We start from the raw sequence: 57,113 nt of genomic DNA, 5'->3' as shown, positions 1-57,113 counted from the left end.
TAAATCAGGAATAACAAATTGAAGTCGTTAACTCAAAGTAGTCGTTCAATAGGGTATCAGGTGACATCAAGTTAAGCTAAGTTAGTTATAGGAATTTGCCTTGTAAAGCTGCATGCAAGAACGAATTACTGGACTTCTATATGATACCTAGCCTAGATAATTTCTGTCATTACAGGTCCCTGAGCAATTCACGATGACAGTAAAGCAACCATATAATTTTTTATTGAGAAAAAGGAATAACACTATGAATATGAAGCTAAAAAAAACCAAACTAAAATCACTTACCAAAAGCAGCAATTCAATTGCTGATAGTATGACACCAAATATTGCTGGCGGTAGTAGCTATGCAAGTTATAGGTGTTTGCCTGATACAGCTGCTTGCAATAACGATTCAATGGATTGCCATACGGCACCTAGCCCTGACCAATTTTGTGTTATTACAGGAACAAGCGGTCCTGCCCCTATGTAATTCGCTGCCACAGTAGATTGCTTAGATAATTTTTATTGATACAAGGAATAATGTTATGAACATGAAGCTAAAAAAAACCAAACTAAAATCACTTACCAAAAGCAGCAACTCAATTGCTGATAATATGACGCCAAATATTGCTGGCGGTAGTAGCTATGCAAGCTACAGATGCTTACCAGACACAATGGATTGCCACAATGATTCTACGGACTGTCATACTTTTCCTGAAAATGGACAAATGTGTGTGATTACAGGTACAGATCCAACGGGAGACACGATTCGTTAATAAGCTTGTGGATATCAAACACAAAATATTGAAATTTTGACTTCAATCTTGTTGGCAGTAGCGGTGTATTTGCTGCTGCTATTTGTAGCGTTTGCACATCATATTTTTACTTAAGTTACTCTTCATTTTTTAATATTATCGTTTTCATTTCTTAGAACTGGCTCTGCTAATTACTGTTAGTGTCATTTAATTTTAATAAATCAGATGTTTTTAATAATTATAAATTCTATATAACTTAAATTTAAACGGTATTTTTTGTTATATATCTTTTTGGGTTTTTTGTTGATGTGGTTTTTCTACTTTGTTAGTTTTTGTTTTCAATTAATTGCATAATTTTAAAAGGAATAAAAATTAATATTACGCTTAAAAAATCAAAACTAAAGTCGTTGACTAAAAATAGTCAATCAATTGCACAAGATGTAACACCAAAAGTTACTGGCGGTGGTTTTTACGATTACGATACGTTTGGTTGTAATACTGCCAGACGTACTGTAGACAGATGTGTTATTACAGGCACTGATCATCAAACAGGCAGTCAAACTTGCTAATGTAATTACTTAGCCGTTTGACCGAGCAACATATGAACTATGTTGCTCTTCAAGCAAGGTCGCAGCTTTTTATTTACCCCTCTGTTTATACTAGTTATAGTCCATCTTTATATGCTTTACCTTCCACTTTGTTTCAATGTCTTTAAGCTGCTTTCAATCATAAAGTAAATGCTCAAACCTGATATGAGAATTCCGCAAACAAAACTTGCAAGCTGACTGTTTTTTTACTAATCGTTAAAGAAGTCATGCAGTTTAGGCAACAAATGCCTATTGACAGTCATCCAATAATAAAAACCCTTTGAGCCAAAAAATATAAGGGAACGGAGACGTCACATGAATCTTGCTAAATCACAGTTGTTCTATTTTTTAACACTCATGTTGGTGAGCTTTCACACCGTTGCCAGTGATTACAACATGCGCCAAGGGGTAACGGATGTAAGTAATGAAGTTTATCAACTACACATGACGATCTTTCTCATCTGTTGTGTGATTGGCGTTATTGTATTTTCAGTGATGTTTTGGGCGCTAATACATCACCGCAAGTCCAAAGGCGCTAAACCAGCTCAATTTCATGAGAGTACCAAAGTCGAGATTATCTGGACTGCAATTCCGTTTGTGATTTTGGTTGTGATGGCTATCCCTGCCACAAAGACGCTGATAGCCATGGAAGATACTAGTAAATCCGATTTAACAATTAAGGTTACAGGCTCTCAGTGGAAGTGGCATTACGAATACATGGGTCATGATGTTGACTTTTTCTCTGTGTTATCTACGCCAAAAGATCAGATTGCTAACTTGCAAGAAAAAGATGAGCACTACTTACTCGAAGTCGATAAACCTTTGGTTATTCCAACTGATCGGAAAGTACGTTTTTTGCTCACATCGGATGATGTTATCCACTCTTGGTGGGTCCCTGACTTTGCAGTGAAAAAAGACGCAAATCCAGGCTTTATCAATGAAGCATGGACCCGAGTTAATGAAACTGGAATATACCGAGGTCAATGCGCTGAGCTTTGCGGTAAAGACCATGGCTTTATGCCCGTTGTGGTAGACGCACGTTCCCCCGATGATTTCGATTTGTGGCTTGCAGATGCAAAGCAGGCTAAAGCTACAGCCGAACAGGCTGAAGCCGCATCAGTAGGCGCTACGCTGTCTAAAGGTGAGCTGATGGCAACGGGGGAAAAAGTATATATGGCTTACTGCGCAGCTTGTCATCAGCCAACAGGGCTTGGCTTACCTGGCGTCTTTCCAGCAATGAAGGGCAGTCCAGTTGTTAATGGCGAGCTCAAAACGCACATCGATATATTGGTCAATGGTCGGCCCGGCACAGCAATGCAAGCATTTGGAAAGCAATTAACTCTGACAGAAATAGCTGGCGTGATCACATATAAACGAAATAGCTGGGGGAATGATACCCAAGAGGTAGTTCAGCCTGGGCAAATACAGGCCTTCATTGATGAGACTAAGGAGAAAGAGTAATGTCGACTACCGCGCAAGAGCAAGCTGTATCTCATGATCATCATGGGGCACCTTCGGGTTTAAAACGATGGTTTTTTACTACTAACCACAAAGATATCGGGTCATTGTATTTACTGTTTTCTCTGCTGATGTTTCTTACCGGTGGTGCGATGGCAATGGTGATCCGCGCTGAGTTATTTCAGCCGGGTATGCAACTTGTCGACCCACATTTTTTCAATCAAATGACGACTGTGCATGGGTTAGTTATGGTGTTTGGTGCAGTTATGCCTGCCTTTACAGGTCTTGCGAACTGGATGATCCCCATGATGATTGGCGCGCCAGATATGGCATTACCAAGAATGAATAACTGGAGCTTTTGGATCTTACCTTTTGCATTTGCGATCTTGTTGGCATCTCTGTTCATGGAAGGAGGCGGTCCAGCATTTGGTTGGACATTTTATGCGCCTTTATCCACGACATATAGCAACGATAATACGGCACTATTTGTTTTTGCCGTTCATATTATGGGGGTCAGCTCTATTATGGGCGCAATCAATGTGATTGTAACCATAGTGAATATGAGAGCGCCTGGCATGACATGGATGAAACTCCCATTATTTGTTTGGACTTGGTTAATTACTGCTTTTTTACTTATCGCGGTGATGCCCGTTTTGGCAGGAGCAGTGACTATGGTGTTGACCGATAAATATTTTGGCACCAGCTTTTTTGATGCTGCGGGCGGTGGAGATCCCGTTATGTTTCAACATATTTTTTGGTTCTTTGGGCACCCTGAAGTGTACATTATGATACTGCCTGCATTTGGCATTATCTCCACCATAGTGCCAACATTTTCACGCAAAAAGCTGTTTGGTTATGCTTCTATGGTCTATGCCACCTCGTCGATTGCTTTACTGTCGTTTGTCGTCTGGGCGCATCATATGTTTACCACGGGCATGCCATTAGCGGGCGAATTGTTTTTTATGTATGCAACTATGCTCATTTCTGTTCCAACGGGGGTTAAAGTCTTTAATTGGGTTGCAACGATGTGGCGAGGCTCAATAAGTTTTGAGATCCCCATGATGTTTGCCATTGCTTTTATTGTCCTATTCACGTTGGGCGGGTTTTCAGGACTGATGTTGGCGATAACGCCTGCAGACTTCCAGTATCATGATACCTATTTTGTGGTAGCACATTTCCATTATGTATTAGTCACAGGGGCAGTGTTCTCTATTATGGCAGCCGCTTATTATTGGTTGCCAAAATGGACGGGAAATATGTACAACGAGACCCTAGCACAATGGCATTTTTGGCTATCACTGGTCAGCGTAAATGTATTGTTCTTTCCAATGCATTTTGTTGGCTTAGCGGGGATGCCAAGACGTATCCCTGATTATGCACTGCAGTTTGCTGACTTCAACGCGATTATTAGTGTGGGCGGCTTTGCGTTTGGATTATCCCAATTACTCTTTGTCGCTGTTGTGTTTAAGTGTGTCGCTGGCGGAAAGCCTGCCGAAGACAAAGTATGGGATGGTGCCGAAGGGCTGGAATGGCAAGTGGCATCACCGGCACCGTATCACACGTTCTCAACACCGCCAAAGGTGGACTAATGCATACGGCACTGATACGAAAATTAGTTCTGACTGTACTGGGCATGTTTGCTTTTGCATTTGCGTTAGTACCGTTATACGACGTCTTTTGTGACATAACTGGATTAAATGGGAAAGTTGACCTTGTTGTGGCTGAGCAAAGTACAAGTATCGACGACTCACGACAAGTAGAGGTGAGTTTTACAACGCATGCTAAAAGTAGCGCCCCTTTTCAAGTGAAAGCCCTAGAGTACTCTGTGAGCGTTCAGCCGGGTAAGCTATCAGAAGTCCGTTTTGTTGCACAAAACTTAAGTGATACCGCCCGAGTTATGCAAGCCATTCCCTCTGTGTCTCCGGGACAAGCTGCTAAATATTTACATAAGTTAGCTTGCTTTTGCTTTGACCAACAGCCATTAGCCGCAAATGAGTCAATGGAATTTATATTGCGGTTTTACGTTGACACTGAATTGCCCAAGGATGTGCAGGAATTAACCCTTTCTTACACTTTATATGACATTACTGAGAGTGAAACTGCATACAGTGGCGAGCAGCTACAAGGTCTGCTTGTTTCACAGTATTACTTAATACAATCAACCCCAGTAAGAGGACCTAAAAATGGATAAGAGTTACCAACCCTATTACGTACCGGAGCAAAGTCCTTGGCCAATAGTGGGGGCTGTTGCAATGTTTTTCATTGCTGTCGGAGCTGGGTTAACTGTGATGCAATTGGGTAAGGATGCCAGCTCAGGTGCTTGGGTATTGTTTGCTGGTATTGTCATTTTAATTGGCATGATCGTTGGCTGGTTCCGTCACGTTATCGATGAATCTATGAGCGGTCTGTATTCCGCACAAATGGACCGATCTTTTCGCCAAGGCATGGGGTGGTTTATATTTTCCGAAGTGATGTTCTTTGCTGCATTTTTTGGTGCCTTGTTTTACGTTCGGATGTTTGCAATACCTTGGTTAGGTGGTAGCAGCAATAATGTGATGACCAATGAAGTGTTGTGGCCTCAATTTGAAGCTTTATGGCCGCTTTTAACAACGCCTGACGGCACCGCAACGCAAGCGATGCCTTGGCAAGGGTTGCCTTTAATAAACACCATTATTCTGTTGACCTCTTCCGTTACCTTACACTTTGCCCATACAGCCATTGAACAAAATGAACGATTGAAATTAAAAGTGTGCTTGGGCGCGACCATTGTATTAGGTTTCGTTTTTTTAGGCTTGCAAGTTGAAGAGTACATACATGCATACACTGAGCTGGGTTTGAAACTCGATTCTGGTATTTATGGCAATACGTTTTTTATGCTCACTGGTTTTCATGGTATGCATGTAACGCTTGGTGCGTTGATGTTACTGGTGGTGTGGCTGCGAGTTCTAAAGGGGCACTTAGATTCTAATCAACATTTTGCGTTTCAGGCTGCTGCTTGGTATTGGCACTTTGTTGATGTTGTTTGGCTATGTTTGTTTGTGTTTGTGTATGTGATTTAGCACTCGGCTGGGGATTGAAGTTAAACAGTCCCATCTGACTAGAAAGCGTAATGCAGAGCATAACCATAAGTGAAAATATCACGCGTTTTCCAAGTATTCGAGACATGCTTTTCGATTTTTCTGCCCCTTGGAGCATCACGAATAGGGCATAAAAAAGGTGATAAAGAATAACCAAAAGAAGTGCTGTGATAATCCATTTAATAAGCATAAGGGAGTCTGCCTTTACGTGTTTAATAAAAAGACTAGTACAGTTGTGGTCATTTTTGCAGTCACTATCGTGATGTCTGTTTGTTTCAGGTTATCTTATTGGCAATGGCAGCGGGCAGGCGACAAGCAAGTACAGCTCTCAATGTTGTCTGAGCGCTTTAATAATAAGGTGCTTGGAGATTTTGAAAGCACTGACAACTGGCAGGGAGCAAAGGTAGATGTAAAAGGTAAGTTGGTGCCAGGCCAGTGGTGGTTACTGGACAATCAAATTCTGCACGGTCAAGTGGGTTATGATTTGATTGCTTTGTTCGAGGCTGACAATAATGACACGCTGTTTGTTATTAACCTTGGTTTTGTGCCAGCTGGCGACAGTCGAAGTCAGTTACCGGTAATTGCATTGCCGGTCAATGAAATTGAAGTCAATGTGCAGTTCAAAATAGGCGCTTGGTCGGGGTTTACTTTAGCAAATTCCCCTGATCAAAGTGCATATCATCATAATGTTTTGCAGTATTTGGAGCGGTCGTATTTTGAACGGGAATCAAAGTTGCCGATTTCATCGCAGTTATTGATAGCCAAGCAAGGTGTTATTCAAGGGGTAACACCACACTATAAAGCTGTGGTAATGAGCCCTGATAAACATCGCGCCTACGCATTGCAATGGCTGTTGATTGGTTTATCTGCAGGTGTGATTGCTTACTTTGCCACCAGAAAAAGTCTAAGGATTTAAGCGTATGAATAAAACACTTGGGTTGTTTATTGGCTGCTTTATTTTACCTGTGATCATGGCAATAACCGTACTTAAATTAGATTTTAAGCCAGGTTCAACGACGAACAATGGTAGCTTTTTAAAGCAAGATGTTTGGCTGCCTGTTATACCTGAAGGCAAGCTATGGAGTATCGTTTTAAATGTGCCTAATGGGTGCTTGGCTGCATGCGATGTACAAAAAGGCAATGTTGAAAACTTAGATGTTGCACTGGGTAAGCACCGTAGCAAGGTGGCTATCGTGCTTGTTGGAGATGGTGAGCAGCCAGTCGCTCAAACCATACAAGAAAAGCTCATGCCCGCCGCGTTTTATTTAGTGGATAAACATGGCCTAGTGGTTTTGGAATACCCCTATGAATCTGATCCTGAAGCAAATAGATTGGTGCTCAAAGGGCTATTGAAGGACATGAAAAAACTCTTAAATTATGCTCGTTCTCAGTAAGGAGGCGATATGTCTACTGTACTTCAACGAACTATCACGTTTGCGTGTATGCTGGCCATTTGTGTGGTGGTACTCGGTGCTTATACGCGGTTGAGCAATGCAGGGCTGGGTTGTCCAGATTGGCCTGGATGTTATGGTTTTTTAACTGTGCCCAATGAAGTACACGAAATTACTGCTGCACAGCTAAAATTTCCAAGTAGTCAGATTGAACCACGTAAAGCTTGGATTGAAATGATCCATCGGTACTTTGCTGGGAGTTTAGCTTTAGTTGTCGTGTTGTTGTTTGCAGTCATCATACGTTCTAAGGCGCAACATGCCCCAAAGGTCTTGGCGAGCACTTTGGTATTGATGATTGGTGTGCAGGCCTTACTTGGTATGTGGACAGTCACTATGAATTTGCAGCCATTTGTTGTGATGGGGCATTTACTGGGGGGCTTCACCGTATTGTCTCTGTTGACCTTACTGTATTTACGAGCGGCACCACCATCTGTTGAATATGAAGCTCAGGCATCTACTTGTTTAAAGGTGGGGGTGGTCTGTACAGGTATTTTGGTATTACAAATTGCGTTAGGTGGTTGGTTGGCTGCGAATTATGCAGCACCACATTGCACGGGGTTACCGCTTTGTTCAAATAGCGAGCTCTTCTCATGGTCAAGCTTACTTGAGCTGCCAAAGCCGTCAAGCACCTATGAATATGGTGTATTACCATTTGAAACGCGTTTATCAATCCATTTGATGCACCGTATATGGGCCAGTGTGACATTGTTGGCATTGGTTGCAATGGCGGTTTTTGTTCATTTCAAAATATCTCAGCCTATTATTCGCAAAGCAGTTAATCAAGTTGCCACATTGGTGCTTTTTCAGGTTGCTGTTGGGGGGATAATTGTGTATTTCAAATTCCCAATTTTACTGACGCTATTTCATAATTTAATGGCTGCTCTATTGTTATTGGCACTTGTCAGAGCCTGTTTTTTACTCTCTCGAGCGAGGCAGATATGGGTATGAATGTAGAGTTAGCAAAATATACACATGCATTCGAAGGCATATCAAAATATATTCAACCCTACTTAAATATATGTAAGCCCAAAGTTGTTTTAATGCTGGTGCTTACTGCGTGGGTTGGCATTATGTTAGCCCCTGAATCAGGCCGCAGTATATGGCTACAGCTAGGTGCTTTATTTGGGATCGGCCTAGTGTCGGCCTCTGCGGCAGCCATCAATCATATTTTAGACCGAGCAAGAGATAAACATATGGTACGTACTCGGCATCGACCTCTAGTGCAGGAGCAGCTGAGTGTGCCGCAAGCTTATATATTTGCTTTTGTCATTGGCATAGTAGGCAGTGTGCTGCTAGTGGTATACAGCAATTTCTTATGTACTTTTTTAACTGTATTGGCGCTGTTTGGCTACGCAGTTGTGTATACGGTTTTCCTAAAACGCTCCACTCCCCAAAATATAGTGATTGGTGGTTTAGCGGGGGCAATGCCGCCGCTGCTGGGCTGGGTGAGTGAAACAAGCACGATGAGTGCTGAACCTTGGTTACTGGTGATGATCATTTTTACCTGGACCCCGCCCCATTTTTGGGCGCTTGCTATCGCCAGAAAACAAGATTATGAACGTGCTAATGTGCCTATGTTACCCGTAACACATGGTGTTTATTTTACAAAACTATGCATGCTCGTTTATACCGTTTTATTAACTTTGGTGTGTATATTGCCATATTTAATTAATATGTCAGGAGTATTTTATCTTGCTATTTCATGCTTTTTAAATGCCCGTTTTTTGCAAAAAGTGACACTTTTGTATTTTGAATCAAAGTCGGAGTCGGCGATGCAAGTTTTTCGTTTTTCAATCAGTTATTTATTGCTACTCTTCTGTGCATTATTTATTGATAAGTTGCTGTTCTGATGCGCTTACTTTTATTGGTCTTATTATCATCTGCAATATTGTCGTGCTCGCAACCCAAACAAGTTTCCGAATTGACGGTGGTATATCCGAGCCCCAAATTATTAAAGCCCTTTGAGTTGAAAGATCAAAATAATCAGGTTGTGACAAATGAGCACCTAATAGGGCAGTGGAATTTACTATTTTTGGGTTACACCAGCTGTCCGGATATCTGTCCTATGACGTTGGCAAAGCTGACGCATATTAATAAGAAAATCAGTGAGTTTGAAAATACTCAGGTGTGGTTTGTGTCCGTTGACCCACATCGAGATACACCGACGCAACGCAAAGACTATATTGGATATTTTGATGATAGCTTCTTAGCTGTGACACATGACCATCAGCACTTATTCCCTTTCGTCAGAGATATAGGATTAATTTATGCTATTAATGAGGCACAAGAGACGGAATATTATGTGGACCACAGTGCATCCATTGCTTTGATAAACCCCAGTGGTGAGTTGACCGCAATCTTTAAACCTGAATTCAAAAAAGGTCATGTGCCGACAGTAAATATCGAGTATATCATTGCGGATTTTGAAATCATTTCCAATACCAGTAAATCACGCCTATAGTGGTGTGTACTTGTTTCTAAGTTAATAATATTTTTATTTCTTTTGCCTAAATTTTGGCAATTTTATCATCAACGTCTAATCTAATCTTATCTATAACTTTTACAGGGAATGTGCCAAGCACATGATTAAACTTCCTTCTGAGTTAGCCATCAATAAAGTCGAAGAACTCTATCAGTCGTTCGTTCAAGAATTAGAGTCGGGGCAACCAATATGCATTGATATTAACGATGTTTCTAAGGTTGATACAGCTTCGGTCCAAATGTTGTGTGCGTTGCAAAAAAGGCTCATGAACTTTGATCAAAAAATAACTTGGCACGGTGATAGTCCTATCTTGTTTGAGTCTGTAGAACAACTTGGTTTAACCGAAATTTTATCCTTTAGCAGTAAGATTTAAGAGGTCAATATGAAAAAGATTTTAGCTGTGGATGATTCTGCTTCAATGAGACAAATGGTTGGCTTTACTCTTAAAAAAGCAGGGTTTGACGTCACAGAAGCAAAGGATGGTAGTGAAGCATTAAATTTGGCAAAGCAACAAGGTTTTGATGCTGTGATATCTGATGTAAACATGCCAGTGATGGATGGGATCACGTTAATAAGGGAGTTACGCAGCTTACCAAACTATAAGTTTACCCCGCTACTGATGTTAACGACAGAATCAGGACTTGATAAAAAAAGTGAAGGTAAAGCTGCAGGTGCAACAGGCTGGATTGTAAAGCCTTTTAATCCGGATCAATTATTAGCTGTATTGAAGAAAGTCATTCGCTAGTACCAACGAGGTATAGGCATGAGTATAGATTTAAGCCAGTTTTTTGATGTGTTCTTTGAGGAGAGCTTTGAGGGTCTTGACGCGATGGAAGCTGAGCTTCTAAATCTTGAGCCTGGCAAAGAAGACTCTGAGACCATTAATACCATCTTCAGAGCGGCGCATTCGATTAAAGGTGGCAGCGGCACATTTGGATTTGTGTCAGTGTCAGATTTCACACATGTACTCGAAACGTTACTTGACCAAATTAGAGATGGACAGAGGACGCTGACCGCAGAGCATGTGAATTTACTTTTAAAGTCGGTTGACTGTGTTCGTGGATTATTAGGAGCTTTGCAAGCTGAAGAAGAGCCAGATTTAAGCGAGTCAAATGAGCTCAAAGCACGATTTGAAGCAATACTCGGTGGGGAATCGGCAGAGGAAGCTGAGGGGGAACCGCAAGAAGATACTACACAAGCGCTACAAAGCACGACCTACCAAATAGATTTTAAACCAGAGCCACATCTATTCAAAACGGGTAACGAGCCACTTTACATGTTTTCTGAGTTGGCCGAGTTGGGCCAGCTGGAAGTGACAGCGTTCCATGATGGGATCCCTGACTTTTTAGAGTTTGACCCTGAAGACTGCTTTTTACACTGGCGGTTCTTTTTAACAACCAGTAAGCCTGAACAAGCCATTTCTGAAATATTTGAATGGGTTGAAGATGATGCAGATATAAAAATTGAAGCATGCGGTGGGTTATTTGAAGATGATACAAATGCGGCAGCGGAAATAGATATATCAGAGGCTGCTGATTTATCTGAACCAGGTTCTGTCACTGAAGCATCAACGCCTGAAATAAAAGCTGAACCTGCACCTAAAGCAGACGAAAATATTGCAGCAGTACAGAAAAAGGTTGAGTCAGCGAAAAACACTAAAAAGTCAGCAGACTCTACCGCGACTTCTATTCGTGTTGGTATAGACAAGGTCGACTCTTTAATCAATATGGTTGGGGAGCTGGTGATCACTCAGGCGATGCTTAGCCAGATAGGCGACCAAGAAATTACCGAATCGAGTATTGCAGCGCTTCAAGAGGGGTTAACACAGCTTGCCCATAATACGCGCGATTTACAAGAAAATGTCATGCGTATTCGCATGTTGCCTATCAGCTTTGTGTTTAGTCGTTTTCCTCGTTTGGTTCGAGATACCTCGCAAAAGCTTAATAAACAAGTCGAATTAAAGTTGGTTGGTGAGCAAACCGAGCTAGATAAAACGGTGATGGAGAAACTGTCAGACCCGATGGTGCACTTGGTGCGAAATTCATTAGATCACGGATTGGAGACGCCAGAAGAACGTATCGCCAACGGTAAAGACCCCGTTGGCACAGTGACTTTGAATGCGTTTCATCAAGGCGGCAATATTGTGATTGAAATCATGGATGATGGCAAAGGCCTAGATACGGAAAAAATACGCAGTAAAGCCATTGCAAATGGCCTGATCAGCGAGGCGGATGAACTCAGTGTAGAAGAGGTGAATGAGCTGATATTTATGCCTGGATTTTCCACTGCTGATAGCGTAAGCGATATCTCTGGTCGCGGCGTCGGTATGGACGTGGTGCGAAGAAATATTCAGGCGTTAAACGGCTCTGTGGAGGTCACGTCAAAGCAGGGAGTGGGATCAACATTTACAATTAGGTTGCCGCTGACTTTGGCAATTTTAGATGGCCAACTGGTTCAAGTTGCGACCCATACTTATATTATTCCGCTTATTTCTATTGTTGAGTCATTGCAAATTGATATCTCTAAAGTGAGTAAAGTTGGTAAAGGTTTAGAAGTACTGAGATTGCGTGACGAGTATATTCCGATTTTACGACTGTACGATATTTTTAGTCACCAAGGCGCACGTGAAGAGTTAGATAAAACATTGTTGGTTGTGGTTGAAAGCGATAACTACAAAATTGGCCTTCTGGTTGATGATTTACTGGCTCAACAGCAAGTAGTAATTAAGAGTTTGGAAGCAAATTATCAAAAGGTCGATGGGATTTCAGGAGCGACTATTTTAGGCGATGGGACGGTATCGTTAATTATTGATATTAGTGGGCTCATTAAGCTTAGCGGGCTACGTCGACCTGGCTCGACGGAATTGCTGGTTGACTTGAAAGGTGAGGAGGCAGAGCCAGTATGATTGATCAAGTCGAGGTAAATCAGCAGCTCATGTTTGATGGTGAGTCAGATGAAAAGCAGTTTTTGACCTTTATGATGCACGATGAAGAATACGGCATGGATATTTTAGCTGTTCAGGAAATCCGTGGTTGGGAGCCTGTTACCACAATTCCCAATTCACCGAACTTTGTAAGAGGGGCGATGAATTTACGCGGCACGATTGTACCAATTATTGATTTAAGGATGCGTTTTGGGATCAGCGCAATCGAGTATGGGCCGCTTACCGTTGTCATCGTGGTCTCTGTGCAAATTAAAGATCAACAAAAAATTATGGGGCTAGTCGTGGACGCTGTATCTGATGTGTACAGCATTGCAGAAGAAAAAGCCAAAGATGTGCCTGATTTTCAGGACTCAGATAATGCTTATTTTGTGCATGGCTTAGTCAATGTAGGGCAAAAAATGGTTGTGCTTTTAAATCTAGAAAAGGTTCTAGATTTGAGTGATAAAAGTGGACTCAAAGGCTAATTGGGGGTCGAAATGAGCGAACAGAGTATCCAAAGCAGTATTAATAACAAGATTTTGGTAGCTGGTATAATTCTGGTTATTAGTGTCATTGTTGGTGCTCAGCTAGGACAAGCTGAATCAGAGCAAATTAGGATGGTAGCATTTACTATTCCATTGCTGGGTAGTGCGGCAGCTCTGGTATTTTTAAAATTGGGTTTGTCGTCAGTAGTTGGGAAATTTGCAGTGGTTTATTCTGCACTTCCTTTTATGACGGTAAGTAACCGAGAACAGTTTGAGCAGCTTGATTTATCAGATTTCCCTCAGCTTTATAGAATGTTATCAACGGTTGAAAGCCACGAAGATGAGCATGAAGACGACCACACTGAAAGCTTGCTACTTGCCTTGAAAGGTTGCCAAGCGAATATCATGGTGGCCGATGGCGATTTAAACATCGTCTATATGAACGATTCGGTTACTGCCATGTTGAGACAAAATGAGCACCAACTTCGTAGAGATCTACCTAGCTTTAATGTCGCAACGACGATTGGTACTAATATAGATATGTTTCACGCTAATCCAAGTCATCAACGGAACCTATTGGCCAACTTACGTGAGGTGTATAAAACGCAAATAACTGTCTCTGGGCTCACCTTTGATTTAATAGCAACACCTGTTTTTAACAAAAATAATGAGCGTATTGCGACCTTGGTAGAATGGAAAGATTTAACAGAGCAATTGGCTTTGGAGCAAAAGCAACAAAGAGAAGCTGCGAATAATGCGCGTATTTCCAGTGCCTTAAATGTATGTCAGGCCAATGTGATGCTGGCGGATGATGATTGCAATATTGTGTATGCTAACGAATCTGTGATTCGTATGTTGAGAAAAAATCAGACACAGCTACAAGAGGCGCTTCCTAGATTTAATGTCGACACATTGATTGGGCAAAATATCGATATATTCCATGTAAACCCGAGTCATCAAAGAAACCTATTGAGCAATATGACGGAGACTTTTGAGACAGACATTGAAGTTGCAGGCTTTACTTTTGGCTTGATAGCAACGCCTGTGCAAGACAGCAGTGGTAAGCGTCTTGGTACTGTGGTTGAGTGGGAAGATAAAACGGAACGTTTAGCGAAAGAGCAAGAAGAACGAAAGACTGCCAATGAAAACCTCCGTGTACGTCGTGCATTAGATAACGTGGCAACCAATACCATGATAGCTGACGGTCATTTTAATATTGTTTATATGAATGATGCCGTGACTTCAATGATGAAAAATGCAGAGCGTGATATACGTCAGGACTTACCTAATTTTGACAGTGCTAAGTTGATGGGCGAAAACATCGATGTTTTCCATAAAAATCCTGCTCATCAGCGGCGTATGGTGACAAATTTAACCGAGACTTATAAGACTGAAATTAAGGTTGGTGGTCGCACCTTCGGCTTGGTGGCAAATCCCATTATAGGCACCGACGGTGAGCGTATTGGCACTGTGGTTGAGTGGGAAGATAGAACGGATGAAGTTGCCATCGAGTCTGAGGTGAACGAGCTTGTAGAGTCTGCCCGTGATGGCAATTTAGCGGTGCGCCTGAATGAAAATAATAAGCAAGGATTTTACCTTCGATTGGCTCAAGGTCTCAATGGTTTAGTGTCTCTTGTGGATGATGCTGTGTCTGATACGGTGAATATGCTCGACGCACTTGCTAATGGTGATTTGACACAAAGAATTAATGCTGATTATAACGGTGCATTCGACAAATTAAAGCAAGACGCGAATACAACAGCAGATAAGCTCACTGAAGTACTTAATAGGATTAGTTCATCTGCGGCTATGGTTGCCAGTGGTGCTGAAGAGATTTCTCAAGGTAATGCGGATTTAAGTCAGCGAACAGAAGAGCAGGCGTCATCCCTTGAAGAAACCGCTTCGAGTATGGAAGAGATGACCAGTACGGTTAGACAAAATGCAGACAATGCCAAAGTGGCTAACGAACTGGCTGCGGAGACCAGTGAAAAGGCGGTAACAGGTGGTGAGGTAGTAAACAGAGCCGTTGCGAGTATGTCTGAAATTAACGAGTCGAGTAAAAAGATTGCCGATATTATTAGTGTCATCGATGAAATTGCATTTCAAACGAATTTACTTGCTTTGAATGCCGCAGTGGAAGCTGCTCGGGCTGGCGAGCAAGGGCGTGGTTTCGCAGTCGTGGCTGGCGAAGTGAGGAACTTAGCGCAGCGCTCAGCAGGTGCAGCAAAAGAAATTAAAGATTTGATTAGAGACAGTGTGGGCAAGGTTGAAGACGGTACACTACTGGTGAATGAGTCTGGTGCGACTTTGAAAGAGATTGTTGCTGCGGTGAAACGTGTTACGGAAATGATATCCGATATTGCAGAGGCCTCCGAAGAGCAGAGCTCAGGCATTGAACAAGTTAATAAAGCCGTGTCGCAAATGGATGAAATGACTCAGCAAAATGCGGCATTGGTCGAACAAGCTTCAGCGGCCGGAGAGTCTATGGCTGAGCAAGCGAACGATATGAGAAGGCTATTGAACTTCTTCAATGTGGGTGATTCTTCAGCGTCAAGCTCGTCGACACCGCTTAGCAATGTGCAGCCAGAGAGATTGACGACGTCTCAAAGGCCTACGGTACAGAATGGCCAAAGTCGGCAGTTGAATAATACATCTGCCAATGTCACGGCGGATATTTCCCAAAGAGTCCCCGAGCCTGCAAACCGTTTTGCAGATGACTCAGAAGAGTGGGAAGAGTTTTAATCTTAGCAGGTATATTAGACTAGCCTCTAAGCTCTGCGAGGCAGTCTTAAATCGGCGGTATGTATTCGGCTGCTGTTAATCACACTATTTAAGCTTAATGAGTATATGAAAGAGTTCCCATTTACTGATACGGATTTTCAAAAGGTCTCTGAAAAAGTGTATAGCGCATGTGGCATTGTATTGGGGCCGCATAAGAGAGAGATGGTTTATTCACGCTTAGCAAGACGGATAAGGGCAAATGGTCTGAGCTCGTTTGAAGATTATTTAGCATTCTTAGATAACAGTAGTGAGCAGGAGTTTAGTCACTTCATTAATGCGATCACAACGAATCTCACTTCTTTCTTTCGCGAGTCACATCATTTTGACTATTTGAAAGAGCACCTTATACCGCGTATCAAAGAAGAGAATAAATCGACGAAAAGGGTACGTTTTTGGTCAGCGGGTTGCTCAACAGGTGAGGAGCCTTACAGTATCGCGATGACGGTTGCTGGCGAGTTTCCATCGGATTGGGATGTCAAGGTGTTAGCCACTGACCTTGATTCAAATGTGCTAAAAAAGGCGGCCGAAGGTGTTTATAGCAGTCAGTCTGTCACAGGACTTGATGATGACCATTTGAGAAAGTGGTTTTTAAAAAGCAGTGATGGCAGTCAGTATCGAGTAAAAGAGCAACTTAAAAGCTTTATCTACTTTAAGCGACTAAATTTACTTGAACCCTGGCCAATGCGAGGTCCATTTGATTTGATATTTTGTAGAAATGTACTGATCTATTTTGATAAAGAGACAAAAGATACGCTATTTGACGGCTACCATAGAATGCTAGAGGCATCGCACGGTCACCTATTTATTGGTCATTCAGAAACCATGAGTAAAGAGCGTAGGGATTTTAAGAATTTAGGCAAAACCATGTACAAGAGGGTAGATGCATCATGAACCACTTTAGGCCAGTCATAAGCGGTTTTGAGCACGTAAAGCGCTTTTGGGATGCTGGGCGCAGCACGGTTGTAGCTAAGGTCTTACCGGGTGAGTTTTATGTCTCAAAAAATGATGAATTGATTTCTACAGTGCTAGGCTCTTGCATCGCTGCATGTATATACGATGAAAAGCTTGGGATCGGTGGAATGAACCACTTTATGCTGCCAGGTGCTCAAAAGATGAAAGACATAACCAATGTACATTCTGATGATTTTAATTGTCGTTATGGCAATTGGGCTATGGAGTTCTTAATTAACGAAGTACTTAAAAATGGCGCAAGCCGCGCCAATTTGAAGGTGAAGTTATTTGGTGGTGGTAAAATTATCAGTGCCATGACAGACATAGGTGTTGGTAATATTCGTTTTGCTCAGGCATATGTGGAAGAAGAAAACCTTGAGTTGGTCTCCCATGATGTCGGTGGGCCTTGGCCGAGAAAGGTTGTATTTCACCCCCAGTCGGGTACTGCAAAAGTCAAAAAGCTGAGACAGGTACATAATGATACGATTGAGAAACGTGAGGTTAAGTACCTACATGATATCGAGGCACAAGATGCTAAAACCGATATCGAGCTATTTTAGAGTAATACGCCATGATAAAGGTTTTGATAGTAGACGACTCCCCCTTACTCAGAGCTGTTCTAAAGGCTGTGCTAGAGCAAGCAGGAGACATTGAGGTCGTTGGAGCAGCCAAAGACCCTTATGAAGCGAGGGATATGATAAAGGTATTGCAACCCGATGTACTGACGCTGGATATAGAAATGCCGAAAATGAACGGTTTGAGTTTTCTTAAAAATCTCATGCGGTTACGGCCAATGCCCGTTGTGATGTTGTCTACACTCACCCAAAAAGGCTCTCCCGAGACACTTGAAGCGCTAGAGGTTGGTGCGGTTGATTTTATCGCTAAACCTATGTCGAATGTGGCTGAGCAGCTAGAAGCTTATGCAGATGTACTATATCAAAAAATACGCACAGCCAGTCGGGCTAGAGTGCGTCCATTTAAAGCGGATAAGCACCTGGGCACAAAGCCTGCTATCGCCTCAGATGCAAAATATCAAGCCCGCAGTGTGATGGCTATTGGTGCTTCAACGGGTGGGACTGAGGCGCTACGAGAGGTTTTAACGAAGTTACCAAGTAACAGCCCGCCAGTGGTGGTGACGCAACATATTCCACCGGTATTTAGCGCTTCTTTTGCGATGCGCATGGATAAGTGCTGTGAAGTGAGCGTGAAAGAAGCACAAGAAGGTGATGAACTAGGTATAGGCAAAGTATTTATTGCTCCAGGAGATAAGCATTTATTAATTGTTCAAAAGGGCACTAAGTTAGTTTGCCAGCTTAGTGATGGCGAGAAAGTAAATCGTCACAAACCGGCCGTTGATGTCTTGTTTGATTCGCTCATCCCGATTGCAAAAAACGTCCATGCTGCACTATTAACTGGTATGGGATCTGATGGTGCACAGGGCCTTTTGCGGTTAAAAGATGCCGGAGCAAGTACCTTTGCACAGGATGAAGCATCATGTGTAGTATGGGGTATGCCCCGTGCGGCAGTTGAGTTAGATGCCGCGAGCAAAGTGGTCTCGCTGGATGCCATGGCAAAAGCGTTACTCCACTCTGCTAGCCGCTAGTATATTACTTCTCTTGTACTACCCAAGGTTGAGAAAACCAATGAAAACGGCCTTTGTGCGTTTTTGAAGGAGCGGTACAGTTATATCGGGAACGCCCGTTTGGTAACGGCTCAGGTGTGGTCACCGTGACTTGGTGTTTTGTAGTCCAAGTTAATGTTGCTCTACCAATACCAGATACAAAGCATGCCAATTGGCCCTGGCTAAAGTCCATACTGTTAAACGACAAAGTAAATGATGGCTTTCGCTCTGTTGTGACGGAGTTGGTGTAAGTCAGCTTGTCAATGTCGAATGGGATCGAGTTAATTTTTACTTTGAGTGTCTTTAAATTGCTATAAATGCCAGAAGAGGGGAATCTCGGTACTCGGGTGAAATCTGTTGTTGGGCCCACGGCCCCTGAATGCTGACCTATGCCAATGAGGCCTAACTCCTTAACAAGCGTCTGCAATGCACTATCAAATTCACCATAGGGATAAGCAATATATGGGTAATTGTGCCCAATTTCTTCATTGATCCGTTGTTGAGACCAAGTAAGGTCATGTCTTATACGTTTTTCCCATTGCAGTTCAGTTTCACCTTCTTTGCGTAAGTGCAGGTAGTCATGCTTGGCGCTGTGATTCGCGATGATGGCGCCGCGTTTTGATAGGGTTCTTAGTTCATCCCATGTCATGACATAGCTTTGCCTTTCGTCAATTAACTGTGGATTGACAAAGATAGTATAAGGAAAGTTATAAGCTTCTAATAATGGTGCAGCGGCTTCGATATTATTGTCATAGCCATCATCAAAAGTGATTGCAACCGTATTCACAGGCAGAGACTTACCTTGTTGTAAATGCTCAATGAATTTATCAAGAGCAATGACGTTGTAATTGCCCTTTTTCAAAAACTCTAAGTGGGTTTTGAATGTGTCCTCACTGACACTCGTCACTGGTGGCAGTTTCTCACTGACATGATGATATTGTAATATAGTCGCACTGTGTGCTTGAGCACTGACTAAACCAACAAATAGAATTAAATTATGAAGCTTTTTCATTACCTGCGTACACCTTATCATATTCCACTACTTACTCTCGCAGCGCCGATGATCTTATCAAATATTTCGGTGCCCCTGTTAGGATTAGTTGATACGGCTGTTATTGGACATTTAAGTCATGCTCATTACTTAGCGGGTATTGCATTGGGCTCGGGCAGCATTGCTTTACTATTTTGGTTAGCCAGCTTTTTGCGTATGAGTACCACAGGTGAAATCGCACAGGCTTTTGGTGAGCAAAATCAAGCGCGTTCATATCAGTCCTTATTGGCCAGTTTGGCGATCGCAATGCTATTTGCGTTGACCTTAGTTGCATCCTCTCCATTTTTACTCGACATGATTGAGCGTTTGGCAAAACCAAGTGTGGAGGTGATGGAGCAAGCATCATTATACTTTTCAATTCGTATATACAGTGCACCAGCGGCCATGATGAATTTGGTCTTGTTGGGCTTTATGCTCGGGCTGCAATATGGCAAAGGGCCTTTTTATATTGTGTTATTTACGAATTTGGTGAATATCAGCTTAGATTTACTGTTTGTCATCGGGTTTGAATGGGGTGTAGCCGGCGCGGCTTGGGCGTCGGTGATTGCAGATTACAGTGCTTTAATGTTGGCGTTTTACTTAACCGCTGCATTACTCAAAAGAAAGGGGTGGACATTTACTTGGCTAATGCCCAATCGGGCGCACTTGCTGCATTTACTTACACTCAACAAAGATATTTTTATTCGCTCTTTGGTATTGCAGCTGTGCTTTAGCTTTATGACTTTTTATGGTGCGCGATTAGGAGAGAATACATTAGCCGCCAATGCTGTCTTACTCAACTTTTTAATGTTGGTTAGCTTTGCAATGGATGGTATTGCGTACGCGGTAGAGGCCAAAGTTGGCCAAGCCAAAGGAGCAAAAGATGTTGAAAAGCTCAAAGCTTGGGTCGCTGTAAGTACGCTATGGGGGGGCCTTTTTGCTTTGTTGTATTGTTTTGTATTTGCACTATTTGGACCAAGTATTATTGGCATGCTTACCACAATCCCAAGTGTGGTCGAAACAGCTTTAATTTACTTACCTTGGCTGATTATATTGCCATTGATAGCGATGAGTTGCTTTTTATTTGATGGTGTTTTTGTCGGGTTAACTAGAGCACGTGAAATGCGCAATAGCATGATATTTTCGGCGCTATTTGGGTTTTTCTTACCAGTATTTTTATTGTTAGATCATGGCAACCATGCACTTTGGTTGGCCATGACCTGTTTTATGGCACTGCGCGGTATTACTTTGATTTACCGTTATCGAAAGCTCGACGCGCAGAATTCCTTGCTGAAATAACTTGCGAGAAGCGATTTGCAAAGATCCCAAGGTACCCATAACCTGCGATACCTAACGCTGGGAAAAGCACCGCAAGACCCGCAATGCGCCAACTTGGATCATGGTAATAACTCAATGCGAACAGACCCATCGCGATTATAAAAATACCAATACCCGTAAAAAAGAATTTTAAACTGCGCTTGGGATTGGAGCCCAAGCGGTAAATATACTGCGTAAACATGCTGGTGGTTTAGTAGTAAGAGTGGTCACCACGTGCGTGCTCAGTGATATCGCGCACACCTGTGATTTCGTCAAACTTGGCAATCATTTCTTTTTCAATGCCTTCTTTTAGGGTGACATCGATCATCGAGCAGCCATTACATCCGCCTCCAAACTGCAGGACAGCAATGCCTTCTTCTGTTATCTCAACTAAGCTCACTTGACCGCCATGGTTTGCTAATTGCGGATTAACGTCAGTGACAAGCATATGTTCAACACGCTCTGCCAGTGATGCATCATCTTTAAGCTTTTTCGCTTTAGCGTTAGGCGCTTTTAGGGTGAGTTGGCTGCCCATTTTATCAGTAACAAAATCGATTTCTGCTTCTTCTAAGAAAGGCGCACTCTCTGCATCAACAATGGCGTCAAAACCATTGAAGTTGAAGCGCATATCGCTTTCTTCTACAGCATCTGCAGGACAGTAAGATACACCACACTCAGCTTGTGCTGTGCCTGGGTTTACAACAAATACACGGATACTCGTGCCATCGGCTTGATCGCTAAGTAGCTTAGCAAAATGGGTTTGGGCTGATTCAGAAATTGTGATCATAATCTGGCTATACTTGACTAATTTACTCGGTTACTTCCTATGATACTCCCCTCATCCGGTTGTAGCTAGTGTTGGGCGTAAAAATTTGCTGTGAATTAATGCAACTTGGTAGCGTATACGCCTGCGTTATAAAGATGGAATTGATATGAGAGTATTTGTGTTATTACTGGCTTTTTTAGTCTTTCAAAGTCAGGCCAAGCCGATCAGCTATTATTTCTCACCTGAGATAGAGTTTGATCAAAGCATCAGTAAACCGAGCGATGTGTTGGGCTATGAGGTGGGGGAGTGGCATGTGCGTCATGATCAGCTAGTTAATTACATGCACCGATTAGCTGAGCAAAGCCCAAGGCTGAGCATAACTACGGTAGGTTACAGCCATGAAAAAAGACCTTTATTGCTCTTAAGTGCAACAAGCACCGAACAGCAAAGGTCATTAGAGTCGATTAGGCAGGCGCGCCTTGCCTATCTAAAAGGCGATACCAAATTACATGAAGGCCCCAATGTGATCTGGATGGGGTATAGCGTACATGGCAATGAGTCATCGGGAAGCAATGCGGCGTTATTAGTCGCTTATTACCTAGCTGCGGCACAAGGTGAGGTAATTGAAACGCTATTGGAGAATAATATTATTCTGATTGATCCTGCGATGAATCCCGATGGGCTAGCCCGTTTTGCACATTGGGCGAATAGCCATCGTGGACAAATATTATCAGCAGATCCCGCACATCGAGAGCATGTTGAAGCATGGCCTTCTGCAAGGACGAATCACTATTGGTTTGATTTAAATCGAGACTGGTTATTGTTACAGCATCCAGAGTCGCGCGCTCGCGTTGAGCAATTTCACCGCTGGAAGCCAACGGTATTAACCGACTTTCATGAGATGGGCACTAACAGTAGCTATTTTTTCCAACCAGGGATCCCATCACGTACGCACCCAATTACACCTGAAAAAAATCAACAGCTTACTAATAAATTGGCGACCTATCATGCAAAGATATTGGATAACGACAAGCAGCTATATTTTACCCAAGAAAGCTTTGATGATTTCTATATTGGAAAAGGATCCACTTATCCAGATGTAAATGGGACAGTGGGCATTTTATTTGAACAAGCCAGTAGCCGAGGTCATGTACAAGAATCAATTAATGGTGATTTGTACTTTCATCGCACGATTAAAAATCAATTGCTGACCACGCTATCAACATTTCAAGGCGTTAATGCCCATAGAACTGAATTGATGCACTACCAGAGAAGCTTCTTTGACAGTATTTCGGAGTTAGCGAGTAAGGAAAAATATAAAGGGTTTGTGGTTGCAAAAGGTCAAGATATTTACCGTTTTGAGCAGTTTTCCAAACTGTTAAAACGTCACCAAGTAGATGCATATCCGCTCACTAAATCACTTAAAGTGGGGGAGTCAAATTATCAAATAGGGGATTTATATATTCCACTTAAGCAGCCTCAGCTGCGATTTATACAGGCTGCATTTTCGACGCAAACCAGTTTTGAAGATAATACATTCTATGACGTATCAGGCTGGACGTTACCCTATGCTTTTGATTTAGACTTTACGCCCGTGACAAGCAGTTGGGGGTTAAAATATACCGATACGCCTTGGTCTTTTTCTCCGAATTTCACACACTCTTTGAGATCTGAAGGCGCATATGCATATGGTATTGAATGGCACCATTACTTAGCCCCGAAGCTAGCGAATCTACTATTGAAAGAAGGTATTGTAATCAGAGGCGCGCTTAAGTCTTTTTCTGCACAAACTTCTCAAGGAGAACATACCTTTGACGCTGGCAGTGTGGTGATCCCCACGGGCTTGCAAACTGTACAAAACTGGCGCAATACAGTGTATACGTTAGCAGATAGTTTGGGTATTCAGCTGTTTTCTATACGTACTGGACTGACCGCGCAAGGGATTGATTTAGGGTCAAGGTTCATGGCACCACTTAAGCAACCTAAGGTTTTATTAGTGGGTGGGAAGGGAACAAGTCAATATGAAGTTGGAGAAGTTTGGTATCACTTAGACAGGCATCTCAGTATTGCCCCAACCATTATTGAGCAAGCTCGAATTGGGCAGCTTGATCTTTCTCGCTATACTCATCTGATTTTGGCTGATGGCCGGTATGATACCCTTAATAAGCAAGCTAAAAGTGCCATACACGCATGGGCTAAGAAAGGTGGCGTGATATGGGGTCATAAACGCGGCGCAAAATGGTTGATTGAACAGCAGCTACTCCACACTGAAACGGTATCGACAAAAGAAATGAAATCACTGTTTAAATCGGATGAGTTGCCGTATTCAGAACGTGAAACATTAGCGGCAAAGCAGCGTATTGCAGGTGCGATTTATGATACACAGATTGATTTGTCACACCCATTGGCATTTGGCTTTGAAGACAATCGCTTACCTGTATTTAAAAATAGTACTTGGGTAATGAAGCATCACAATAAGCCATTTACGAATGTGGTAAAATACACACCCAGCCCCTTATTGTCTGGATACACAGATGAAAGAAATCGTGCTCAAATAGCGGGAAGTAGCGCGTTGATTGCGCAGCGTTATGGTCAAGGAGCTGTCATTGCTATGACAGATAACCCAGTGTTTCGTGGCTATTGGTATGGCTCTAGCCGTTTGCTAAGTAACGCTTTGTTTTTTGGTGGTAGTTTTTAAAGCTCAGTAAGGCAGGTGGCACAAGCCCAGACGGATTGTGCCCCTGCAGATTTGCACAGTGCAGCCACAGCGTTCATCGTTGCGCCACTGGTAATGACATCATCAATGAGTAAAATCCGTTTGTGTTCGATATGTCCAGTGAGATAGAAAGCACTTTTTGCATTATGTTGCCTGGCACTTTTTGATAAGAGTACGTGTGAACGACGAGTTTTTTTTGCAATGATGTTGAGTATTGGCAGTTGCTGGTGGCGAAGTTGATACGCCCATGTTTGATAAACTTGGTTATACCCTCTATTTAATAATCGTGTTGAGGCCAATGGCACTATGACGCAGGCGTCTGCATCGATGTGCTCCTTCAGGTTCAGGTGTGTCCATTGTCTGTTTATGATGTGTCTTATCGTCATCATGGCTTGGCGATTGTGGTGATATTTTATCTGTTTTAACCAAGTAGCGAGATGTCCTTGGTACCAACCACAGGCACTGAGCCCGTCACAATTAGGTAGATTAAACATTCTGTTTATATCAGGACGAAGTAGCAAGTTTTGATCGCCCTCCTGAATCAAGGGCAGTGTGCTGTAACACGTGTGGCAAATACCTGTATGCTCGATATAGGCTTGGCAAGTTGCACATGTGGCAGGCAATAAGCTTTTTCTGAGTGAGTGAATAAGTGACATTGCTTTCATTCCTTGAAACGCTATCATAGCGCTAATTTTGGCTTGAGGCGTGAAGATATGCAAAGAGAAATTGTGCTGTTACATGGTTGGGGAATGAATAAAGAAGTTTGGCAGCTTATAGAGGCACAGCTCAGTGACGCCCTTAATATGCCAGTGTCAGCACTGAATTTACCTGGGTTTGGTGGCGAACCCATGGGAATGTCACATTATAATCTTGAAACGCTTGTAGAATCAGTCGTAGCGAAGGTTCAACCGAACAGCATTATTGTGGGCTGGTCGTTAGGTGGTTTGGTAGCCACTAAACTGGCGGCAAGTTACCCAGAAAAAGTGGCACATTTAATCTTGGTGGCATCTAACGTTCAATTTTGCGAAACCGATGTGTGGCCAGGCATTAAAGCTCAAGTGTTAGAGCAGTTTAAAGCACAATTGGCAAAAGATAGTCGTAAAACCATTGAGCGCTTTCTAGCGATTCAAGCTATGGGCAGTGAGCATGCTAAAGTCGATATTAAGCAGATCAAAACTTTGTTGCTACAAGCGCCTGAACCTGAAGATAGCGCTTTGAGTGCGGGGCTAGATATTTTACAAAATACGAACTTAGCCGCTGAATTTACTCAGCTTAAATGTCCTGTAAATGGCATCTTTGGCCGTTTGGACGCGCTAGTGCCAAAAGACGTTGCAGAGGCTTTAGGACAATTGAACTCTAATTTTAGCTATGAGATCTTGCCTAAAGCATCTCATGCGCCATTTATTTCTCATCGTGATGAATTTATTACTTACCTAAAATCAGTCCTTTAAAATAGAACAGGCCAATAGGCGGCAATTTTTTGCCGCCCACTCTTTATTTTGAGCATAATATGAGCAATAATTAGGTAAGTGAAAAAGTAACTTGGAGTCTATTATGCCTATTGGAGACGTGCTAAACGCAGGCGTTGAAGGTTTTAATCGTGCTCAACAGAATATAGAGCGTGCTTCTGCTGATATCAATCGCGCAACACTTGATGAGCAAAGTGATGACCAGCTGGCGCAACAAAGGCAGTTACAAGCAGCGCGCCCTGAAGAAGCGGTGACAGCACCAGTTTCTCAACCGCCTAGGATTGATGAATCACTGGTTGCGTTAAAAGTAGAAGAGTTTAACGCAAAAGCGAACACACAAACGATACAAACTGCTGATGAAGTGTTGGGAACTTTGGTTGATATTAAAGTGTAAACATGAACATCGTCACGCCACAACCGGCGGTATCTCTTAACACTGCAAACGTCTATACAGAAACTGCTAGACGAGACAACCAGCTGCGCGAAGTGATCCCCAAGCCCGCAGCTGTTACCCCTCCTGCAACCGAAAATAAATCGCTACAAGACAACGATAAATCCCGTTTAAACGATGGAGAGTCGCAAGAGACTTACGACGCTAACGGGCAGCTCAAAGACAGCAAAACAATACAAGAACGCGGTGAAGAAAAAGGCGGAGAGCAGCAAAGTAAATCAGAGTCTGATGATGAACCATCAGAACGTGAGCAGGCGCAGCAAGAGCAGGACGAGCAGCAGTTAAAAGAACTTAAAGATCGCGATAGAGAAGTGAGGCTTCATGAGCAAGCACACGCTCGGGTAGGCGGTCAGTATGCTGGCTCTCCAAGTTATGATTATCAGCGTGGTCCAGACGGTAATAATTACGCGGTAGGTGGACAGGTGATGATAGATGTTGCACCTGTTGAAGGGGATCCACAACAAACTATTGAGAAAATGCAAACGGTAAGAGCGGCGGCACTTGCACCCGCTGAGCCATCGGGTGCTGACCGAGCTATCGCGGCGGATGCAACCTCGAAAATAGCAACAGCGCAAGCTGAATTGGCAAAACAGTCTATTAGCGGGTCGGAAAATGAAGGCTCATCAAGTGGTGTTCAGAAATTTCAAAACCGCCGGCTAACTGAAGAAGGTATTGCGCAATCTGAACAGCCGACACTGGAGCGTGCTCGGTTAAAACAAGAAGCGGATCCATTTGCGGTCGCATTGCCTATTGAGCGAGACCCAGAAATAGAATCGAGGGCGCTGAGAATCGAAGGATTTTATGGTCAGATTGCTAAACCTGAAAAAGAAGCACAATTATCAGTATCAGTTTAAAAATAAGTGGTATTGAAAAAGGAAGGGAAACCTTCCTTTTTTAGTTTGTAGCTAAATTATTTTTTCAATTTAGCAAAAGCCTCCGCAAAAGCATTACCCATAGCTGCATTGCCTTGGTCGCGACGATTACCTTTTTGGTTATCTCTACGCTCAGGTTTACGGCCGTGATTCTGCCCTGATTTTTGCTGAGGTTTATTTTTATGCGCATCAGTATTGGATGGGGTTGCGTCATTTAAGCGCATTGTAAAACTAATGCGTTTTCTGTCTGCATCGACCTCAATGACCTTAACCTTAACGATGTCGCCCGCTTTGACAATTTCTCTTGGATCAGAGATAAATTTATCTGTGATGGCTGAAATATGCACAAGACCATCTTGGTGAACGCCTACATCAACAAATGCGCCAAAGTTGGCAACATTTGATACTACACCTTCTAAAACCATGCCGACTTTTAAATCAGATATTTTTTCAACACCCGCTTTAAATTGCGCTGTTTTAAACTCAGGACGTGGATCTCGTCCTGGTTTATCTAGCTCTGAAATGATATCTGTCACGGTAGGTAAACCAAATTTTTCGTCCACATAATCGCTAGGAGAGAGCTTTTTCAATACATCGCTATTGCCGATTAGGCTTTGTAACTCAAGGGCATTTGATTTAGAGATCTGTTTTACAACTGGGTAGGCTTCTGGGTGAACCGCAGAGGCATCTAGTGGATCGTCGCCATCGTTGATACGTAAGAATCCAGCTGCTTGCTCAAATGCTTTAGGGCCTAAGCGCTCTACTTTTTTGAGCTGCTTTCGGTTGGCGAATGATCCGTTGCTATCACGATATTTGACAATATTACTTGCTAGCGTTTTATTTAATCCTGAAACGCGTGTAAGCAAAGGAACAGAAGCAGTATTGACGTCAACACCGACTGAGTTTACGCAGTCTTCAACCACAGCCGTCAAAGCTTGGCCTAATTGGCTTTGCGATACATCATGCTGGTATTGGCCTACACCAATCGACTTTGGTTCAATCTTAACCAACTCTGCAAGCGGGTCTTGCAAACGTCTCGCAATGGACACCGCGCCACGTAATGATACATCTAAATCTGGAAATTCATTGGCGGCAAATTCTGATGCTGAATAGACTGAGGCGCCCGCTTCACTGACCATGATTTTAGTTAAATTGAGATCGGATGCTGCTTTTTGTACTTCAGAAGCCAGTTTGTCTGTTTCACGAGATGCAGTTCCATTACCGATAGCAATTAGCTGTACTTTATGTTGTCTTGATAATTGCTCAATGGTGCGTATTGACTTATCCCAATGATTTTGTGGTGCATGAGGGTAGATAGTCGTGGTCGCAAGTAGTTTGCCTGTTGCATCTACGATAGCAATTTTACAGCCTGTTCTTAGGCCAGGGTCAATGCCCATAGTCACTTTTGGCCCTGCAGGCGCAGCCATGAGTAAATCTTTTAAGTTTTTGGCAAAAACGTCGATGGCACCGTTTTCTGCTTTCTCTCTTAACGTGCCTAAAAATTCGTTTTCTAAATGTAAAGAGAGTTTAACTTTCCACGCCCATTGGACAACGACCATAAGCCATTCGCTGGCAGGTGCGCCTTGCACAACTAAGCCATAATTATCGGCGATCATTTGTGCACAAAACTGTTGGTGATCTTCCGCTTGGGGCTCTGGATTAATGGCGAGCTGTAGAATACCTTCGTTTCTTGCTCTGAGCATTGCAAGTGCACGATGTGAAGGCACTTTAGAAAGTAACTCATTGTGCTCAAAATAGTCTCTATATTTGCTACCGTTATCTTCTTGGCCTTTGATAACTCGGCTTTGTAGCTGCGCACTCTCACTGATGTGTGCTCTAAACTTTGCGAGTAGCTTGGCATCCTCAGCAAATCGTTCCATCAAAATGAATTTGGCGCCATCGAGTACGCTTTTTACTTCAGCAAAGCCCGCATCTGTATTTATGAAGTCTTCAGCAACCAATTCTGGCGTTAGGTTAGGATCTTTAAATAGCATATCTGCTAAAGGCTCAATACCAGCCTCGATTGCTATCTGGCCCTTTGTGCGTCGTTTGGGCTTGTAAGGCAGGTAGAGATCCTCAAGCTCAGTTTTACTGCTGGCTTGGGCAATATCATTTGCCAGCTGAGAGGACAGCTTACCTTGCTCTTCAATTGTTTTGGTTATGAATGCACGTCTTTCTTCTAATTCTCTCAAATATGAAAGGCGTTGTTCCAATAAACGTAATTGTGAGTCATCTAAGCCACCGGTGACTTCTTTACGGTAACGTGCGATAAAGGGAACTGTTGCGCCCTCATCTAACAATGTGGTGGCTGCCAGCACTTGCTGTTCTGAGGCATTTAGCTCATGGGCTAAACGAGCTGAGATGTTGCTCATGCAAAATCCTTATAAAGTTCAATTAGCTACGCTAACAAATCAATTAAGCGTGGGGGTGAATCATACCATATTAGTGAGCATTTTATCAGGCTTGATATTCAATTCTATTGATATACCACTGAGCGTCACCTTGTGGCGTCTTTACCATAAAATCATCATCAACAGATTTACCGAGCAATGCTCTAGCCATTGGAGAATCAATAGAAATATAGTCATTACGTTCGTAAATTTCATCTGGACCGACGATTCTGAAGTACTTTGTTTCACCATCGTCATTTTCTATTTCAACCCAAGCGCCAAAGTAGACTTTGCCAGCTTGCTGTGGGTTATACTCAATGACTTTTAAATCGGGCAGGCGTTTACGTAAATACCTGACTCGGCGGTCTATTTGTCGCAATAAACGTTTGTTAAAAGTGTAATCTGCGTTTTCCGAGCGATCGCCAAGGCTTGCAGCCCAATTGACAATTTTTGTAATTTCAGGACGTTTTTCAAACCAAAGATGATCGTGCTCTTGCTGTAGCTTGCGATATCCTTCTGGTGTAATTAAGTTCGTTTTCATAATGTACTATATTAAAAACCTACTAAAGGCGTGCTTGCTAAGTGTACTGTAACGTTCAGTAACAATCTTATCAGTAAGTTATGGTGTCTAAGGCGCTTATTTTCAATTATATTTAACCAATAGTTGAATGATAACAAGAAGAATCCAATGGGAAATGAAACAACAAAGGTATTGGTAGTAGATGATGATATGAGATTACGCAGCTTGTTAGAGCGCTATCTCGTTGAGCAAGGCTTTATTGTGCGTAGTGCCGCGAATGCCGAACAAATGGATAGGTTATTAGAACGAGAAAACTTTCATTTAATGGTATTAGATCTGATGTTGCCGGGAGAAGATGGTTTATCAATTTGCCGTCGTTTAAGGCAGAAAGAAAATGAAATCCCAATTGTGATGTTAACGGCCAAAGGCGACGAAGTTGATCGCATTATTGGACTCGAGCTTGGGGCTGATGATTACTTACCTAAACCATTTAATCCTAGAGAGTTGCTTGCCCGTATTAAAGCTGTTTTAAGAAGAAAGACCAAAGAAGTACCTGGTGCCCCTGCTGCAGAAGAAAATGAAGTAGAATTTGGCATATTTAAGCTGAATTTGGCGACACGCGAGATGCAAAAAGGCGATCAAACGATTGCGTTAACCAGTGGTGAGTTTGCAGTACTTAAAGCTTTGGTAAGTCACCCACGAGAGCCTTTGAGCCGTGATAAGCTAATGAATTTAGCGCGAGGGCGTGATTACAGTGCATTGGAGCGAAGCATTGATGTTCAGGTTTCTCGATTGAGAAGAATGATAGAAGAAGATGCGTCTAACCCAAGATATATACAAACCGTTTGGGGGTTAGGTTATGTGTTTGTGCCTGATGGCGAAAAATAATGGGGATCTTTCCTCGTAGTGCGTTTGGCCAGACGGTATTTTTTGTTGCCGCTTTGCTGCTTATAAACCAAATTGTTTCGTATATTACAGTCACTTTATATGTGTTTAAACCGACATTTGAGCAAGTAAATTTAATGCTTGCAAAGCAAGTGAAAACGGTATTCATTGACTGGGAGGAAGGCGTTGAAGTGGACTCTGCGTTATCAAATAAGTTCTTTGAGATAACGGGAATTGATGTGATGACGCAAAAGGAGGCATACATCAATGGTTTGGGTCAAGCCCGTGAATATAGCTTGCTCTCTCGGAGTATGTCAGAGCAGCTCAATGGCTCCGCGCGAGTCAGGATCAGCCAAGGAGATCCAGTCGTATATTGGGTCGAAGCGCCACAAGCTCCGGGGTATTGGGTAAGAGTTCCTTTAACTGGGTTTTCAGAAACCAAGTTGGAATTTTTGGTTTTTTACTTATCGAGCATTGGTTTTCTGAGTGTATTGGGTGGGTGGCTCTTTGCAAGACATTTGAATCGGCCATTAAAAGCATTGCAAACCGCAGCAAGCCGAGTTGGTGTAGGGGACTTTTCGACACGTTTGGTTGAGCAGGGATCAACGGAAGTTATTGAAGTAACCAAGGCATTTAATCAAATGTCTAAAGGCATTGCTGAGCTCGAAAGCGATCGTCGATTGCTGATGGCGGGGGTTTCACATGATCTTCGAACGCCTTTGACACGAATACGTTTGGCGACCGAGATGATGTCTGATGAAGAAGCCTACCTAAAGGAAGGGATCATTGACGATATTGAAGATATGAACGCCATTATTGATCAGTTCATTGAGTATCTTCGTCATCACAGCAGTGGTGAAATGCACCAAGAGAATGTAAATACGCTTGTAGAAGAAGTGGTGCATGCAGAGCAGCAGCATAAACGAACAATCAATGTGCTCCTTACAGAAAAAGCGCCGTGGGTACAGGCCAATCATGTTGCTTTGAAACGCGTTTTGACCAATATGATTGAAAATGCCATCAAGTACTCCGAAGGTGAAATTGATGTCTCAACGCATCTAGAACCTAAAAATAACGCTGTGGTGATCCAAGTGAAAGACAGGGGACCTGGGATCCCTGAATCCGAGTTAGAATCTGTATTTGAACCGTTTAAGCAGGGAGATCAAGCAAGAGGCTCCGATGGAAGTGGATTAGGGCTGGCCATTATTAAGCGTATTGTGGCAACACACGGTGGCAAGGTATCTTTAAGAAATAGATCACAAGGCGGCCTATGTGCAGAGGTACAGCTTCCAATATCTAAATAACCGTTTAAGTAGCAGCTTGACTAGTCAAGCTGCTACTACTTTATTATTGATCAAATTGTACAGGTTGATGTGCAAACTGCTGGGTGAGTTGGGGAGACATACTAACTATTGTATTGAGGTGTAACTCGTGTTTTACGAGCACTTGCGGCTTCGTGGGTAAGCACTAGATCAACTTGATTATTTTCAATGCTTTTTTCTTTATATTTAGTTTCATTGTTTAATCCTTTCCTAATTTCGCATTACTTCATTAGGTAACCTTTACCTCACATCTTAACCTAGTGAGAATTTGAGTAGGGTAAATGGCATCAATTGGATGATATTTAATCGGCTTAGAACGTTTAACGTTAGGTAGTTAAAATCAGGAGCCGCTTTATTCTCCAGCGTGACTCATTGTGAGTACTTTGAGCTATAGACCGCCAGTATCGTTACGTTGTCCTTAGTTAGGGGAAATTAACCTTGTTGGCCAGATAAAAAAGCTTGGTATAGCCAAGCTTTAACTGTAATTAACTAGACACACATATCAATAGAAGGACATAGGCCTATTGACTGACAAATGGCTGGGTGAGTGTCGCATATATAGTAACTGTTGCAATCTATTCTGGAGTTGAAGGTTGCACCACGGCCTGCACCGATTTGCTTAGTTTGCTGTGCGTCTAGGTTTTTGGCGTTGAGATCTTTGATGTGTTTCTTTTTAAGTTGTAATTTCATCTGTATTTCCTTTATCAAAATCATATTATGTCAATTTATTTGACTAAATTACTTTAAATAGGAACTCTGTCTGTGTAAATATTGTTTTATTGAAGATTGTTCAAGATGAGTAATTCTTAATTTTCAGACATAAAAAAACGCCCAACGAGGGGCGCTTTTGATAAAGGAAAGGGTATTGCTTAACCGCGAGGACCTGCTGACTTGATTGCGTCAGATACGTCGTATTTCTCGAAATTAGCTTTAAAGTCTGCCGCTAGTTTAGCTGCATACTCTGCATACTTGTCTTTATCTTCCCAAGTGTTGACAGGGTTAAGTAGCTTTTCATCTACGCCATCAACTGAAACTGGGATATCTAAGTTCAATGCTTCAATATGTTGAGTTTCAACGCCTTCTAGCGTGTCATTCACGATAGCATCGATAACGGCACGTGTTGTTGGAATGTCGAAGCGCTTACCTACACCGTAAGGACCACCAGTCCAGCCTGTGTTTACTAGGTATACTTTTGCACCAAACTCACGTACACGTTTCATTAGTAATTCAGCATAAACACCCGCTGGACGTGGGAAGAATGGTGCACCAAAACACGTTGAGAATGTAGATTCGATATCAGATGTTGAACCAATTTCAGTTGAACCAACTTTTGCAGTGTAACCACTTAAGAAGTGATATGCAGCAGCTTCTTCAGATAAAATAGATACTGGAGGTAAAACACCACTTACGTCACATGTTAAGAATACAACTGCACGAGGTTCACCTGCACGGTTTTCTACTTTACGTTTTTCAACATGCTCAAGCGGGTAAGCTGCGCGTGTATTTTGCGTTAAGCTAGTATCCGCAAAATCTGGTACACGGTTTTCATCAAGTACAACATTTTCTAGAATGGTACCGAATTTAATCGCATTCCAAATTACTGGCTCATTCTTTTGAGATAGGTCGATACACTTAGCATAACAACCGCCTTCAATGTTAAATACACTACCAGGAGCCCAACCATGCTCATCATCACCGATAAGGAAACGCTTAGGGTCCGCAGAAAGCGTCGTTTTACCAGTACCTGATAGGCCAAAGAATAAAGTTGTGTCACCTTCTTCACCAACGTTTGCACTACAGTGCATAGGTAGAACACCTTTAGCTGGAAGTAGGAAGTTCTGTACAGAGAACATCGACTTTTTCATTTCACCGGCGTAATGCATACCTGCGATTAGCACTTTGCGCTCTACAAAGTTGATAATAACGGTACCATCACTGTTTGTGCCATCACGCTCAGGGTCACATACAAAAGATGGAACGTTCATTACCTGCCATTGGGGTAAATCAGCTGCATTGTATTTGCTAGGTTCGATAAACATGTTTTTAGCAAAGATATGGTGCCAAGCCGTCTCAGTAGTCACGACTACTGGTAAATAGTGCTCAGGATCTGAACCAACTTCTAAGTGAGAGACAAAGTGGTCATTGCTGTGCACGTGTGCTTCTACACGAGCCCAAAGAGCATCAAATTTTTCCGCATCGAATGGACGGTTGACGTTACCCCATTGGATGTCATTTTCTGTGCTTGGCTCTTTAACAATAAAACGGTCGTTAGGAGAGCGACCTGTACGGCGGCCTGTTTTTGCTACAAAAGCTCCATTCGCTGCTAAAGTCCCTTCACCACGCGAGATAGCGTGTTCGACAAGTTCAGCTGCAGTTAAATCGACAAAACGAGTAGCGCTTGAAGTCATGTTTATACCTAAATGTGAGAATTGAACGGGATAGCCCTGGTTATTAAGTACCTAAAGCTTGAAATTATACTAACAGATGCATTTGAGATATTCGAGCCCTAAAGGGGGCAGAAATTGCAATTTTTTGACAAAAAAACTGAATAATTTCAATGATACCGGTGTCATGAAAGTTACTGTTTTTATGACACCGGTATCATTTTTTTACAAACAAAAAGCCGCCAAAATGGCGGCTTGAGTTTAGATGAACTAGATGTACCTTATTTAATTAAAAATAGACTTTATGTCTTGTTCATTAAAACGGTAATCAGTGAGACAGTAATGGCAGCTTAGTTTTACTTCACCGTGCTGTTCAATATCCTCTAACAAGGCTTGTTGACCCACATTGACTAGCGCACTGATGGTTTTTTCGCGGCTACACCCACACACAAAGTTCACTGCTTGTGGTTCAAACAGCTGAGGGTTGTCTTCGTGATATAAACGAGTCAGTACTGTCTGTGCATCTAATTCTAGTAGCTCATCTTCTTTTATCGTGTCACTAAGCGCTTCTAAGTGTTCAAAATCACTTTGCGATTTCTCTTTATTGACTGGAAGAACTTGCAAGAAAAGACCGGCAGCTTTAACAGTATCTTCATCAATCTTAGTGGCGAACCATAATCTGGTTCTTAACTGTTCTGATTGCTCAAAGTAGTCTTCTAAACATTTTGCTAATGAATCAGATGTCAATGGCACGACGCCTTGATATCTCTCTCCTTTATCAGGAGAGATGGTGATAATCATATGGCCTTTACCAATTAAATCGCTTATGCCTGAACCTGTGATCGGGCCTTCGACTCTTGCGATACCACGCATATTTTGTTGGTGATTACCATTTATTACGGCATATTTTACAGGGCCATCGCCTTGAAGCTGTACGGCAATATCACCTTCAAACTTAAGTGTTGCTGTTAATAGGCTCGATGCGACGAGTAATTCACCTAATAAAGCTTGTACTTCTGTTGGGTAGTTGTGACCAGCAACAATGTCTCTTAGCGTATGCTCGACCTGTACTAATTCGCCTCGTACATCGAGGTCGTTGAAAAGATAGCGATGAAGTAAATCTTGTTTCATCTATAAAGACCCTAATTTGATTTTAACTTGAGCAGCTCGCGGCGCTGCTTTTTATCTGGCTTGTGCTCTGGGCGTGGTGCAAAGAAACTATTGTTTTTTCTAGCAATGGCATTTTGCGCCCGCTTTTCAATGCTTTCTGCTGACTCTACATAGAGTGTCTGAGCAATTGGAGCGGCTTGACGTTTGTCCATTAACTTTAAAACAGTGATGTGTTTTTCATCATGACCCTGGGGTACTTCGATGGACGCGCCAATATCGACATGACGGCTCGGTTTGCACCTTTGGCCGTTATATCTGACTTTACCACCTTGGATCATTTCCCGGGCAATTGTGCGCGTTTTATAAAAGCGCGCAGCCCAAAGCCATTTGTCCAATCTGACTTTTGCATCATCTTGGTTGTTTTCTGGATTGAGTTTTGTCACAATTCTTTAACTACATTAGCGTCTTGCTCTACGGTGAAATTTATCATATTTTAACCGTCAAAAAAAGCATAGCGCTTGATAGGTCAAGGAATGGCGTATTATGAAAACTTGAACAAATGGTTAATACTGTGTTCAGTTTATTCATGTCATATCTTGTACCGATTTAATTTTAAGTTTCACATTTGCACGCTTGTTGAATCGAGATCGAAACGGTACACTGAGGCGTTCAATAGAATAAGAAAAAGTCTCATTAAAGAATTTTTATATGGAATTACAGATACAACAGTTACAGAAAATATTACAAGGGTTGCCCCACGCTAAGCTTAGTCGCGCAGTGGTGTTCTTAGCTGTTGTATATATTGCCTTCCTACTGTCTCAGCTCTTTTGGCTACTTTTTCCAAAACCTGAAGCAGCATCGATTAATCTCGCACCCAGCCAAACTCAAAATAGTACTCAGGCAGTGAGTAGTGCATCTATTTTAGCTCAACATATTTTTGGTAAAGCAAATGAAAAGCCTAAGGACGCAGATAAGCCTAAGCCGGTTATTTCTAATGCGCCTGAAACGCGCTTAAATGTGAAGCTAACAGGCATCGTTGCGGTCAGTAAAAACGACAGTGCGGGCCTTGCAATTATCGACTCACAAGGCAGGCAGGAAACGTATTTAGTGCAAGATGTGATTAAAGGTACGCGCGCAAAGCTTGCGCAAGTGCTGCCAGATCGCGTGATTTTGGATGTGAGTGGCCGATTTGAGACCTTAATGCTTGATGGGCTCGACTTTACGCAGCAAGTAGCCATGCCTACCGCGCCAAAGAAAAACGTTGCGCCTAAAGAAAGTCGTATAAGTGAACAAACGCGCTCAGAACTAGCGCAGCGTCGTCAAGAGCTTTTAAATGAACCCGGCAAGTTGTTCGACTATATTAGAATTTCACCAGAGCGTCGCAATGGTCAACTTGTTGGCTATCGTTTGCGTCCTGGAAAAGATCCTGAACTTTTCAAAAAGATGGGTCTCAAAAATAACGACCTGGCCATTGCGATAAATGGCTACCAACTCACGGATATGAAACAGGCTATGACGGCTATGAACGAGCTCAGAGAGAGCACCGATGCCAACATAACTATCGAACGCGATGGCCGCACTTTAGACGTGCAATTCAGCCTGTAAAAGACACTAATTTTGGAGTTTAAGAATAATGGGTAGAAAGCTACACCTCACAAGAATCAGAAAAGGGTTAGCTAAGTATGCAGCTCTGTTGTTTGCGGCTGGATTGTCATTGTCAGTGTCTGCGGTTGAGTATGCGGCCAACTTTAAGGGAACTGATATCAATGAGTTTATTCTCATTGTGGGTAAGACACTTAACAAAACGATCATCATAGATCCGAATGTACGCGGCAACATTAATGTACGTAGCTTCGAGTTAATGGATGAAGAGCTATATTATCAGTTCTTTTTAAGTGTCTTAGAAGTATACGGCTATTCAGTCGTTGAAATGCCTAATGGCATTATGAAAGTTGTGCGTAGTTCTGACGCTAAAAAAGCAAACGTACCACTTGTAAACGATAATAGTGAAGGCGACGGTGATGTGATGATCACTCGCGTCGTTGAAGTAAAAAATGTATCAGTACAAGAATTAGGCCCTCTTATTCGTCAATTTAGTGACCAAAAAGACGGTGGTCATGTTACTAACTTTAACTCAGCTAACGTGATGATGCTGACTGGCCACGCCGCTTCGGTAAACCGTTTGGTTAATATCATTCAATCAGTTGACCAAGCTGGTGATCAGCGTGTTGATATCGTAAGGTTAAAACATGCTACTGCCGATGATGTCGTTCAAGTTGTTGAGAAAATTTATAAAGACACAGGCAAAGGCCGTGTTCCTGAGTTTTTGATCCCTAAAATTGTTGCTGATGGCAGAACGAATAGTGTGGTTGTCAGTGGTGAAAGTCAGGCAAGAAATAAAGCAATTGAGTTAATCAAACGCCTTGATGATGAATTAGAAAATCAAGGAAATACGCAGGTATTCTATCTCAATTACGCAAAAGCGGAAGAGCTTGTAAAAGTACTTCAGGGCGTGAGCAAAACGTTACAAGAAGAAGCTCAGGGCGCTGGGAAAACAACTCGCTCACGTAGTTCAAATCGCAACGAAACGAGCATTGAAGCGCATGATGATTCCAACTCGTTAGTCATTACTGCACAGCCAGATACGATGCGCTCGTTGGCAAACGTTATTGAGAAGTTAGACGTACGTAGAGCTCAGGTATTAGTAGAAGCGATTGTGGTTGAGGTCCTTGAAGGGGATGGTATTAACTTCGGCCTGCAATGGATCACAGAGCAGGGCGGCATGTTGCAGTTCAAAAATGGTACCACGGTACCTGTTGGTTCATTAGCGGTTGCTGCTGAGCAGGCACGTGACAAAACAATCAAACGTACCGTTCAAGCAGACCAAACTGCAGAGCTACGTGATTACGAAGAAACAGTTGAAGGTGATTTAAATGCACTTGGCAAGTTACTTGGCAATGTAAATGGTCTGGCTGCAGGTGTAGTGAAAAATGATTGGGGCGCAATTATTCAGGCAGTGTCTACAGACACTAACTCGAATATTCTAGCAACCCCATCTGTCACAACCATGGATAATGAAGAAGCTTCTATGATTGTGGGTCAAGAAGTACCAATTCTTACAGGCTCTGCGGCTGGTGATAATAACGCTAATCCGTTCCAAACAGTTGACCGTCAAGAAGTGGGTATTAAGCTCAAAGTTACCCCACAGATCAATGACGGTACTGCCGTGCAGTTGACGATTGAACAAGAAGTGTCAAGTGTCAGCGGTGCGACTTCTATTGATATTGCAGTTAATAAGCGTGCCATTAATACAACAGTAATTGCAGATGATGGCGGTATGGTTATTCTGGGCGGTCTGATTGACGAAGATGTACAAGAGAGCGTTTCTAAAGTACCACTACTTGGCGATATTCCAATTCTTGGTCACCTATTCAAGTCAACCAATACGACAAAACGTAAACGTAACTTATTGGTATTTATTCGTCCGACGATTATACGTGATAGCCGCAGTATGAATGAGCTCAGTCACGCCAAGTACAAGTTCATCCGTAATGAGCAAATCAAAAGGCAGGAAGACGGCATAGACCTAATGCCATTTGAAGAGTCACCGGTGTTACCTGAATGGAATGATGCCATGATTTTGCCGCCAACGTATGAGCAGTACTTAGATCAGCAAAATGAGAAGAAAGATGACTGAAGCAAGTATGAGTGTTGTTGAGGCGCCAATAGATACAGAAGCGGCCTCAGCTGCGACTGATGAGGTGCTAGAAGAACAGCAAGCTCAGTTGCGTTTGCCGTTCTCTTTTGCGCGCCGAGAAGGTGTACTATTAAGTGACGACCCGAAAGGCCTTAAGGTCTTTCATAAAGGGGATGTGTCGTTAGACGCGCTGCTTGAAGTACGCCGAGTTGCCGGCGGCGGTTTTAATATTGAAGTCATCGATGAAGATAAATTTGAATTATTGTTAGAAGCTGCCTATCAGCGAGATAGCTCTGAAACTCAGCAGATGATGGAAGACATCGGAAATGAGGTAGATCTGTTCTCACTTGCTGAGGAGATGCCTCAGACTGAGGACCTATTAGCTGCAGATGACGATGCACCAATCATTAAGTTGATTAATGCGATGCTCAGTGAAGCAATCAAAGAAGGGGCATCGGATATTCATATTGAGACATTCGAAGCTGATTTAGTTATTCGGTTCCGTGTTGATGGTGTCCTCAAAGAGGTGCTTAAACCAAATAGAAAGTTATCTTCGCTGCTGGTTTCTCGTATTAAGGTTATGGCCAAACTGGATATTGCTGAAAAGCGTGTCCCACAAGATGGTCGTATTAGCTTGAGAATTGCCGGCCGTGCGGTTGATGTGCGTGTATCTACTATGCCATCTAGCTTTGGTGAGCGTGTTGTACTGCGTCTACTGGATAAGAACAATGCGAGACTAAACCTTGAAGATTTGGGGATGACAGAGCGTAACCGTGAGCTATTTTCTGAAATCATCGCTAAGCCGCATGGCATTATCCTAGTTACGGGCCCAACTGGTTCTGGTAAAAGTACCACCCTATATGCGGGTATGACACAGATTAACTCGAAGGACCGTAACATTCTTACGGTTGAAGATCCGATTGAATATGAAATCCCTGGCATTGGTCAAACTCAGGTAAACCCTAAAGTAGACATGACATTTGCACGTGGACTACGTGCAATCCTGCGTCAGGACCCGGATGTTGTCATGGTTGGTGAGATCCGAGACTTAGAGACTGGGCAAATTGCAGTTCAAGCTTCATTGACGGGTCACTTAGTAATGTCAACACTGCACACGAATACAGCGTCTGGTGCTATTACGCGTATGGAAGATATGGGTGTCGAACCATTCTTATTGTCTTCGTCACTACTTGGGGTGTTATCTCAGCGTCTTGTCCGTACTTTATGCCCTAGCTGTAAAGAGCCGCATCTTGCAGATGACAGAGAGTGTGAATTATTGGGTGTTGAAAAAGGCTCACAAACTACGATTTATCGTGCTGTAGGCTGTGAAGAATGTAATTTTAACGGCTACAAAGGCCGTACCGGTATTCATGAGTTACTTGTTGTTGATGAGCATATTCGTGAGCTTATTCATAATGGTAAGGGTGAACAGGCGGTTGAGAAGTACATCCGTCAATTTAGTCCTAGTATTCGCCAAGATGGGTGTTCACGTGTTCTAGCGGGGAAAACAACGCTAGAAGAAGTGATGCGAGTAACACGTGAGGAAGGATAATGGCGGCGTTTGAATATCGTGCCTTGGATGCAAAAGGCAAGGAAAAAAAAGGCATTTTAGAGGCCGATACTGCCAAACAAGTTAGGCAGATGCTGCGCGAAAAGGCAATGATGCCACTTGAAGTTGAGCCAGCAGCTGAAAAAGAAAAGTCTCAATCTACTGGTGGATTCAGTTTATCGAGAGGGTATAAACCTTCTGTCAGTGATATTGCGCTGATAACGCGCCAGCTTGCAACTTTGATACAGTCATCATTACCAGTGGAAGCGGCAGTCATGGCCGTTGCTGAGCAGTGTGAAAAACCAAGATTGAAGCGCATGTTAATGGCTGTACGCTCAAAAGTGGTAGAGGGTTACACGCTGGCTGATGGCATGTCAGACTTCCCGCATGTTTTTGATAATTTATACCGCTCTATGGTTGCCGCTGGTGAAAAGTCAGGTCACCTTGACGAAGTATTGAACCGTTTAGCGGATTACACTGAGCAACGCCAGCATATGCGCAGCCAAATCACGCAAGCCATGGTTTACCCAATCATTTTGGTCGTTTTTGCCATCGCGATTGTGACTGTGTTGTTAGGCACAGTTGTACCCGAAATCTTAAAAACGTTTGAAAAGTCAAACCAAGTTTTACCTTGGACAACCGAATGGGTATTGGCAGCTAGTAACTTTGTACAAGATTACTGGATGCAAGCAACTGTATCTCTAGGCATGTTAATTGTCGCTGTTCAGCAAACGTTAAAGCGCCCTAAAGCACGCTTTTGGTACGACACCAAATTACTGCAGTTACCGGGCATTGGTAAAATAAGTCGCGGTATTAACACTGCCCGATTTGCAAGAACGCTGAGTATTTTATCCTCAAGCGCGGTGCCGTTATTAGAAGGGATGAAAATTTCTGGTCAGGTACTAGAAAACGAGAAGATTAAAGCCGCTGTGGCAGAAGCCGCAACCCATGTTAGTGAAGGGGCGAGCCTCAAAGCAGCTTTACATCAAACAAAGCTATTTCCGCCAATGATGCTACATATGATTGCCAGTGGTGAAAAGTCTGGAGAGTTGGAGCAAATGTTAGAACGTGCAGCCAACAACCAAGACAGGGAGTTTGAAAGTATGGTAAGTGTTTCACTTAAACTACTTGAACCGGCGATGATTGCCAGTATGGCATTAATTGTACTCTTCATCGTTATGGCGATACTCCAACCTATTATGGCAATGAACAAAGCAATTGGTTTGTAGTCAACATATTTAAAGATAAACACACTGGACTACACACATGTGTAGCCAATGCAACAGCATAGAGGTATAAATTGTGAAGAAACAGTCTGGTTTTTCATTACTAGAGGTAATGGTAGTACTGGTTATTATCGGTATGATTATGTCAATTGTGGCACCTAATATCATGGGTAACCAAGAACAAGCTGCTATTGATAAAGCTAATCTAGACATCACGCAAATTGAAAGCGCGATGAAAATATACAAGCTTCAAAACAAACGCTATCCAACAACTGAGCAAGGCTTAGAAGCGTTGGTTGAGAAAACAACGATCGACCCAGTGCCAAAGCGTTTTCCAGATGGCGGCTTCCTAAACGAGCTACCTCTAGATCCATGGGATAACCCTTATCAGCTAGTTAGCCCTGGTGAAATTGGCAAAATTGATATTTTCTCTATGGGTCCAGATGGTGAAGTCGGTACCGAGGATGATATCGGTAACTGGAGAGATGAAGAAGATCGCTAATGTCGTACCCTGTGAATTACTCAACTCAATTACCCAAAAAATCTCAAGGCTTTAGTCTTTTAGAGATCTTAGTGGTTATCCTGATCATTGGTTTTTCAATCAAAATCGTCACATTTACCGTTGGTGAAAGTGCTGAAGACTTGTTGGAAAAAGAAGCATTGAAATTACATGGCATTGTGAATATGGCGTCAGAGTTTGCTGTGCTGAATCAGGTTGAGTTGGGTTTTCACTTGGATAAAAAGACCTTAGAGTTCTTGGTCTTCGACGGTGAGCAGTGGACCACTTTCGAAGCCGAAGAGCTTTACAAGCCAATAGAATACGGCGAAGAGTATAAAATAGAATTGATTTTAGAAGACTTGTCTTGGTCACAAGATAACTTGCTTGAGCAGTCGAATTGGCAGGAAATAATGGGCTCGGGTGATAATGACAATCTGCTTGAGCTTAAGAAGAAGAAGATCCCTCAAGTACTCATCTTATCATCTGGAGAAGTCAGTGCGTTTCAACTCTCTTTAGAATTGAGCGAAGAACCAGAGCCTGTTTATTACGTTGAAGGTGAGTTTATGGCACCTGTGAAGTTGCGCAGGGAGCCGGCATATGACTAATCAAAAAGGCTTTACCCTACTTGAGGTGATGGTCGCAATGGGGATCTGTGCGGTTGCGGGGATCGCAGCTTTGCAAGCGACAGGCGCCCATATCAATAATATGAGCATCATTGAGCAACAAACTTACGCATCTTGGGTTGCTGAAAACCAGATGGTGATGGCGCGTACCAAAGCCAGTGGCGGTAAATGGAATGGCAAAAACTCTGATAGTGGTGATGCTGAGCTTGCTGGGCACAAATGGTATTGGAGTCAAAAAGTAGAAAAGACTGCAGATGCTGAATTTGTGAAATTGACGATTGAAGTATTTGAAGATGAAAACAGAGAAAACTCGGTTTATGACTTGACTACTTTTATGTATAAGGGCAAAAAGTGATGGCTTATACGAAGCGCAAACAAGCCGGTTTTACTCTCATAGAGGTCATGGTTGCTCTGGTTATTTTAGCCTTTATTGTCACTGCGTCACATCAGATTTTAGACACATCTATTATGGCCAAAGAGGCTTCAGATGAGACCATAGCAGAGCTTGAAGGGCTTCAAACAGCTTTCCGATTGATGGATCAAGATTTTAATCAAATGACTAAGCGGGAAGTGCGTAATGAAGCGGGAGATTTTAGCCCGACTTACATTATTCATGGGCGCTACTCTTTAGAAAGCCAATACGATGGTATTGCATTTATCCGTGATGGTTGGACAAACCCTGTCAGTTTATTACCTCGCTCAGAGCTTCAAGGTGTTGGCTATCGCGTAAAAGAGGATAAGTTAGAACGCATTTATCGCGTTTATATTGATGAACTCGATGGTACTGAGCCTCGAGTGCAAGTACTGCTAGATAATGTAGAAGAGCTCAAGTTTGAGTTTTTAGACGATAAGCAAAAGTGGCAAGATAATTGGCAAATTAAAGCATTGCCACTTGCGGTTGCCGTGACCATTCAACGACAAGACTCTGAACCCCTAAGACGTATTTTTTTAACCCCTGGTGATGGCAAAGTGCAGCAAGCCAAAGCAGCGCAAAGCAATGGTAATGGTGTCAACAATGGGTTAGATGATGGGCTCAATCGCAACGGTAATAATGCAGGCGGGAATACCAACCAACGGGGAGGTAAGCCATGAAGAAACAACAGGGTGCAGCACTGATAATCGTGCTTTTTATCGTTGCTTTGGCAGCGAGCCTTGCGGCGGAGATGTCGTCATCCTTGATGGTTCAAGTGCAAAAAGTCTCGAATACACAAACGCATCAACAAGCCAAGTGGTATAGCTACGGTACTGAAGAATTAGTAAAGAAGGTATTGCTTGATAGTCGTAAAGACGACCCCGATAAAGTTCATTTAGGTCAGCCTTGGGCGATTGATGAGGTGCCTTACCCTGTCGATGACGGCACTTTAAGTGGCAAAGTTACGGACCTGCAAGCATGTTTAAATTTGAATGCCTTAAGAGCACCTAAAGATCAAAGTGACAGTACTAACGCTACGAACCCTGCACATAGAGCACTGTTGGAGTTATTGAAAAATATTGAAGATTTGCCTGCGCAAGAAAGCGAAGAAGCGATGGCTGACAGTGTTTATGACTGGCTCGATGAAGATAGCATTACATTTCGATCAGGTGCAGAAGAAGACGAGTATATGTCTAGGCAGATGCCTTATATGACAGCAAATAACCTCATGGCATCTGAAAGTGAGCTCAGGGTGATTAAAGGGTTTAATCCGCTCGTTATGGAAAAGTTATTGCCTTACGTATGCGTGATACCAGGCAGTACAGATTTAGCCATCAATGTAAACACAGTTTTGCCTGAACAGGCGCTTTTATTAAGTGCATTGCTCGATGGGTTAAGCCTTTCAGGAGCAGAAGCTGTCATTGCCGCGCGCCCAGAAGAAGGATTTGATAACTTACAAGATTTCTTTACAGAAGCAAAAAATCAAGGTGCTCAGGATACTAAAAAAGCTGAGAAAATTTTCACAATAACAAGCAATTATTTTAAGTTGCGTGCTAAGGCATCGTTTGATGAGCGGTTGTTTAAAATGACCTCAATACTCGAAATAAAAGAGGGTCGAGCAACTGTGTTGGCACGTAAGTTTGGAGGCGTTCAGTGACAGAAAAATTATTGGTCCGTGTAGGCCAGTCACAGCAGGAACCTGTCAGTTGGTTAGTTTGGTCTGATTCGGATTCACAGATCATTGCCAGCGGTGAGTTAGAGCACAGTGGGTTACTTGGAGAGTTAACAGAAAAAGCATCAGGGCGCAGCGTTGCGTTACTGTTGCCAGCATCAAGTGTACAGCTTAAGCAAGTTGCACTGCCAACAAAGTGGAATCGTAAATTAGAACGTGCGTTGCCGTTTATGTTGGAAGAGCACGTCGCCAGTGACATTGATGACATATTTATCGCGATTGGTGAGCCCGAAGCCATTGAAGAAAAACACTTTATCAACATTGCGATATGTGAACTTGCTTGGTTACAAGACTGGATTGCTGTGTTTAGTGATTTTGATATTGAGCCAAATGTTATTGTGCCTGATGCACTGCTGTTGCCTGACGTACAAGAGAATACGCTCAGTGCGATCCAGCTACAGCAACAGTGGTTATTTAAAGGCAATAGCTGGCATATCGGTGCGGTTGAGTTAGATTGGGTGAACGACTATTTAATGCTGTCACCTGAGTCCGAAATTGTCCATTACAGTCCGGCAGACTCGCTCTCTACGAGCAAAGTTTTAAGCGCTAAAGAGGCTGAATACGACTTACCTTTAGCTATTTTTGCGCAGAGCCTGAACACAGCCCCTATTAATTTACGCCAAGGGCCATTTGCAGCGAAGAAAAAGCAGCCTCAGTGGTGGCGTGATTGGAAGGCGGGTGTCATTGCTGCTGGCGTTGCGTTATTAGCGTTTGTATCGGTCAAGTCTGCTCAGTTATTCATGCTGCAACAAGAAGCCGATGCGTATAAAGCGCAGGCGATGAGCGTGTATAAACAAGCGTTTCCAAACAAAGTAGTTCGTCCTCACTTATTACGTAAGCAAATTCAAAATGAATTAGATGCACTCAGTGGTGGCGAACAAGGCGGCTTTTTAGAGCTGACTAATCACTTTGTGGCAATCTACTCACAAGTTAATGATTTTAGCCCTGAGACATTCAGATATGACCGCAAGCGCAATGAATTGAGAATTAGGGCGAAGGCCAAAGGGTTCCAAGTATTTAGCCAAGTTAAGTCTATCCTTGAACAACGTGGTATTGAAGTTCAGCAAGGGGCCCTTAATAATGATGGTGATTACGTTATTGGTGAGATAAGAATCAGAGGTGCAGCATGAAGCAGCAAGTGATTAACTATTGGCAATCGCTAAAAGAGCAAGAGCAAAAACTATTAATCGCTGCAGGCTTTGTATTTGTGATTTTTGTACTGATTATGGGCGTAATTAAACCGCTTAACGCGGGTGTAGATAAAGCTAGTGCTGACCTACAAAAGCAGCAAAGTTTGCACGCTTGGGTCTCCAAAAGTGTGGCCGAGCTCAAAGCCAGTGGTGCAGGTCAAGCCACTTCTCGCAATCAAAATTTAACTCAGTTAGTAAATCGTACTCGTGGCAGGCATGGTATCCAGATCAGTAAGATGCAGCCAAGAGACAATACATTACGTATTAATATTGACAATGTAGAGTTTAATAAATTGGTTAGTTGGTTAGATGTGTTGACCAATCAGCATGGTGTAAAAGTTGCTAATCTTGATTTAGGTGAAGAGCCACAACAAGGATATGTGCGCGTTAGTCGTTTGGTGTTAGAGAATTAAATATGAAAAATGCAGTTAGTGTAGTATTGGCTTTCTTATTTGCGTTTATCGTTTTTACGATTGTTAGTATTCCAGCACCAGTCGCTTTGCAATTGGTGAAGTCTCATATTCCAAAAGACGTTCGTTTGGGCGCTGTAACGGGATCTTTTTGGGAAGGCCAAATTAGCGGCGTTCAATATCAAAACTTGCGCTTTAATGATGTTAAGTGGCAATTAAATGGATGGGCCTTATTCACAGGCCAGGTTCAAGGTAAGCTGAATTTTGGTAATGCGCGCCGCTCAGATGAATTATCAGGTCGCAGTAACTTTGCTTTTTCATTATTTGATAACAGTGTTGAGCTAGGTAAAACGACATTACGTTTTAGCGTTGAACAAGCTATGCGCCAAGTAAATCTGCCACTACCAGTTGATGCAAAAGGCAGAGTTATTCTAGAGCTTGATGAATATAATAGTGGGCAGCCTTATTGTGAGAGCTTAAAAGGTGATATCAGTAGCCCTGAGATACAAGTAAAAGGCATGTCAGGTTGGTTCAGCATTGGTGATTTAAGTGGATTATTAAGTTGTAAGTCAGGTGACATTGCCGTTGTGGTTGAGCCTGAAAACTTACTGGGCTTGCGCGCTGATGCAACGTTGGCTGAAAATATGCAACTTAAGGTTGCTGGTAATATTAAACCTGATGCGTCATTGCCAAAAGAGGTTCATGATGCTGTTAAATTCTTGGGACGCCCTGACTCTCAAGGCCGATATCCAGTGAGTATGTAGTAATGATGGATTTTAGTTATCAGCCTGCACATGAGGCTTTACTTGTGAATTATCTGAGCCAGCGCGCTCAGACATACCCTGATGCACTAGAGCTTAAATCGTTAGAAGGTTTTTTGTTTGCAACCGTATGCAGCCCTGATGGCGTTGAGCCAGAAGCTTGGCTAAGTCATGTAACCGGTGCAGACGAACAGGTGTCTGAGGATGTTGTCTTTGCATTTTTAGCGCTACACCATCATATCAGTGAGCAAGTTTTTTCAAGCGGTTTTGCACTCCCTTTCGATTTGTCTTCCCCTTGGAGTGATAAGCAGCTATGGAGCACTGGATTTTTGCATGGCTGCCAAAGTTATTTGAATAAACTGAATCAAAGTGACAGTCTTTCAGATGAACTCAAGCAGGCACTTGTGACCAGTACAGAATTGCTAGGCTTTTTCAGCCTGCAGTTTGATCAGGTTGAGGTGTATTGTAAAGCAATTGAAGTCGGTATTGAGGCATTCATTGAGCAACAATACCAGCTTGCCTCAGAAGTAGCACCAGCCTACGCTGAATTAATCGAGCAAGTCGCGCTAAGTAGTGGTTTATACAACGAGTAATTTTATGAGATGTAGTTTGAGTTATTGAACTCAAGCTACATCTAGTTCGATATGTGTACAGCCTTTTGCGCATTGCGCCGTTGCCTTCTCACCTTCTTTAACCGCGACATTTAATGAGATTGCCTGACCGCATGTCTGGCAAAGGACAGTTTGTCCCTTCGCTAATTTTTTAAGTAAGGCTTTTTGGTCGTTAAACGAACGCGCTCGAAGTTTGTTAAACTGTGTTATGTCTATCATTAAAGCTCAGCCTTTCTTATTGCTTTTTTCGTCGCATCACAAATAGTTTGTAATTTGGGCCCGAAGAAGTACAAATTGAGTTCATGTTCTTGGCAAAAGCGCACGTGAAAAACTTTAACTTTTTCATCCGTAGCAAGTGCATCTTGCAGATATTCTTTTTCCGATGGTGTGAGGTCTATCTCTTTAGCAATTTCATGCCGTGCTTGCTTTGCAGCAAGGCTATACTGGGTTTTACTGGTTTCACCAAGGGTATCGACACCTTGTTGCAGGAGCTTATCTCTAGGCTCCTTGATCAAGGGATGATCAATGGTGAATAACGCCAGTATAATGAGTACAAGTAACAGGTATTTTTTCATAAAGCTCGCAAATTTGATCTATTCGACTCAATCAAAGTGACAGTGTAATAAAATGCAAGAATCAAAAGCAAGCGAATTGCTCAGGAAATATTCGTAGTTTTTGTCACCGTCGTGCGATTTATGGCTACGCTAAAAGCGAGCTGTTGCATATAATATCCTTAGTAAAAGTAAGGTCACTGTAGCGAGTAACCTGTCCAAAGCACTTAAGGAGCTTGTATGGACAATAAAATTAAAATCAAGAATATCCCTGTTGAGATTCAAAAGCCGGAAAACCTTCAGCCGGATAGATTTAACCCGCGTAATCGTATTTATGTACGCGCGGTAAAAGGTATGCATCAATTGCTGCGTCAGCGGATCGGCTTTTTGGGTATGCTTGCATTCATGCTTTTGCCTTGGCTCAATTTTAATGGCCAACAAGCTGTACTGTTTGATTTGTTTGAACAGAAGTTCAATATTTTTGGCCTGACTTTGTGGCCACAAGATTTGACGATTTTGGCGTTTATTTTAATGATTGCGGCATTTGCCCTTTTTTTAGTAACCACATTCTATGGTCGTGTTTGGTGTGGCTATACGTGTCCACAAACCGTCTGGACATTTATTTTTATCTGGTTCGAAGAAAAGTGTGAGGGCTCTGCAAATCAGCGAAAAAAGCTCGACCAACGTCCTATGGACTTAGATAAGTTTCTTCGAAAAGGCGCCAAGCATGTTAGTTGGCTAGCCTTTTCGTTTTATACGGCGGTCACGTTTGTTGGTTACTTCACACCAATAAGAACACTGTTACCTGATCTGATGATGTTTTCAGCAAGCGGCTATGCCACTGTCAGTGTTGTGGTATTTGCGGTCTGTACATATGGTAATGCGGGTTGGATGCGAGAAATCATGTGTTTGCATATTTGCCCTTATTCGCGGTTCCAATCTGCCATGTTTGATAAAGACACTTTTACCGTGAGCTATGATAACAAACGAGGTGAAGGCAGGGGACCGCGAGGCCGCAAACAAGACCCGAAAGAACTAGGCTTAGGCGACTGTATTGACTGTAAATTATGTGTCCAAGTTTGTCCAACAGGCATAGATATACGCAATGGGTTACAATATGAGTGCATTAACTGTGGGGCTTGCATTGATGCATGTGATGGTGTGATGGATAAAATGAACTATGCGCGTGGTTTAATTTCATATACCACTGAGCGTAATTTAGAACATGCAAAACGAGTAACTAAACCAGTGCGTCCTAAGTTGATTGGTTACGTACTTATTTTATTGATTTTAAGCGGCGCTTTGCTTGTTAATATCGCGATGCGAAAAACATTTGAGTTGGATATTATCCGCGATAGAAACCAATTATACCGAGTTAATTACGATGGCATGGTTGAGAATACCTATACTCTCAAATTGATAAACAAAGCGCAGACAATGCAAACTTTTAATATTGCGGTGAGTGGCCTCGAGCATTTTGAACTTCTGGGTAAGCAATCTGCGACAGTTTCAGCTGGGTCTACATTAGATATCCCCGTTTCTGTGGTGATGGATCCATATGACCTAACAAAACCCGTGACTGAGTTTCATTTTGTACTTTCTAGTGATTCAGCACCCGAGTCTCAAATTTCCCAGCCAACAAACTTCTTCAAAGGACGTTGAGCGCCTATTTTGGGGGATATACATTAAGTATGTTCCCCAAGCGATAATATATTTTTGCTTCAAAACATACTTGGCTTTATCCTATTGTGCTGTGGTCTAAAGGCTTTATTTGCCAATACCAACACTTTTCACACGATTAATGGACAGCAGCAATGAGCGACTTTAGCTATCAAAATCTCACACCAGATCTGATTCTCGATGCAATTGAAAGTATCGGGGTTTATCCAGAATCTGGGCTTCTTCCTCTGAACAGCTATGAAAACCGCGTATATCAGTTTCGCAGTGATGATGCCAAGCGCTATGTTGTAAAGTTTTATCGTCCGCACCGTTGGAGCGATGAACAGATTAAGGAAGAGCATGCATTCTCATTTGAACTTGCTGAGTCTGAAGTACCCGTTGTGTGTCCTATTAAACAAGATAACACCAGTTTATTTGAACATAAAGGGTACCGCTTTGCGTTATTCCCAAGTGTGGGTGGAAGACAGTTTGAGATGGATAATTTGGACCAACTCGAAGTCTTGGGGCGCTACATAGGCAGACTTCACAGTGTGTCTAAAAAGTATGATTTTACACATCGTCCAAGCGTCAATACTGACAGCTTTTTAAGACAAGCAAGCCAAGATATTTTGGCTAGCGAGTGTTTACCACATACCCTACATTTGGCTTTTTCTACTGTTTTAGAGCAAGTTGTTAAAAAAACGGAAGAAAAATTCACAGTTAATGATACGATCAGATTGCATGGAGATTGCCATGCTGGCAATATTCTGTGGTCTCAAGAACAATTAATGATTGTAGACTTAGATGACTGTCGTCAGGGACCTGCTATCCAAGATCTATGGATGATGTTAAATGGTGACCGTCAAAACCAAGCATTGCAATTAGACACTTTACTCGGTGGTTATGAGGAGTTTAGTGACTTAGACATGACTCAATTACAACTAATTGAACCGCTGCGGGCAATGCGTATGATCCACTATATGGGGTGGTTGGCAAAACGTTGGCAAGATCCTGCATTTCCAAGGAACTTTTCTTGGTTTTCGACAGACAAATATTGGGAACAGCAGATCTTGGCATTAAAAGAACAATTGGCTGCGCTTGATGAGCCAGCTCTAACAATTTATCCATAAAATTTAAGAGAGAAAGTACATGTTGAAATCGATTAAAGTGGCTTTGCTGGCGCTATGTATGCCAATTGCTGCAATGGCTGCTGAGTTTAAAGAAAGTGTGCATTACGAAACATTATCATTAGAAAAAAGTAAAACGCCACGAGTTGTGGAGTTCTTTTCATTTTATTGCCCTCATTGCTATAAGTTTGAAGGCCCTGCAAGAGCGTTGCATGCCAGCCTACCAATAACGGTTCCTTTTGAAAAAATCCACGTTAATTTTATGGGGGGGATACCTCCAGAAGCACAGCAATACCTAAGCTATGGTTACATCGTGGCCAAGCAATTTGGTGTTGATTCGCAAGTGGTTGATCAAATTTTCAAGACCATCCATGAGCAAAACGGCCGCTTTGCTAGCATGAAAGACGTGCAAAAGTTACTAGAAGCGCACGGTGTATCAGCTGAAAAGTTTGAATCTGCATTGGCGAGTATGCCTGTTATTGCAGCTGAAAAGGCAATGCAGGACGATCAGAAGCGATTTAGTGAAGCTGGTGCACTTAAAGGTGTGCCTACATTTATCGTCAACGATAAATACCGTGTAATTACAAATTCTTTGAGAAGCCAAGCTGAATTCAACGAATTAGTTAAACATTTATTAGAAAAATAATGGTTGGAGAATAATATGTTGAAATCGATAAAAGCTGCGTTATTAGCATTGATGTTACCTTTGGCTGCAAATGCTGCCACATATGAAGAGGGTAAACATTATGAAGTGATTGCAGAGCGCGGAACAAAAAAGCCTGAAGTGACAGAGTACTTTTCATTTTATTGCCCAGCGTGTAATAACTTTGAAGGGTTAATTGAAGAGTTTAAACCAAAATTAGATGACGGGGTTAAATTTAAAAAGAGCCATGTTGATTTTATTGGTAGTCGCGACCCTGAACATCAAAAAATGATTGCTACAGCACTCGCAACTGCTGAGGTTTTACCGCAGAAAAAGCAAATTGTGTCTGCTATGTTCAACCATATTCACACAAAACGCGGTAACTTCAATGAGCTTGCGGATATCAAAGACGTATTTGTTGCACAAGGTGTTGATGGTGCCAAGTTTGACAAAATGTACAAGAGCTTCTCTGTGCGTACTAAAGCTTCGAAAATGGCAAGACAGCAAAAACAGCTGCAAGAGAAAGGCGCTTTATCAAGTGTGCCGACATTTATTGTCAGCGGTAAATATAAGTTAGTACTTGGTAGAGATTCAGGCATCACCAGCCCTGATGATATTGCGAAGTTGATTAACTATTTAGCTAGCAAGTAAGCTCGTAAGATAAATAAAAAACCCCGCAATTGCGGGGTTTTTTTGATTATGGGTTAGCGGTATTATTTACGCGTTAAAAATACACCGGATTCAACATGATGTGTATATGGAAACTGATCAAATATCGCAATGCGCTCGATTTTGTGAGTTTCACTCAAAATATCAAGGTCACGTTCTAATGTGTCAGGGTTACAAGAGATATAAATAATATTGTCATAGTTACTGACTAATCGGCAGGTCAGCTCATCCATACCTGCACGAGGCGGGTCAACTAGTATTGTTTGGCAATTGTAAGACTGTAGATCAATGCCATTGAGACGAGAGAAGCTGCGTTTTCCTTTAATTGCATCCGTAAACTCTTCACTCGACATACGGATAATATCTAAATTGGTGACCTTATTGGCTGCAATATTATATTGCGCTGAATGTACAGACGATTTTGAAATTTCAGTAGCTAGAACACGATCAAAATGCTCTGCGAGTGCGATAGAGAAGTTACCATTACCACAATAGAGTTCAAGTAAGTCATTCGAGAGCAGGCGCGCTATAGACTTAGCCCATGACAGCATTTTTTCATTCACTTTTGCATTAGGTTGAGTAAAGCTGTTTTCGACTTGCTGATAAGTATATTCGGTATCGTCCACAGTCAGTTTTTCCGTCACGAAATCATCACCAAAGACAACTTTTTGTTTTCTTGCTCTACCAATAAAGTCAATTTTATAAGTTTGCTGGAGCTCCGCTCTTAGTGCAGTCATCGCTTCTTGCCAGCTATCATCAAGCTGCTTGTGATAAAGCAAACTTATTAAAATTTCACCGCTGAGCGTTGATAGGTAGTCAATTTGAAATAACTTTCGCCTTAAAATTTCATTGTGACGAAGCTTTTCCATCATCACCTGCATCAGCTCATTGACTAAAGGTGCGCCTGGATCAAAATGGTCGACACGTATTTTTTCTTTACTTTGTTGGTCAAACATAATGTGATACAAATCTTCACCATCGTGCCATACGCGAAACTCACAGCGTTGTCTGTAATGACTGGTTTCAGAGTCATAAACTTCTAATTCAGGGGCATTAAAGCGGGCGAATTGCGCACTAATACGCTGTTGTTTTTCTGCAAGCTGCTGTTCGTATTGCGAAGCATCGATTTTGATCACGGCCATGCTGAGGCTACCTTTGTATATTGCAAGGAGGCGCTATTTTAGGGGGCGAGGAACATTTGTCCAGTGCTTAGGGCTAAAATTGCAGTTTTATTGTACAAATTACCTTTAGCTTTGTCCCATATGGCCGATAATTAACTGATAGGGTATAGCGGAGAGCAATCATGAAGATCGGACAGTTGAATCAGCTGTTAAACCCAGCAATGCAGCATAATGCAGCAAAAGCGAAGCCAAACATTCCTAATATTTCAATAAACTCAGATGTTTATCAGGGGAATAAATCTCAGGTTGCTGCGAAAGTGCTCGATGATAAGTTGGCTCAGGCACTGGGCATTGAAAAAAAAGAAGAGACCGAAAAGCCTTTTTTTGATTACGAAGAAATTGTTAAGAATGTACTTGGCTTTGTGCAGGGAGCTATCAATAAGGCAAAAGCGGATGGTCAGGATGACGAAACCTTGAAGAGCATGTTAGAACAAGCCCGCAAAGGGGTGCAAACGGGTATTGATGAAGCAACAGGTGAGCTAAAAGATTCGGGGCTATTTGATGATGAAATCTCTGAGGGTATAGAAAAGTCCAAAGAAGGGATTTTTAATGGCTTAGATGAGTTTGAAAAGGAGCTGTTTAACCCAACTCCTCAGCATTTGTCTGTCAGTGCAGCGCAATTTGCTAGTTTGTCGAATAAAGCTGAATATGCTTTTACGACAGCGGAAGGTGACGAAGTCGTTATTTCGTTCAGTGATGCATATAGTCAGTCACGTGGTGCTAGTTACGAACGTAATGGTGATAATGTCGGCTTTGCTTATGGCGAGAGTTCTTCTCAAGAAGTAAGTTTTTCTATCAGTGTGAATGGTGAACTTAATGAAGAGGAACAAGAAGCCATAAATGCCATGATGGAAGATATTCGTGATGTGAGTGATTCATTTTTTGCTGGTGAATACGATGATGCCTTTGAACTGGCGAAAGGCCTGAGTCTAGATAGTGAGCAAATCACTAACTTTACGATGGACTTAAGGCAAAGTAAAACGTCCGCAGCGATTGCACAATATCAACAAAGCAACCCAATGAAGGAATTAGAACAAGCATTTGCACCATTGGACAAGCGGCTGGAAGGGCTGAATAGTGACGCGGAGTCATTGGGCCTACAAGCACAGTTGCCTGATATCATGGCGTGGATGAATGAAGGTCAGCAAAGGCTTAATCAATTCTTAGACTACGCGCAAAGTTACTTTAGTGCTTTGAATAGCAAAGATGATGCACAAAATAGCTAAGTCGCTTTAGTGTTGTTTATTTTCGCTCTATAGCATGGCAAACTTCGAGTCTTGAACGCGGGGGATTGAAGTTTGCCACATATTTTAGTTTTTGATTCAGGGATTGGTGGGACAAGTGTTCTATCACATCTTAAAAAAAGGTTACCGTACGCCCGCTATAGTTACGTGATGGATAATGCATTGCTACCTTATGGCCTGCAATCTCAAGAAACCATTAAATCTAGATTAATATCACTATTATCTTGGCTTGATAATACAAACCAGTCTGTTGATGTGATTGTGATTGCTTGTAATACCGCTTCTACATACGCTTTGGATACTGCGCGACAATATACGACGACGCCAATTGTTGGAGTAGTACCAGCAATCAAGCCCGCAGCAAATTCGAGCGTAAGAAAACACATCGGTTTGTTAGCGACCCCTGCAACGTCAAAGAATGCTTATACTGCTAATCTAATTTCAAACTTTGCGAGTGATTGTCAGGTTGATATTTACCACACAACTGAGTTGGTATCGATTGCTGAACATTTTCATTGGCATAAATGTATCAAACAAGATCAATTAAGAAGTGAGTTAGATAGACTCAATATAAATCCAGGTATAGATAAACTCGTGTTAGGCTGTACACACTTTCCAATTATTAAAAATGCTTTAAAGGCAAAGCTACACACTGATGTGGACTTGATTGATTCGGGTTATGCGATAGCGAAGCGGGTAGAGTATTTATTAACTCAGCACGGTTGTACGTATAGTGGTAAAAATATGACTGGGGTAAGAGAAGAGCTGCTGGCGTCAAATCAAAATGAGTTGACGCATTGGTATGCGACCTGCACAGCAGCTATTAAGCACTGTATGAGTGTAGAATTAATTAAGCTATAGAGTTAGGCTCTGACTCTTCTTGCTTTTGTTTAGCTTCTCTTACTTTTAAAGTACGTTGCTGAAACTCCATTTCATTTAGCTCTTTAATTGCTTTATTAGCATCGCCCTCGGGCATTTCTACAAAACCAAAGCCTCTTCTCTTTCCTGTATTCTTGTCCTTTAATAAACGGACAGAAAATACTTGGCCTTTTTCTTCAAACAGTTCTCTGACTGCTTGCTCGTTTGCACGATAAGGCAAATTACCAACATAAAGTGTTTTTGTAGGTATTGTGTTTGCGTTGTCTGGCTGCGCAATAGTTGTTTTATTAATTGTTATTGCTGCCAGACCACCTATTACAATACCAAGTGCAAATAGTACCGCGGAATCGATTTGGCTATTTGCTAATAAAAACGTAACCATCACATACCCTAAAATTGCAAGTATAAGAATAGTAACGAGTGTTTTACGACCTGAAGAATTCATAACGATCTACCAATAAACAGTGAATACACATTAATTTAACAAAGAAAGGTTGCTATCTTAACGACTTAATTAAACATCGCAATAATAAAATATAGATGTTGTGAAAAATTATGCTTCTTTATTGAACTTAACGTTGCTAAAAGTGTGGTTTTGCTGGGTTTTTGAACGCTTCCCCCTTTTTTTTAAAAATTAATAAAAAAGCCCTTGCGCTAATCTTAAATCT

Annotated in this window: 61 protein-coding genes; 46 read left to right on the top strand and 15 right to left on the bottom strand. The window is 42.3% G+C overall.

Annotation, left to right across the window (positions count from 1 at the left end):
• The first annotated feature begins 244 nt into the window (after positions 1-244).
• The 7 genes from L1077_RS03095 (at position 245) to L1077_RS03065 (ending at position 5,838) form a co-directional block, all read left to right on the top strand.
• Positions 245-469 (top strand): hypothetical protein, encoded by a 225-nt coding sequence (locus L1077_RS03095; RefSeq protein WP_237135557.1) that lies wholly within the window; start codon positions 245-247, stop codon positions 467-469.
• A 55-nt stretch (positions 470-524) separates the two neighbouring features.
• The gene (locus L1077_RS03090; protein ID WP_237135556.1) at positions 525-755 is read left to right on the top strand and encodes a hypothetical protein; all 231 of its coding nucleotides are present in this window, start codon (positions 525-527) and stop codon (positions 753-755) included.
• Between the two features lie 386 nt (positions 756-1,141).
• Positions 1,142-1,303, top strand: a complete 162-nt coding sequence (locus L1077_RS03085; RefSeq protein ID WP_237135555.1) for a hypothetical protein — start codon at positions 1,142-1,144, stop codon at positions 1,301-1,303.
• Between the two features lie 375 nt (positions 1,304-1,678).
• On the top strand, positions 1,679-2,782 hold the full coding sequence (coxB, locus tag L1077_RS03080) for a cytochrome c oxidase subunit II (protein WP_237135705.1): 1,104 nt from the start codon (positions 1,679-1,681) through the stop codon (positions 2,780-2,782).
• Positions 2,782-4,368: a cytochrome c oxidase subunit I gene (gene ctaD / locus L1077_RS03075; RefSeq protein WP_237135554.1), complete on the top strand. Its 1,587-nt coding sequence runs from the start codon at positions 2,782-2,784 to the stop codon at positions 4,366-4,368. The genes coxB and ctaD overlap by 1 nt, the downstream gene beginning before the upstream one ends.
• Positions 4,368-4,970, top strand: a complete 603-nt coding sequence (locus L1077_RS03070; RefSeq protein WP_237135553.1) for a cytochrome c oxidase assembly protein — start codon at positions 4,368-4,370, stop codon at positions 4,968-4,970. Before ctaD ends, L1077_RS03070 begins: the two co-directional genes overlap by 1 nt.
• Positions 4,963-5,838 carry a cytochrome c oxidase subunit 3 gene (locus L1077_RS03065; protein ID WP_237135552.1) on the top strand — a complete coding sequence of 292 codons (876 nt, stop codon included), beginning with the start codon at positions 4,963-4,965 and terminating at the stop codon, positions 5,836-5,838. Before L1077_RS03070 ends, L1077_RS03065 begins: the two co-directional genes overlap by 8 nt.
• On the opposite strand, the gene L1077_RS03060 is transcribed toward L1077_RS03065, so the two are convergent.
• A complete protein-coding gene (locus L1077_RS03060; RefSeq protein ID WP_237135551.1) occupies positions 5,744-6,046 on the bottom strand; it encodes a DUF2909 domain-containing protein in 303 nt (100 codons plus the stop codon). The two genes, L1077_RS03065 and L1077_RS03060, sit on opposite strands and share 95 nt — an antisense overlap.
• An 18-nt stretch (positions 6,047-6,064) precedes the next feature.
• Here L1077_RS03060 and L1077_RS03055 point away from each other — a divergent pair, with 18 nt between their 5' ends.
• The 13 genes from L1077_RS03055 to L1077_RS02995 all read left to right on the top strand — a co-directional run bounded on the left by L1077_RS03055 (position 6,065) and on the right by L1077_RS02995 (position 18,532).
• Complete coding sequence (locus tag L1077_RS03055; RefSeq protein WP_237135550.1) at positions 6,065-6,772, top strand: SURF1 family protein; 708 nt, start codon at positions 6,065-6,067, stop codon at positions 6,770-6,772.
• A gap of 4 nt (positions 6,773-6,776) precedes the next feature.
• Positions 6,777-7,250, top strand: coding sequence for a transmembrane cytochrome oxidase associated protein (locus tag L1077_RS03050; RefSeq protein ID WP_237135549.1), 474 nt, complete (start codon positions 6,777-6,779; stop codon positions 7,248-7,250).
• Between the two features lie 9 nt (positions 7,251-7,259).
• Entirely contained in the window at positions 7,260-8,255 is a 996-nt protein-coding gene (locus L1077_RS03045) for a COX15/CtaA family protein (RefSeq protein WP_237135548.1), read from the top strand.
• A complete protein-coding gene (cyoE, locus tag L1077_RS03040) occupies positions 8,252-9,157 on the top strand; it encodes a heme o synthase (protein WP_237135704.1) in 906 nt (301 codons plus the stop codon). The genes L1077_RS03045 and cyoE overlap by 4 nt, the downstream gene beginning before the upstream one ends.
• The gene (locus L1077_RS03035) at positions 9,157-9,768 is read left to right on the top strand and encodes an SCO family protein (protein ID WP_237135547.1); all 612 of its coding nucleotides are present in this window, start codon (positions 9,157-9,159) and stop codon (positions 9,766-9,768) included. The genes cyoE and L1077_RS03035 overlap by 1 nt, the downstream gene beginning before the upstream one ends.
• Before the next feature lie 121 nt (positions 9,769-9,889).
• Entirely contained in the window at positions 9,890-10,162 is a 273-nt protein-coding gene (locus L1077_RS03030; RefSeq protein WP_063361247.1) for an STAS domain-containing protein, read from the top strand.
• Between the two features lie 9 nt (positions 10,163-10,171).
• Positions 10,172-10,534, top strand: coding sequence for a response regulator (locus L1077_RS03025; protein ID WP_046355948.1), 363 nt, complete (start codon positions 10,172-10,174; stop codon positions 10,532-10,534).
• An 18-nt stretch (positions 10,535-10,552) separates the two neighbouring features.
• Positions 10,553-12,694, top strand: a complete 2,142-nt coding sequence (locus tag L1077_RS03020) for a chemotaxis protein CheA (RefSeq protein WP_237135546.1) — start codon at positions 10,553-10,555, stop codon at positions 12,692-12,694.
• The gene (locus L1077_RS03015) at positions 12,691-13,197 is read left to right on the top strand and encodes a chemotaxis protein CheW (protein WP_237135545.1); all 507 of its coding nucleotides are present in this window, start codon (positions 12,691-12,693) and stop codon (positions 13,195-13,197) included. The genes L1077_RS03020 and L1077_RS03015 overlap by 4 nt, the downstream gene beginning before the upstream one ends.
• Before the next feature lie 12 nt (positions 13,198-13,209).
• Positions 13,210-15,939, top strand: a complete 2,730-nt coding sequence (locus L1077_RS03010) for a methyl-accepting chemotaxis protein (protein ID WP_237135544.1) — start codon at positions 13,210-13,212, stop codon at positions 15,937-15,939.
• A 105-nt stretch (positions 15,940-16,044) separates the two neighbouring features.
• Complete coding sequence (locus tag L1077_RS03005) at positions 16,045-16,869, top strand: CheR family methyltransferase (RefSeq protein ID WP_237135543.1); 825 nt, start codon at positions 16,045-16,047, stop codon at positions 16,867-16,869.
• A complete protein-coding gene (cheD, locus tag L1077_RS03000) occupies positions 16,866-17,489 on the top strand; it encodes a chemoreceptor glutamine deamidase CheD (protein ID WP_237135542.1) in 624 nt (207 codons plus the stop codon). The genes L1077_RS03005 and cheD overlap by 4 nt, the downstream gene beginning before the upstream one ends.
• An 11-nt stretch (positions 17,490-17,500) precedes the next feature.
• Complete coding sequence (locus tag L1077_RS02995) at positions 17,501-18,532, top strand: protein-glutamate methylesterase/protein-glutamine glutaminase (protein ID WP_237135541.1); 1,032 nt, start codon at positions 17,501-17,503, stop codon at positions 18,530-18,532.
• 4 nt (positions 18,533-18,536) lie between these two features.
• On the opposite strand, the gene L1077_RS02990 is transcribed toward L1077_RS02995, so the two are convergent.
• Positions 18,537-19,583 carry a polysaccharide deacetylase family protein gene (locus tag L1077_RS02990; RefSeq protein ID WP_237135540.1) on the bottom strand — a complete coding sequence of 349 codons (1,047 nt, stop codon included), beginning with the start codon at positions 19,581-19,583 and terminating at the stop codon, positions 18,537-18,539.
• Here L1077_RS02990 and dinF point away from each other — a divergent pair.
• Positions 19,548-20,879: an MATE family efflux transporter DinF gene (dinF, locus tag L1077_RS02985; RefSeq protein WP_440589533.1), complete on the top strand. Its 1,332-nt coding sequence runs from the start codon at positions 19,548-19,550 to the stop codon at positions 20,877-20,879. The genes L1077_RS02990 and dinF overlap by 36 nt on opposite strands.
• On the opposite strand, the gene L1077_RS02980 is transcribed toward dinF, so the two are convergent.
• Both L1077_RS02980 and nfuA read right to left on the bottom strand, forming a co-directional pair.
• Positions 20,824-21,099: a hypothetical protein gene (locus L1077_RS02980; RefSeq protein ID WP_237135539.1), complete on the bottom strand. Its 276-nt coding sequence runs from the start codon at positions 21,097-21,099 to the stop codon at positions 20,824-20,826. The genes dinF and L1077_RS02980 overlap by 56 nt on opposite strands.
• A 9-nt stretch (positions 21,100-21,108) precedes the next feature.
• Positions 21,109-21,684, bottom strand: coding sequence for a Fe-S biogenesis protein NfuA (gene nfuA / locus L1077_RS02975; RefSeq protein WP_063361239.1), 576 nt, complete (start codon positions 21,682-21,684; stop codon positions 21,109-21,111).
• A 145-nt stretch (positions 21,685-21,829) separates the two neighbouring features.
• Here nfuA and L1077_RS02970 point away from each other — a divergent pair, with 145 nt between their 5' ends.
• Positions 21,830-24,361: a M14 metallopeptidase family protein gene (locus tag L1077_RS02970; RefSeq protein WP_237135538.1), complete on the top strand. Its 2,532-nt coding sequence runs from the start codon at positions 21,830-21,832 to the stop codon at positions 24,359-24,361.
• Here the strand turns inward: L1077_RS02970 and L1077_RS02965 are convergent.
• The gene (locus L1077_RS02965) at positions 24,358-25,035 is read right to left on the bottom strand and encodes a ComF family protein (RefSeq protein WP_237135537.1); all 678 of its coding nucleotides are present in this window, start codon (positions 25,033-25,035) and stop codon (positions 24,358-24,360) included. The genes L1077_RS02970 and L1077_RS02965 overlap by 4 nt on opposite strands.
• A gap of 57 nt (positions 25,036-25,092) precedes the next feature.
• On the opposite strand from L1077_RS02965, the gene bioH reads away from it, so the two are divergent.
• The 3 genes from bioH to L1077_RS02950 all read left to right on the top strand — a co-directional run bounded on the left by bioH (position 25,093) and on the right by L1077_RS02950 (position 27,153).
• Positions 25,093-25,830 carry a pimeloyl-ACP methyl ester esterase BioH gene (bioH, locus tag L1077_RS02960; protein WP_237135536.1) on the top strand — a complete coding sequence of 246 codons (738 nt, stop codon included), beginning with the start codon at positions 25,093-25,095 and terminating at the stop codon, positions 25,828-25,830.
• Between the two features lie 103 nt (positions 25,831-25,933).
• Positions 25,934-26,242 (top strand): hypothetical protein, encoded by a 309-nt coding sequence (locus tag L1077_RS02955; protein WP_237135535.1) that lies wholly within the window; start codon positions 25,934-25,936, stop codon positions 26,240-26,242.
• 2 nt (positions 26,243-26,244) lie between these two features.
• The gene (locus L1077_RS02950; RefSeq protein WP_237135534.1) at positions 26,245-27,153 is read left to right on the top strand and encodes a putative metalloprotease CJM1_0395 family protein; all 909 of its coding nucleotides are present in this window, start codon (positions 26,245-26,247) and stop codon (positions 27,151-27,153) included.
• A 56-nt stretch (positions 27,154-27,209) separates the two neighbouring features.
• Here L1077_RS02950 and L1077_RS02945 read toward each other — a convergent pair whose 3' ends face one another.
• Together L1077_RS02945 and greB are read right to left on the bottom strand one after the other, a co-directional pair.
• On the bottom strand, positions 27,210-29,543 hold the full coding sequence (locus L1077_RS02945; RefSeq protein ID WP_237135533.1) for a Tex family protein: 2,334 nt from the start codon (positions 29,541-29,543) through the stop codon (positions 27,210-27,212).
• An 85-nt stretch (positions 29,544-29,628) separates the two neighbouring features.
• Positions 29,629-30,102: a transcription elongation factor GreB gene (gene greB / locus L1077_RS02940; RefSeq protein WP_237135532.1), complete on the bottom strand. Its 474-nt coding sequence runs from the start codon at positions 30,100-30,102 to the stop codon at positions 29,629-29,631.
• Between the two features lie 147 nt (positions 30,103-30,249).
• On the opposite strand from greB, the gene ompR reads away from it, so the two are divergent.
• Entirely contained in the window at positions 30,250-30,969 is a 720-nt protein-coding gene (gene ompR, locus L1077_RS02935; protein WP_063361231.1) for an osmolarity response regulator transcription factor OmpR, read from the top strand.
• Positions 30,969-32,270: a two-component system sensor histidine kinase EnvZ gene (envZ, locus tag L1077_RS02930; RefSeq protein WP_237135531.1), complete on the top strand. Its 1,302-nt coding sequence runs from the start codon at positions 30,969-30,971 to the stop codon at positions 32,268-32,270. The genes ompR and envZ overlap by 1 nt, the downstream gene beginning before the upstream one ends.
• Before the next feature lie 507 nt (positions 32,271-32,777).
• On the opposite strand, the gene L1077_RS02925 is transcribed toward envZ, so the two are convergent.
• From L1077_RS02925 to hslR, 4 genes are all read right to left on the bottom strand, one after another.
• Entirely contained in the window at positions 32,778-32,978 is a 201-nt protein-coding gene (locus tag L1077_RS02925; protein WP_237135530.1) for a hypothetical protein, read from the bottom strand.
• A 179-nt stretch (positions 32,979-33,157) separates the two neighbouring features.
• Positions 33,158-34,696 carry a phosphoenolpyruvate carboxykinase gene (locus tag L1077_RS02920; RefSeq protein WP_237135529.1) on the bottom strand — a complete coding sequence of 513 codons (1,539 nt, stop codon included), beginning with the start codon at positions 34,694-34,696 and terminating at the stop codon, positions 33,158-33,160.
• Positions 34,697-34,957: 261 nt separating this feature from the next.
• On the bottom strand, positions 34,958-35,803 hold the full coding sequence (gene hslO / locus L1077_RS02915; RefSeq protein ID WP_237135528.1) for an Hsp33 family molecular chaperone HslO: 846 nt from the start codon (positions 35,801-35,803) through the stop codon (positions 34,958-34,960).
• An 11-nt stretch (positions 35,804-35,814) separates the two neighbouring features.
• Positions 35,815-36,225 carry a ribosome-associated heat shock protein Hsp15 gene (hslR, locus tag L1077_RS02910; protein ID WP_237135527.1) on the bottom strand — a complete coding sequence of 137 codons (411 nt, stop codon included), beginning with the start codon at positions 36,223-36,225 and terminating at the stop codon, positions 35,815-35,817.
• A 265-nt stretch (positions 36,226-36,490) separates the two neighbouring features.
• Here hslR and gspC point away from each other — a divergent pair, with 265 nt between their 5' ends.
• From gspC to L1077_RS02845, 13 genes are all read left to right on the top strand, one after another.
• Entirely contained in the window at positions 36,491-37,387 is an 897-nt protein-coding gene (gspC, locus tag L1077_RS02905) for a type II secretion system protein GspC (protein ID WP_237135526.1), read from the top strand.
• A gap of 28 nt (positions 37,388-37,415) precedes the next feature.
• Complete coding sequence (gene gspD, locus L1077_RS02900) at positions 37,416-39,479, top strand: type II secretion system secretin GspD (protein WP_237135525.1); 2,064 nt, start codon at positions 37,416-37,418, stop codon at positions 39,477-39,479.
• Positions 39,472-41,031 (top strand): type II secretion system ATPase GspE, encoded by a 1,560-nt coding sequence (gene gspE, locus L1077_RS02895; RefSeq protein ID WP_440589532.1) that lies wholly within the window; start codon positions 39,472-39,474, stop codon positions 41,029-41,031. The genes gspD and gspE overlap by 8 nt, the downstream gene beginning before the upstream one ends.
• Positions 41,031-42,257, top strand: a complete 1,227-nt coding sequence (gene gspF, locus L1077_RS02890; RefSeq protein ID WP_237135524.1) for a type II secretion system inner membrane protein GspF — start codon at positions 41,031-41,033, stop codon at positions 42,255-42,257. The genes gspE and gspF overlap by 1 nt, the downstream gene beginning before the upstream one ends.
• 73 nt (positions 42,258-42,330) lie before the next feature.
• The gene (gspG, locus tag L1077_RS02885) at positions 42,331-42,756 is read left to right on the top strand and encodes a type II secretion system major pseudopilin GspG (RefSeq protein WP_063359140.1); all 426 of its coding nucleotides are present in this window, start codon (positions 42,331-42,333) and stop codon (positions 42,754-42,756) included.
• A complete protein-coding gene (locus tag L1077_RS02880; protein ID WP_237135523.1) occupies positions 42,756-43,358 on the top strand; it encodes a prepilin-type N-terminal cleavage/methylation domain-containing protein in 603 nt (200 codons plus the stop codon). The genes gspG and L1077_RS02880 overlap by 1 nt, the downstream gene beginning before the upstream one ends.
• The gene (gene gspI / locus L1077_RS02875) at positions 43,351-43,731 is read left to right on the top strand and encodes a type II secretion system minor pseudopilin GspI (protein ID WP_237135522.1); all 381 of its coding nucleotides are present in this window, start codon (positions 43,351-43,353) and stop codon (positions 43,729-43,731) included. Before L1077_RS02880 ends, gspI begins: the two co-directional genes overlap by 8 nt.
• Positions 43,731-44,468 (top strand): type II secretion system minor pseudopilin GspJ, encoded by a 738-nt coding sequence (gene gspJ / locus L1077_RS02870; protein WP_237135521.1) that lies wholly within the window; start codon positions 43,731-43,733, stop codon positions 44,466-44,468. Before gspI ends, gspJ begins: the two co-directional genes overlap by 1 nt.
• The gene (gene gspK, locus L1077_RS02865) at positions 44,465-45,445 is read left to right on the top strand and encodes a type II secretion system minor pseudopilin GspK (protein ID WP_237135520.1); all 981 of its coding nucleotides are present in this window, start codon (positions 44,465-44,467) and stop codon (positions 45,443-45,445) included. Before gspJ ends, gspK begins: the two co-directional genes overlap by 4 nt.
• Positions 45,442-46,650: a type II secretion system protein GspL gene (gspL, locus tag L1077_RS02860; RefSeq protein WP_237135519.1), complete on the top strand. Its 1,209-nt coding sequence runs from the start codon at positions 45,442-45,444 to the stop codon at positions 46,648-46,650. Before gspK ends, gspL begins: the two co-directional genes overlap by 4 nt.
• Positions 46,647-47,123: a type II secretion system protein GspM gene (gspM, locus tag L1077_RS02855; protein WP_237135518.1), complete on the top strand. Its 477-nt coding sequence runs from the start codon at positions 46,647-46,649 to the stop codon at positions 47,121-47,123. The genes gspL and gspM overlap by 4 nt, the downstream gene beginning before the upstream one ends.
• Before the next feature lie 2 nt (positions 47,124-47,125).
• A complete protein-coding gene (locus L1077_RS02850) occupies positions 47,126-47,884 on the top strand; it encodes a type II secretion system protein N (RefSeq protein ID WP_237135517.1) in 759 nt (252 codons plus the stop codon).
• 2 nt (positions 47,885-47,886) lie between these two features.
• Positions 47,887-48,474, top strand: coding sequence for a UPF0149 family protein (locus L1077_RS02845; protein WP_237135516.1), 588 nt, complete (start codon positions 47,887-47,889; stop codon positions 48,472-48,474).
• Between the two features lie 30 nt (positions 48,475-48,504).
• Here the strand turns inward: L1077_RS02845 and L1077_RS02840 are convergent, their stop codons facing one another.
• On the bottom strand, positions 48,505-48,711 hold the full coding sequence (locus L1077_RS02840) for a hypothetical protein (protein WP_237135515.1): 207 nt from the start codon (positions 48,709-48,711) through the stop codon (positions 48,505-48,507).
• Positions 48,711-49,067 carry a hypothetical protein gene (locus L1077_RS02835; protein ID WP_237135514.1) on the bottom strand — a complete coding sequence of 119 codons (357 nt, stop codon included), beginning with the start codon at positions 49,065-49,067 and terminating at the stop codon, positions 48,711-48,713. Before L1077_RS02835 ends, L1077_RS02840 begins: the two co-directional genes overlap by 1 nt.
• A 216-nt stretch (positions 49,068-49,283) precedes the next feature.
• Between L1077_RS02835 and ccoG the strand changes: the two genes are divergently transcribed.
• From ccoG to L1077_RS02815, 4 genes are all read left to right on the top strand, one after another.
• Positions 49,284-50,705 carry a cytochrome c oxidase accessory protein CcoG gene (gene ccoG, locus L1077_RS02830; protein ID WP_237135513.1) on the top strand — a complete coding sequence of 474 codons (1,422 nt, stop codon included), beginning with the start codon at positions 49,284-49,286 and terminating at the stop codon, positions 50,703-50,705.
• Between the two features lie 152 nt (positions 50,706-50,857).
• Positions 50,858-51,832 carry a serine/threonine protein kinase gene (locus L1077_RS02825; protein WP_237135512.1) on the top strand — a complete coding sequence of 325 codons (975 nt, stop codon included), beginning with the start codon at positions 50,858-50,860 and terminating at the stop codon, positions 51,830-51,832.
• Between the two features lie 19 nt (positions 51,833-51,851).
• On the top strand, positions 51,852-52,475 hold the full coding sequence (locus L1077_RS02820; RefSeq protein WP_237135511.1) for a thiol:disulfide interchange protein DsbA/DsbL: 624 nt from the start codon (positions 51,852-51,854) through the stop codon (positions 52,473-52,475).
• Between the two features lie 15 nt (positions 52,476-52,490).
• Complete coding sequence (locus L1077_RS02815; RefSeq protein ID WP_237135510.1) at positions 52,491-53,123, top strand: thiol:disulfide interchange protein DsbA/DsbL; 633 nt, start codon at positions 52,491-52,493, stop codon at positions 53,121-53,123.
• Positions 53,124-53,185: 62 nt separating this feature from the next.
• On the opposite strand, the gene trmA is transcribed toward L1077_RS02815, so the two are convergent.
• Positions 53,186-54,283 (bottom strand): tRNA (uridine(54)-C5)-methyltransferase TrmA, encoded by a 1,098-nt coding sequence (trmA, locus tag L1077_RS02810; RefSeq protein ID WP_237135509.1) that lies wholly within the window; start codon positions 54,281-54,283, stop codon positions 53,186-53,188.
• A gap of 161 nt (positions 54,284-54,444) precedes the next feature.
• Here trmA and L1077_RS02805 point away from each other — a divergent pair, with 161 nt between their 5' ends.
• Positions 54,445-55,548, top strand: coding sequence for a DUF5610 domain-containing protein (locus L1077_RS02805; protein WP_237135508.1), 1,104 nt, complete (start codon positions 54,445-54,447; stop codon positions 55,546-55,548).
• A 72-nt stretch (positions 55,549-55,620) separates the two neighbouring features.
• Positions 55,621-56,427 (top strand): glutamate racemase, encoded by an 807-nt coding sequence (gene murI, locus L1077_RS02800; RefSeq protein WP_237135507.1) that lies wholly within the window; start codon positions 55,621-55,623, stop codon positions 56,425-56,427.
• Here murI and L1077_RS02795 read toward each other — a convergent pair.
• Positions 56,417-56,890 carry an RNA recognition motif domain-containing protein gene (locus L1077_RS02795; protein ID WP_063361205.1) on the bottom strand — a complete coding sequence of 158 codons (474 nt, stop codon included), beginning with the start codon at positions 56,888-56,890 and terminating at the stop codon, positions 56,417-56,419. The two genes, murI and L1077_RS02795, sit on opposite strands and share 11 nt — an antisense overlap.
• Between the last annotated feature and the right edge of the window lie 223 nt (positions 56,891-57,113).

This window comes from Pseudoalteromonas luteoviolacea (assembly GCF_021654285.1).
Taxonomy (GTDB): Bacteria; Pseudomonadota; Gammaproteobacteria; order Enterobacterales; family Alteromonadaceae; genus Pseudoalteromonas; species Pseudoalteromonas luteoviolacea_J.
Note: the sequence above shows the minus strand (reverse complement) of the source record. Positions and strands in the feature narration are given on the sequence as shown.

Bases quoted from the DNA above. Each gene is read 5' to 3' on its own strand.
- L1077_RS03095 (WP_237135557.1), top strand. From the start codon at position 245: ATGAATATGAAGCTAAAAAAAACCAAACTAAAATCACTTACCAAAAGC.
- L1077_RS03090 (WP_237135556.1), top strand. From the start codon at position 525: ATGAACATGAAGCTAAAAAAAACCAAACTAAAATCACTTACCAAAAGC.
- coxB (WP_237135705.1), top strand. From the start codon at position 1,679: ATGTTGGTGAGCTTTCACACCGTTGCCAGTGATTACAACATGCGCCAA.
- ctaD (WP_237135554.1), top strand. From the start codon at position 2,782: ATGTCGACTACCGCGCAAGAGCAAGCTGTATCTCATGATCATCATGGG.
- L1077_RS03070 (WP_237135553.1), top strand. From the start codon at position 4,368: ATGCATACGGCACTGATACGAAAATTAGTTCTGACTGTACTGGGCATG.
- L1077_RS03065 (WP_237135552.1), top strand. From the start codon at position 4,963: ATGGATAAGAGTTACCAACCCTATTACGTACCGGAGCAAAGTCCTTGG.
- L1077_RS03060 (WP_237135551.1), bottom strand. From the start codon at position 6,046: ATGCTTATTAAATGGATTATCACAGCACTTCTTTTGGTTATTCTTTAT.
- L1077_RS03050 (WP_237135549.1), top strand. From the start codon at position 6,777: ATGAATAAAACACTTGGGTTGTTTATTGGCTGCTTTATTTTACCTGTG.
- L1077_RS03045 (WP_237135548.1), top strand. From the start codon at position 7,260: ATGTCTACTGTACTTCAACGAACTATCACGTTTGCGTGTATGCTGGCC.
- cyoE (WP_237135704.1), top strand. From the start codon at position 8,252: ATGAATGTAGAGTTAGCAAAATATACACATGCATTCGAAGGCATATCA.
- L1077_RS03035 (WP_237135547.1), top strand. From the start codon at position 9,157: ATGCGCTTACTTTTATTGGTCTTATTATCATCTGCAATATTGTCGTGC.
- L1077_RS03030 (WP_063361247.1), top strand. From the start codon at position 9,890: ATGATTAAACTTCCTTCTGAGTTAGCCATCAATAAAGTCGAAGAACTC.
- L1077_RS03025 (WP_046355948.1), top strand. From the start codon at position 10,172: ATGAAAAAGATTTTAGCTGTGGATGATTCTGCTTCAATGAGACAAATG.
- L1077_RS03020 (WP_237135546.1), top strand. From the start codon at position 10,553: ATGAGTATAGATTTAAGCCAGTTTTTTGATGTGTTCTTTGAGGAGAGC.
- L1077_RS03015 (WP_237135545.1), top strand. From the start codon at position 12,691: ATGATTGATCAAGTCGAGGTAAATCAGCAGCTCATGTTTGATGGTGAG.
- L1077_RS03010 (WP_237135544.1), top strand. From the start codon at position 13,210: ATGAGCGAACAGAGTATCCAAAGCAGTATTAATAACAAGATTTTGGTA.
- L1077_RS03005 (WP_237135543.1), top strand. From the start codon at position 16,045: ATGAAAGAGTTCCCATTTACTGATACGGATTTTCAAAAGGTCTCTGAA.
- cheD (WP_237135542.1), top strand. From the start codon at position 16,866: ATGAACCACTTTAGGCCAGTCATAAGCGGTTTTGAGCACGTAAAGCGC.
- L1077_RS02995 (WP_237135541.1), top strand. From the start codon at position 17,501: ATGATAAAGGTTTTGATAGTAGACGACTCCCCCTTACTCAGAGCTGTT.
- dinF (WP_440589533.1), top strand. From the start codon at position 19,548: ATGAAGCTTTTTCATTACCTGCGTACACCTTATCATATTCCACTACTT.
- L1077_RS02990 (WP_237135540.1), bottom strand. From the start codon at position 19,583: ATGATAAGGTGTACGCAGGTAATGAAAAAGCTTCATAATTTAATTCTA.
- L1077_RS02980 (WP_237135539.1), bottom strand. From the start codon at position 21,099: ATGTTTACGCAGTATATTTACCGCTTGGGCTCCAATCCCAAGCGCAGT.
- nfuA (WP_063361239.1), bottom strand. From the start codon at position 21,684: ATGATCACAATTTCTGAATCAGCCCAAACCCATTTTGCTAAGCTACTT.
- L1077_RS02970 (WP_237135538.1), top strand. From the start codon at position 21,830: ATGAGAGTATTTGTGTTATTACTGGCTTTTTTAGTCTTTCAAAGTCAG.
- L1077_RS02965 (WP_237135537.1), bottom strand. From the start codon at position 25,035: ATGTCACTTATTCACTCACTCAGAAAAAGCTTATTGCCTGCCACATGT.
- bioH (WP_237135536.1), top strand. From the start codon at position 25,093: ATGCAAAGAGAAATTGTGCTGTTACATGGTTGGGGAATGAATAAAGAA.
- L1077_RS02955 (WP_237135535.1), top strand. From the start codon at position 25,934: ATGCCTATTGGAGACGTGCTAAACGCAGGCGTTGAAGGTTTTAATCGT.
- L1077_RS02950 (WP_237135534.1), top strand. From the start codon at position 26,245: ATGAACATCGTCACGCCACAACCGGCGGTATCTCTTAACACTGCAAAC.
- L1077_RS02945 (WP_237135533.1), bottom strand. From the start codon at position 29,543: ATGAGCAACATCTCAGCTCGTTTAGCCCATGAGCTAAATGCCTCAGAA.
- greB (WP_237135532.1), bottom strand. From the start codon at position 30,102: ATGAAAACGAACTTAATTACACCAGAAGGATATCGCAAGCTACAGCAA.
- ompR (WP_063361231.1), top strand. From the start codon at position 30,250: ATGGGAAATGAAACAACAAAGGTATTGGTAGTAGATGATGATATGAGA.
- envZ (WP_237135531.1), top strand. From the start codon at position 30,969: ATGGGGATCTTTCCTCGTAGTGCGTTTGGCCAGACGGTATTTTTTGTT.
- L1077_RS02925 (WP_237135530.1), bottom strand. From the start codon at position 32,978: ATGAAATTACAACTTAAAAAGAAACACATCAAAGATCTCAACGCCAAA.
- L1077_RS02920 (WP_237135529.1), bottom strand. From the start codon at position 34,696: ATGACTTCAAGCGCTACTCGTTTTGTCGATTTAACTGCAGCTGAACTT.
- hslO (WP_237135528.1), bottom strand. From the start codon at position 35,803: ATGAAACAAGATTTACTTCATCGCTATCTTTTCAACGACCTCGATGTA.
- gspC (WP_237135526.1), top strand. From the start codon at position 36,491: ATGGAATTACAGATACAACAGTTACAGAAAATATTACAAGGGTTGCCC.
- gspD (WP_237135525.1), top strand. From the start codon at position 37,416: ATGGGTAGAAAGCTACACCTCACAAGAATCAGAAAAGGGTTAGCTAAG.
- gspE (WP_440589532.1), top strand. From the start codon at position 39,472: ATGACTGAAGCAAGTATGAGTGTTGTTGAGGCGCCAATAGATACAGAA.
- gspF (WP_237135524.1), top strand. From the start codon at position 41,031: ATGGCGGCGTTTGAATATCGTGCCTTGGATGCAAAAGGCAAGGAAAAA.
- L1077_RS02880 (WP_237135523.1), top strand. From the start codon at position 42,756: ATGTCGTACCCTGTGAATTACTCAACTCAATTACCCAAAAAATCTCAA.
- gspI (WP_237135522.1), top strand. From the start codon at position 43,351: ATGACTAATCAAAAAGGCTTTACCCTACTTGAGGTGATGGTCGCAATG.
- gspJ (WP_237135521.1), top strand. From the start codon at position 43,731: ATGGCTTATACGAAGCGCAAACAAGCCGGTTTTACTCTCATAGAGGTC.
- gspK (WP_237135520.1), top strand. From the start codon at position 44,465: ATGAAGAAACAACAGGGTGCAGCACTGATAATCGTGCTTTTTATCGTT.
- gspM (WP_237135518.1), top strand. From the start codon at position 46,647: ATGAAGCAGCAAGTGATTAACTATTGGCAATCGCTAAAAGAGCAAGAG.
- L1077_RS02850 (WP_237135517.1), top strand. From the start codon at position 47,126: ATGAAAAATGCAGTTAGTGTAGTATTGGCTTTCTTATTTGCGTTTATC.
- L1077_RS02845 (WP_237135516.1), top strand. From the start codon at position 47,887: ATGATGGATTTTAGTTATCAGCCTGCACATGAGGCTTTACTTGTGAAT.
- L1077_RS02840 (WP_237135515.1), bottom strand. From the start codon at position 48,711: ATGATAGACATAACACAGTTTAACAAACTTCGAGCGCGTTCGTTTAAC.
- L1077_RS02835 (WP_237135514.1), bottom strand. From the start codon at position 49,067: ATGAAAAAATACCTGTTACTTGTACTCATTATACTGGCGTTATTCACC.
- ccoG (WP_237135513.1), top strand. From the start codon at position 49,284: ATGGACAATAAAATTAAAATCAAGAATATCCCTGTTGAGATTCAAAAG.
- L1077_RS02825 (WP_237135512.1), top strand. From the start codon at position 50,858: ATGAGCGACTTTAGCTATCAAAATCTCACACCAGATCTGATTCTCGAT.
- L1077_RS02820 (WP_237135511.1), top strand. From the start codon at position 51,852: ATGTTGAAATCGATTAAAGTGGCTTTGCTGGCGCTATGTATGCCAATT.
- L1077_RS02815 (WP_237135510.1), top strand. From the start codon at position 52,491: ATGTTGAAATCGATAAAAGCTGCGTTATTAGCATTGATGTTACCTTTG.
- trmA (WP_237135509.1), bottom strand. From the start codon at position 54,283: ATGGCCGTGATCAAAATCGATGCTTCGCAATACGAACAGCAGCTTGCA.
- L1077_RS02805 (WP_237135508.1), top strand. From the start codon at position 54,445: ATGAAGATCGGACAGTTGAATCAGCTGTTAAACCCAGCAATGCAGCAT.
- L1077_RS02795 (WP_063361205.1), bottom strand. From the start codon at position 56,890: ATGAATTCTTCAGGTCGTAAAACACTCGTTACTATTCTTATACTTGCA.